Consider the following 57,198-nt stretch of genomic DNA (forward strand, 5'->3'; position numbering starts at 1 on the left):
AAACCATCAGGGACGAGCAGGACGGCAGGGGAATCGGGGGCAGTTTTCCCCCGGTCATCCGTCCAACGAGGGCTCAGGTTGGCCGAACCCGCTTGACGTCGCCTGAATCATCCGTGAAGGCTGCCGCGAACCGCGTCCCGCTCTCATTCAATTCACGCCCAGTGCCACGCCATGGCTTTGCGTCGAGCGCGAGAGAGGTGAGCCGTCGATGCCGGGCCGACGGACGTGCCCCGCAGTCGCGGTTCGAAGAAGCGGTGGTCGGTCGGACGGCGCGGCCGAAGCAGCCGGCCGCTCCAGTCAATGGCCGACAGCAGCGGCTTCCACGCCGTCACCAAACGCCTTGTCGCCGAAGGCTATTCAGTGATTGCCGCACCGAATCCCCTTCGGGGACTCGCCTTCGACGCGACTACGGCGGCGCGGTCATCTCCACCGCCGCCGAGGGAAACACGAACGTGAAGGCCCGCGCGCAGGCACTGGTGGAGAAGTTCCCCGGCAGCACCGTGTGCGTCTCGCCGGCGGAAGCCGCCCTCTACTCGATCACACAACGCCCGGCCACCGGCGCCGCCCTGGGCGAGCCCGGGCCGTCAGGCCTCCGCCGCCGAAGGCGATGTCGTCGTCTTTCACATCGGGCTGCGCATCAACCGATTCCTGGCTTTCTCCAGTTGGCTGCCGGCCTTCAGGCCGATGCCACGCATGCTGCGCGAGCTGTCCCAGGAGAAGAGCAGCGGCCTGCTCGGCTACAAGGTGCTCTACGGAGGACTCCGAGAGCCCCCTCATCGGAACCTCCCGGTACGACAGCGGCACCCTGCCGGGAGCGCAACGCGTTGCCGCTCTGCGCCTGCCCGTCAGGGTGCTTGGCGGGTTCACCTCAGGGGTTGTACGGCGTGTGGGTGATGGAGGAGACCTTGAGGTAGCGGGCGCCGTCAGAGGTGGCCCAGGTGGAGGAGTCCGGGTTGCCCGGCCAGTCACCGCCGACCGCGATGTTGGCGATGAAGCGCAGTCCCGTCCCGGCCGGGGTCCGGTACCAGGTGGTGCCCGTGATGTTGCCGTCCACGGCGAAGTCGATGTGGTCCGGGAACCAGCTGAACGAGTAGGTGTGGTACGAGTTCGTCCAGCCGGAGGAGTTCGTCCTCGAGAACTGCTGCTGGGCGTTGTTGATGTCGTGGGACGTCTGGTAGACGACACCCGGGTTCTGCCCCACGATCTCAGCGGCGTCGAACTCGGGCAGCCACGGATCCAGGGCTGCCGCCCACACCGCCGGCAACAGCCCCCGTCCGTTGGGCATGTTGGCGGTGAAGCTGTATGTGCCGTAGCCGTACCGCGCCGTCGACTCGACACGGCCCGAGTAGTAGACCCCGCCGCCGGCGTTGTACGCCTTGATCACCAGCGTGTTGCCCTCGTACCAGACGCAGTCCGGACGGTACGTCTCCAACTCGTTGTTGGCGGTCCACCTCGCGTTGATCTTGTTCCAGGAGTTGACGGTCACCGGGGTACCCCAGGATGCGGCCCGTGCGGTCTGCGCACCCAGCATCAGCGAGGGAGGCACGGCCAGTGCGGCACCGAGTATGCGTCTGCGGCTCGGCCGGCGAGATGGAAGGGTCATCGCAGCTCCATTGCTTGGATGAACGAGGGGGGTTGGGAGCGCTTCCACGCTCCACTTGTCGCTGGACTGTAGGAGTCTGTTTGATCTTTGACAAGATATGCAGCAAAGATCGATGCATTCCTTCGGTAGTTGAACGAATCAGGTGGGCAACCGACCCTGCCTTGATCGGGGCACCACCCGGTGCCCTGAGAGGTGCGGGTCAGCGCTGCCCTCCTGGTTCCGCCGCGCTCAACCCCTCGGGTGCCGCGCCCTCGGTGACGCTCAGGTCCTGGGTTCCTATGACGGACAGCAGTTCCAGCTGCTCGGCTCCCCGGCTTCCGGGCGGCGCGGTGAACCACAGGAGCCGTTGGCGTCCGTCCTCACTGAGCAGGTTGTAGCAGTCGAGTTCGATGACGCCGAGCGTGGGGTGGACGATCTTCTTGTGGTCTTTGCGGCGCACCGCGACGTCGTGGGTGTCCCAAGGGGCCGCGAACTCCGGGCTGCGGCGGCGCAGTACGGCGACCATCCTGGTGATCTCCGCATCCCGGCCGCGGCGGGCGGTCGCTGCCTGGAGGTCGGCCACGAACACCCGGGAGTGGTGCGGGTGATCCTCGGACGGGTACCTCTCGCGCGCCTGGGGATCGGTGAACCAGCGGTACACGAAGCTCGCCGTCGGGCCGCGGTGCGCTGGGGACCTGCCGAGCAGGTTACGGGCCAGGTCGTTCTCTACGAGGGTCTCGTGCAGGTCGGTGATGACGCGCGCGGGGGTGTTGGACAGACGGTCCAACAGTCCGAGAAGCGCGGGCTGCACATGTGCCGACGGGCCGTGTGCCGCCGGGGGGATCGGCCGTTCGGCCAGGTGGAACAGGTGGTCGCGCTCGTCGTCGTTCAGGCGCAGGGCGCGGGCGAGGGCGGCCAGGGTCTGGGCCGAGGGCTGCACGCCGTTCTTCGCGCTGCCGCGTTCCAGCTCGGTGTAGTAGTCGGCTGACAGCCCTGCCAGCTGGGCGACTTCCTCGCGGCGCAGCCCGGGGACGCGCCGGCGCGGGCCTTGGGGGAGACCGACCTCGGCGGGGCGGATGCGGTCGCGGCGGGTCCTGAGGAAGGCGCCGAGTTCTGGAAGGTTCACCCGTTCATGGTCGCTCGCGGGCCGAGCCGTAGCCAGGGGGTGGCATCCCCTGGGTAAACGCAGCCCTGGCCAGGGGTGGGGAACCGGCCGACCGTTGAGGCGCAGCAGGGCGACGACGAGATCGCGGCCCGACCCGCACTCACCCCAGGAGTCAGTCATGCCTCTCCCCACTTTCACTTCCACTTCTGCTTCCACTTCCCTGGACGGGCTCGCCGACCCCGCCCAGCCCTCCGACTCACCGCGTGTCGCGATCGTCACCGGCGGCTCGCGCGGCATCGGTCGCCAGGCCGTCGGCCGGCTGGCCGCCGACGGGTACGACGTCGTGGTCGGCTATGCCGGCAACCAGGACGAGGCCGAAGCAGCCGTGAAGGAGGCCGTCGCCGCCGGCGTCCGGGCGATCGCGGTACGCGCCGACGTCGCCGACGAGCACGCCGTCGAGGCACTGTTCGACGCGGCCGAGGCGGAGTTCGGTGGTGTCGACGCCGTCGTGCACGCGGCCGGGCGGGCACACATGGCGCCGATCGCCGAGCTGGACCTGGCCGTCCTGGACGACCTGCACCGCACCAACATTCGCGGCACGTTCGTCGTCGTCCAGCAGGCGGCCCGCCGGGTGCGCCGCGGCGGTGCGATCGTGACGTTCTCCACGTCCGTGGTGGGGCTGGCCTTCCCGAACTACGGCGCGTACTCCGCGAGCAAGGGCGCGGTCGAGGCGCTGACGCTGATCCTGGCCCGGGAGTTGCGGGGCCGGGACGTCACCGCCAACGCCGTCGCGCCCGGCCCCACGGCCACCGACCTGTTCCTGGACGGCAAGGACGAGGAGACCATCGCCCGGCTCGCCGCCCAGCCCCCGCTGGAGCGACTCGGCACCCCGGCCGACATCGCCGACGTCGTCGCGTTCCTGGCCTCCCCGGCCGGCCACTGGATCAACGGCCAGGTCGTCCGCGCCAACGGCGGAATCATCTGAAACCGCTCGCGGCCACCCCATCGATCAAGAAAGCAGGGCCCTGTCATGAGGAACGACGACACCGGAGAGACCATCCTGGTCACCGGGGCCTCCAGCGGCATCGGGGCGCTGTCCGTGCGTGCTCTCGCCCTCGCCGGTCACACCGTGTACGCGGGCATCCGCCAGACGGCGACCCGCAACGCGGCCGCGGTGGCCGACCTGACGTGCTACGGCACCGACCACCAGGTCGACGTACAGGCCGTCGAGCTGGACGTCACCTCCCAGGACTCCGCCGACGCCGCGGTCGACCGGATCCTCACCGAGCGCGGCCGACTCGACGTGGTCGTGCACAACGCCGGACACATGGTCCTGGGCGCCGCCGAGGCGTTCACCACCGAGCAACTCGCGGATCTGTACGACGTGAACGTCCTGGGCACGCAGCGCGTCAACCGCGCCGCCCTGCCGACGTTGCGTGAGCAGGGCTCGGGGCTGCTGGTGTGGATCGGCAGCTCCAGCACCCGCGGTGGCTGCCCCCCGTTCCTGGCCCCGTACTTCGCGGCCAAGGCCGCGATGGACGCGCTGGCCGTCAGCTACGCCGCCGAGGTCCTCCCGTTCGGCATCGACACCGCGATCGTCGTGCCCGGCGCGTTCACCACCGGCACCCACCACTTCGCCAACGCCGGCACCCCAGCGGACCGTGCTCGCGCCGAAGCCTACGACCAGCGTCACCGACCCGTATCGGACGACCTGGGCAAGCGCCTGGCCGCACTCATCCCTCCGGACGCCGATGTGACCGAGGTCGCCGACGCCGTCGTGCGCTTGGTCGCGATGCCGCACGGCACCCGGCCACTGCGCACCCACGTGGACCCCAGCCGCGACGGCAGCGAAGTCGTCTCCGCGGTCGCCGACCGCGTCCGCGCCGACTTCTTCCGCCGCATCGGACTGGACAGCCTGCTCACCGCAGGCAGCTGCCTGTAACGCCCCCTGAGAGAAGGAACAACCAGCCATGCCTTTCGCGAACTTCAAGGTCCCCGAGAAGACCCTCACCCCGAAGCAGAAGGAGGAGATCGTCACCCGCACCACCGAGCTGTACGTCGAGATCTACGGCGAGCGCGCCCGCGCCAACACCATGGTGCTGGTCGAAGAGGTCGCCGACGGCGGCTGGGGCATCTCCGGCAACGTGTTGACCCTCGCCATGCTCGGCGAGGCGACACCGACCGACACCAGCGAGGCCTGACCGTACCGGCCGTCATCCGGCCGGCACACAGCATCTTGAAGCCGAGGGCCGCCGGTCACACCCGGCGGCCCTCGGCTGGGCCCAGCCGGGCTGCGCGACGTCTTGATGAGGCTGGTGCCTGGTCTGACCTCGTTCCCCAGTACCAACTCATGCGGAGTGTCACGCCCGGAAAATCTGTTGATCCCCGATAACGGAGAGAAGCCGAAGTTTCTCGTAGCTTTCACTGCCGGGGACGGCCGTGTAGACCAGAAGCATGTGTGACTGATCGGGGTCGAGAAGTGCCTGGCAACTGAGTTCGAGAGCGCCGATATCCGGGTGTACGTATCGCTTGGTGTCGTTGTATTGGATACCGACTTCGTGTTCGTTCCAGACGGCGCGGAATTCCTCGCTGCCGGCCATCAGCAGTTGCTGGAGGTGAGCGGCCGGCGATTCGGGTCCGCGGAGCGTGACCAGCCGGCGCAGCCCGGAGGCGAAGACGCGGGAGTGCAGGGCGTGGTCGTCGGGGTGGTAGAGGGCGCGGGTGGCCGGGTCGGTGAACCATCGGTAGCCGATGCTGCGGGCCGGTCCCGTGTAGCGGGTGAGATCGCCGGAGAGGGCGACGGCCAGCGGGGTCTGCCGGAGTGTCTCGCCGAGCTCGGTGATGATTTCGGCGGGGGTGTCGGTGAGCCGGTCGAAGATGCGCAGCAGGCCGGGACCGATGTGTTCGCTGGTGGTGCCTCTGGTGGGTGGGTTGTGCCCGGCGAGGCGGAACAAGTGGTCGCGTTCGTCGAGGGACAGGTGCAGGCCCTGCGCGATCGAGGCGATCATCTGCTCGGACGGGCGCGGTCCGCGCTCCCGCTCCAGCCGGCTGTAGTAGTCGGCGGAGATGTGGCAGATCGCGGCAACCTCCTCCCGGCGCAGACCGGCCGTCCTGCGCCGCTGGCCGCGCGGAAGGCCGACGTCCTCGGGCTGAAGTGACTCCCGGCGGCGACGCAGGAATTCGGCGAGCCCGCCTCGATCGATCACGGCCGTTTCCTCCCTGAGTGCCAGTGCTCTTTCGTTCTACCACCAGTGCCGAAACGGAGCCTGGGATTGTCGATCCCCCCTTCGGCGGCCCCCTTCGGCGGCCCTCCTCGGTCGGGCCAGCCTCGGATTGACAGGCCGTGGATACCCGCGCGGATCAGGTGCAGCTTTGAACCGAATTCCCGTAGGAATCGATGTGAGAAGCGAGGAAGACCCATGGCACGTACACGACCGGACATCACCGTTCCCGACCTCTCCGGGAAGCTTGCCGTCGTCACCGGAGCCAGCGACGGCGTCGGACTGGTACTGGCCACCCGGCTGGCCGCCGCCGGTGCCGAGGTCGTCCTGCCCGTCCGCAACCGCCGCAAGGGTGAGGCGGCGATCGCGAAGGTCAAGCGGCAGCACCCGCAGGCGGTCCTGTCGTTGCGAGACCTCGACCTGTCGTCGCTGAGCTCGGTCGCCGCGCTGGGCGCCGCACTCGTCGCCGAGAACCGTCCGATCCACTTCCTGGTCAACAACGCCGGCGTGATGACGCCACCGGACCGGCAGACCACCGCGGACGGCTTCGAACTTCAGCTCGGCAGCAACCATCTCGGTCACTTCGCCCTGGTCCGCCACCTGCTGCCGCTGCTGCGCGCAGGCCGCGCGCGGGTGACCTGCCAGCTCAGCGTCGCCGCCAACGAGGGCTCCATCAACTGGGACGACCTGAACTGGGACCAGTCCTACAACGGCCGCCGCGCGTACAGCCAGTCCAAGATCGCGTTCGGCCTCTTCGCCCTCGAACTGGACCTCCGCAGCCGGACCGCGGACTGGGGCATCACCAGCAACATCTCCCACCCCGGCATCGCACCGACCAGCCTGCTGGCCGCCCGCCCCGAGGTCGGCCGGGCAAGGGACACCGGAGCCGTACGCGTGATCCGCGCGCTGTCCCGCCACGGCATCCTCGGCACGGTGGAAAGCGCGGCACTGCCCGCCCTCTACGCCGCCACCTCCCCGGACGCACACGGCGGCCGGTTCTACGGGCCCAGCGGCTTCCAGCACCTCTCCGGCCCGCCCGCCGAACAGCCCCTCTACTCCCGGCTCCGCAGCCAGGAAGAGGCCCGGCGCGTCTGGCAGATCTCCGAGGACCTCACCCGCACCACCTTCCCGGCGCTGTCCGGCGCCGATCCCAGGGGCGGCAGGTGAGTGAGGTGGTACCAGCCCAGGCGGGAGGACCGAGCTGTCTCGCTCTTCCCCGAGTTCGTACGCGATCCCATGACCGTCGGCGCCGTACTGCCCAGCGGAGCGGCGCCGACGGAGGCGGCCGCGGCAGCGGTGCCGGTCGAAGTCCCGCCGGCGCTCGACCCTCTTCAGGGCCGGTCGTACCAAGCGAACGCGGCGATCCGCCAGCCGTCCGAGGTGCGGACGAACTGGATGGTCTTGGTCCCGCCACCCTCGTACAGCTCACCGTCCAAGATCCCGGACTTGCGATACTCGCCGAACCGCGACGCGATGTCACCCGCGATCTCGGTCCGTTCGGAGATCTCCCACTCGGAGAACTCGACGAGCCGACCGTCAGTCAACAGCCGCTGGCGAGGCTCGATGAACTCGTCCACGGTATAGACCGTGAACTCCGGGCCGGACTTGACGATCACACCGCTGGGAAGAACCAGCCGGCGGATCCGGGCCACATCGGCAGCCTTGCCGCCCCGGTTGTCAAAGGCGCCGAAGAACTCGGCCGTAACCGCGTCGATCTCGGTCTTGGACATGGCGCGACGGTAACACCGAAGGGGCTCAGACAGTACGCCGCCGCCGAGCCCCCAGCCTGGGCGGCCTCACCCTCGACGACGGCCGGCTCAGCCCAACGGGAACGTTCGGCGCGAACGCGCCAGGCATCCTCGCCGGGACCGCGATGTGTGACATCCGTCCGTTCCGGGGCGGAGATTCGGCGGTTATGTCGATCAACAGGTGAGAATGATATGTGAGGGGAATGTCAAGAAACGGGGGCAACTGTGGCGGCGGGCGGGGTGGTTGGGGACGCCGGGGACAGAGCCCCGTTGCTGAGCCGGTCTGCTGAACTGGCCCGGTTCGACGAACTGCTCGACCGTGCCGCCCGCGACGCCCGTGCCACGGCGAAGGGCGAGGGACACCGTGGCCCTGGCCGATCCCAGCTCGTCGACATCACCGGGGCGGCAGGCATCGGCAAGAGCAGGCTGCTCGGCGAGGTCTGCGCGCGGGCGCGCCGACGCGGACTGACCGTACTGCGCGGCAGGGCCACCGAGTACGAGCGGGAGGTGCCGTTCCAGGTCTTCACCGACGCGCTCGCCGACCTCGACCCGCACGCCCTGGACGGCTTCCGGGAGACCGACGCGGTGTTACCCCTGCTCCAGCGGAGCGCCGCCCAACAAGGCGACGCGGCCGACCGTTTCGGACTGCACCGTTCCACCGCAGCCCTGCTCGCGCGGCTCGCCGCCCGGTCCGGGTTGCTGCTGGCCCTCGACGACCTGCACTGGGCGGACTCCGCGTCTCTGGAACTGCTGGATCATCTCGTACGCCATGCCGTGCACGCCCCTGTCGTCCTGGCCGTGACGCGCCGGGACCGCCAGAGCCCCGAGTCGCTCGCGGCCAGGCTCACCCGGGGAGTCGACGACGGCACCGTCGTCAGACTCGGACTGGGGCCGCTGAGCGCCCGCGACTGCGCCGAACTGGCCGGCCCCGGCCTGTCAGCCGCCGACACCGCCGCACTGCATGCCGCGAGCGAGGGCAACCCGCTGTACTTCCTGACCCTTCTGCAGGCTCACCGTGGCGGTACGACGCCCGAGTCCTCGTCGCCACCGGAGCTCGGCGCCCTGCTGCTGGAGGAACTCACCGCGCTCACCCCCTCCCAGCGCGGCATCATCGAGGCCGTCGCGGTGCTGGGCGAGCACGCCACCCCGGCGATGCTGGGCCGGGTGACCGGCCGCTCCGGCACCGCTTTCACCGACGACGTCCACGCCCTCACCCACCGCGATCTGCTGCGCTCCGACCCGCAGGGCCTGCTGACGCTGCGGCATCCGGTCGTCCGCACGCTCGTCCACGAGCGCACACCCTTCCTGAGACGCGTCGACATCCACCGGCTCGCCGCCGAGGAGCTGGCCCTCGCCGGTGTCTCCGCCGCCGAGCGGGCCCACCATGTGGAGCGGTCGCTGACCGGGTGGGAGCCGGCGGCGGTGGCCGTGCTGGAGGAGGCCGCCGCACGGACGGCCCGCACGGCCCCGGCGAGTTGCGCCCACTGGCTCGACGTGGCGCTGCGCCATCTTCCGCACACGGGCGAACACGCCTCCCGGCGACGCGAGTTGACGCTGCGGCGGGCCCGCGCACTGGCAGCGTGCGGGGGGCTGCGCGAGAGCCGCGACCTGCTCCAGGAGCTCATAGCCACCCCGTCCCGGTCGTCCGGTGGCCGCCCCATCGGAGAGGGCCAGGACCTCAGGGTGCGCGCGGTCGTCCTGTGCGCGCTCGTGGAGCGTCACCTGGGGCGCTCCACAGAGGCCGTCGCGCTGCTGCGCCGCGAGCTGGCCCGCGGCCCCGCACCGGCCGACGTCGTCCGGCTCGGCCTGGAACTCGGCTCGGCCGCGCCCCAGGGCAGTGGCATCTCGTACCCCCAGGTCCGAGCCGAGGTCGAGGCGGCTCTCGCGGCGGCCCGGTCGATGGGGGACGAGGCCGGTGAGGCGGGCGTCCTCGCGGTCGCAGCCCTGGGGGAGGCGTACGAGGGGAACATGGCCGCGGCACACGAGCTCGCCCAGCAGGCCGCCGCCCTGGTCGACTCGCTGCCCGACAACGACCTCACCGCCCTGTGCGAACCGCTCGCCAGGCTCGGCTGGGCAGAGGCATTCCTGGAGCACTACCCGGACGCGGAGCGGCACGCCGAGCGAGGCCTCGACATCGCCCGCCGCAGCGGCCAGCTCTACGTCATGCCGCATCTGCTGCTGTGTCTGTCCCATGTCCGGGTGCAGACCTCCCGGGTCACCTCGGCGGTGGAACTCGCCGACCAGGCCGAGGACATCGCCCGCGGCATCGGCAGCGACCAGCTGCTCACGTTCGCGCTCGCGAGCAAGGCCTCGGCACTCGTCGCCGCGTCTCCGCCCGGCGATCCGCGTCCCCTCGCCGTCGCCGAGGAGGCGGTGGCCGCGGCCGGTACCGGGGTGAACTGGTGGGCCTCCACCGCCTGGTGCATCTTCGGCTGGGCGGCACTCATGGCCGGCGATCCGGTCGGCGCCAGGGACGCCCTGCTCCAGGCGGGCGGCCCCGAACTGCACCAGATCCAGCCCTCGATGCGGCCGCTGTACCTGGAGATCCTGGTCACGTCCGCCCTGGTCACGGGGCGGCCTGAGGAGGCCGGTGAGTGGGCCGAACAGGCCCGTAAGGAGGCGGAACAGCTGGGGCTGCCGATGCAGCGGGCCTCCGCGCTGCGCAGCGCCGCCCATCTGCCGCTGGCGCAGGGGGACCCGGCAGCGGCGGCGGACCTGTTCGCCCAGGCCGCGGTGGAGAGCGCCCGCTGCGGTGCGGTCTTCTGGGAGGCACTCTCCCTGCTGCTCGGCGCCCCGCTGGAGGCGGCGGCGGGCCGCGGCCGTGACGGCACGTTCGCCTGGCTGAGGGGCCGGCGGCTCGCCGAGGCGGGCGGCAGCGGCATGCTGGTGAGCCTCGCCGACGCCAGCCGCCCGCCCGACGGCGGATCCGAGGCGGGGTACGGCTCCCCGGACCGTGCCGAACTCGCCGAACGGCTGGCCACCTTGACGGCCCGGGAGCTGGAGATAGCCGAGCTGGTGGCCCAGGGCCTCACCAGCCAGGCCATCGCCGACCGGCTCTACGTCAGCCGGCGTACCGTCGACACGCATGTCTCCCGGGCCTTCCGCAAGACCGGGGTCTCCTCCCGCACCGCCCTGGCCGCGTTGATGGCCCGCCGCCGCATCGGGAGCCGCTTCGTGGACGCCAGGCCGGATCACGGCTGATCCGGCCTGGCGCAGGCACTACCCGCCTACTTGACGTCGATGAAGTCGCCCGTGGCCGTCGCGGAGCCGGTGGTGGTGCCCGCGAAGGCGAACCGGTAATAACCGTCGGAGGTGGCCTTGACGGTGGTGCTCAGATTCCCCGTCGAGTTCGTCTTGACGGTCTTCACGGTGGTGTAGGTGCTGCTGCCCTTCTTGCGGAACTGCAGCTTGACCGGCTGGGTCGAGTAGCCCGCGTACTTGCCCGTCGTCCAGTTGGCGCGGCTCAGCTTGCCGGTGACGGTGATGGTCTTGCCCTTCTTCACCGGCTCAGGGGAGGCGTTGGCGGTGAGTTTCGCGGCCCGCTTGATGTGGGTCCTGGTGACGTCGTCGTCGTAACTGGCGTTGGCGTACAGGTCGTAGGCGCCGAGGAAGAGCTTCCAGGTACCTGCGGTGCCGTTGTCGTCCTTGAACGCGGTCGCGGGGTCGATGGTGAAGACCGTCTTGCAGCTGTAGTTCCAGCCGTCCTCGGCCGGTGACTCCGTGCAGACGGGGTCGTCGTCCGACTGGAGCCCGCCGGTGATGGTGTCCGTGCTCGAACTGTCGGTGCCCTGCCACAGGAACGCCTGGGTGAGGGCGACGCCTTCCTTGTCGAAGGCGGAGAACGTGACGGGAACGGCCTTCTTGCCCGTCACTCCGAGGACGATGTCCTTGCCGCCGTTGACGACGCCGTCCGAGAAGGTGGTGCCGCCCAGCGCGTCCTGCGGCTCGAAGCCTGCGGAGGCGAAGGCTCCGAGAGGCGTCGTCGCCCCCGGGTGCTGTGCCGCCTGTGCGGCGCCCGGGAGGGCGAGCGCCGAGACGACGACGGTGCTGGTGAGGACGGTGGCCGTGGTGCGTATGCGCATGCAGTTTCCCGTGGTGAGTTCGGTGTCTTGGTGGACTGCCGTTGTGGCAGGGCTTGTTGATGTACGTGAAGAGGCCGGTGCGCGTTCGGATCCCTGCGGCGGCAGGTCAGGGTGTGGGGGAGCGGAGGATGTCCTCAAGGTCCCAGCTGTAGCTGGGCGACGGGTTGAAGCCCGGCGGGTACAGGCCCGTCGGCTCGGCGCTCGGCGGGGGTACATCGGCCGGGTCCGCGGTGGGGCGGCCGTCCGGGCTGCACACCTGCGGTGCCGAGGGTTCGGAGAGTTCGTAGTCGGCGACCCGCTTCGAGCGGAATTCGACTGTTTCGTTTCCCCAGGCGTCCTGGGTGCCGCCGACCTCTACCTCCTTGGGCAGCTCCTTGCTCTTGAGGGGCTTGCCCACGGTGATCGTGAGGAGGGCGCCCACGCAGGGGCTGCGGTCGTCCGCATAGAGGGACTTGGGGACGGCGATGTTCCGCTCGCTACCGGCGTCCGCACGCACCTCGACGCGCTTCACACGGCGGATGTCGAAGTAGTAGTCGGGCCTCGACCCGTCCGAGAGCGACTCGCCGTTGTCGCCGTCCGCGACGCCGTACACCAGCTTCCAGAACTCGACCTGCACGGTGATCTTGTGGCAGAGCGGTCCGAGGTATCCCGGGATGCTGGAGAACTCCAGATCGCCCGAACCCGAGTTCTGCCGGGGAGTGTCGACGTCGAGCCTCACCCAGTCCACGGACTCCGCCGTCGTCCACCCCTTGTTGTCGTGGCAGCCGGAGGCTCCGGTCGGATACGGGGGAGTCGGGGAGGGGGTCGGCGACTCGGTGACCTCCGTCGCGCTCGGGGTCGGATCCCCGTAAGCGGAGGTGTCGTCGCCGCCCGAGCACCCCGCGGTGAACAGAACAGCCAGGGCGAGCCCCGCGACGACAGGCAGAGCGGAACGATTCGTCCCGTTCGACCGCTTGCCGGACAGAGCCCCGCACCGCAAGAGCCCGACACTCTTCGGCAGCTGCGCTCTCACACCCGGTGTCGTCATGAACACAAGGAAATGGCATGGATGCCGGGAACACGTCGGTAGGAGTACGTATTCCATGTACGTAGGGGCCGCCGTGGCTGAGAAGCCGTCACCCCGCCCAGATCCGGACGCCGTTGACCCGCACATAGGCTGGTGCGCATGACGTCAGTGGAGGAAGCCCGCCCGCGCGCACTGCTCGCGGAGGCCTCCCGACGATGGGTGCGGCTGCTGCCCTGGGCCGTGGCGTGCGTGCTCTGCGTCGCCCTGCTGCCGACGACCGTCGTGGTCCTCAGCGCCGACTACGGTCTCGACGGCGCCGTTTCCGGCGGGTTGGCCGTCGCACAGGCCGCGCCGCTGCTGCTCGCTGTCGTACGGCCGCTGCGGGCCTGGTATGTGGTCTTCGTCGCGGATGTCACCGGGGCGCTCGCCCTGCTCACCGTCGACTTCCAGGAACGGCTGCTGTGGCCGTTCCCGCCCATGGAGATCGTCGGGTACGTCGGCCTCTGTGTCGCCCTGGGCCTGCGCGAGCGGCGCCGGACGCTGCTGCTGGTGTGGCTGGCCACGGCCACCGCGAACGTGGCCCTGGGGTTCGTCGCCCCCCATGGCTTCGGCGCCAGGGGCTTGCTGTTCACCATCCTCGGCGGTGTCGCGCTGCTGCTGGGCGGTGCGCTGCACGAGCGGTCCGAGGTGCGGCGCAGACTGGTCGAGCAGGAGACGATCAGCGAGGCCGAACGTGGCCGGCGGACACTGCTGGAGGAACGCGCCCGCATAGCCCGCGAGTTGCACGACGTGGTGGCACACCACATGTCCGTCATCACGGTCCAGGCGGACACCGCGGAGTACCGCCTCGACCGGCTGCCGCCGGATGTGCGCGGGGAATTCACGTCCATCGCGGCGACCGCCCGCGAGTCGCTCGGTGAAATGCGCCGCCTCCTCGGCGTGTTGCGCAACGAGGAGGCGGCGTACGGCGAGCTCGCCCCCCAGCCGGGCCTGGCGCAGATCGGCCAGCTGGTGGAAGCGACGGCGAGGGCCCACGGGCCGGTGGAGTTCACCCCATGCGACATCGAGGTGCCCGACGCGGTCGGCCTGTCCGCGTACCGGATCGTCCAGGAGGCCCTCTCGAACGTCGTCCGGCACGCGCCGGGTGCCCGCGCACAGGTGTCGCTGTCGGTGACCGAGCCCGATGAGCAGGACGGTGCCCGGCTCCACGTCGTGGTCGTCAACGGCCCGCCGCCCCAGCCCCTCGACCAGCCCCTTGAGGCGGATGGCACCGGGCACGGCCTCGTCGGCATGCGCGAGCGGGTACGGCTCCTCGGCGGCAGCCTCGACACGGGGCCGCTGCCGGACGGCGGCTTCCGGGTCGCCGCTCGACTTCCCCTGAACTCCCTTGACTGAAAAGGACTTCACGTGACGACGCGCGTCATCATCGTCGACGACCAGGCCATGGTGCGGGCCGGGTTTGCCGCCCTGCTGGCCGCCCAGAGCGACATCGACGTGGTGGGCGAGGCACCCGACGGCGCGCAGGGCGTCCAGCTGAGCCGGCGTACCCACCCGGACGTCGTGCTGATGGACGTACGGATGCCCGAGATGGACGGGCTGGAGGCCGCGCGTCGCCTCCTGGAGTCGGCACCCGGTGTGCCCCACCGGCCGCGCGTGTTGATGCTCACCACCTTCGACGTCGACGACTACGTCTACGAGGCGCTCCGGGCGGGCGCGAGCGGCTTCCTGCTCAAGGACGCGCCGCCGGCCGACCTCATCGCAGCGGTCCGCGTCGTGGCCGCGGGCGACGCGCTGCTCGCCCCGTCCGTGACACGCCGCCTCATCGCGGACTTCGCCCAGCAGCGTCCCGCCGTCCGACGCAAGCCCGCCCTGCGGCTGAACGGCCTGACGGAACGTGAGACCGAGGTCCTCACGCTGGTGGCCCGCGGCCAGTCGAACAGGGAGATCGCGCAGACGCTGGTGCTGGCTGAGCAGACGGTGAAGACGCACGTCAGCCGCGTCCTGACCAAACTCGACCTGCGTGACCGCGCCCAGGCCGTGGTCTTCGCCTACGAATCGGGGCTGGTCGCTCCCGGCGAGTAGAACCGCCCCCGCCCCTCCTCCACCCCCTACCGCGGTAGCACCCGCACCTTGGCTCCCCGGTATGACGCCCGGCGCCCAACTGTCCCCGCACTCTTCTCCCGCCCAGACAAATGCGCGGGAGAGGGAGACAGCACATGAGGCCACGCAAGGCCATCGCAGACAGTACGCCCATGACCACAACCCTGGCGCCCCCAATCCCCATCGGGATGGCCGCTGTCGGATCCCTCGGCCTGCTCGCGCTGTCCGCCGGCGCTCTGGAGTCGGTGGTGTCACCGACGATCCCGCTCCTGGAACGCGAACTGGACATGAGCCAGTCCCAAGGGGCCCTGCTCAGCATCGTGCTCCTCATCACCGGCGCGCTGATCACGCCCTTGGCGGGCAGGTTCGGCGACCGCTACGGCGGGAAGCGGGTGCTGATCCGGCTGATGGCGGTCGTCGCGGTCGGCGGCACGGTGTCCGCCCTGGCCCCGAACCTGCCGGTGCTGCTGCTCGGGCAGGTGCTGCAAGGGGCGATGGTGGGCGCGCTTCCCCTGTCGTTCATCGTCGTGCGCAAGAACCTGCCCCCGGGACGGTCGAAGGTCGCCATCGGGGTGGTCAGCGGACTGTTCGTCGGGGGAGGGATGGTCGGCATGCTGGCGGCCGGACCGGTGGCGGAAAAGCTGTCCCGGCACTGGATGTTCGCGCTGCCCACGATCGCGGTCATCGCGGCCACCCTGCTCGTGCACAGGCTCATGCCGTCCGATCCTCCGGGCACCTCGCACGACACAGGCATCGACTGGTCCGGCCTGCTGCTCCTGAGCGGGATGCTGGTCACCCTCATGCTCGTACTCGCGCTGGCGCCCGAAGCCGGCTCGCAGCCACTCGTGCTCGCCGCCCTGGTGACGCTCCTGGCGGTCTTCGTCGTCAGTTGGGTGTACGTCGAACGGCGTGCGGCCTCACCGATGATCGATCTGCACCTGCTGGCACGGCCGGCGATCTGGAAGGCGTGTGTGCTGACGTTCGTGATCTGCCTCGGCACCTCGATGGCGGTCTATCTCGTTCCGCAGCTGTTCGACGAGCGCGGCGAGGGATACGGATTCAACGCCGGCGCCACCGAGATCGGATTCTTTCTGCTGCCCGGCGCCGTCGCCGCGACGCTGGCCGGGCCGCTCGGCGGGATCGGGGACCGGCGTTTCGGCTCACGAACCGTGGTCGGCACCGGGGTCGTCATCATGACGGTCTCCCTGGTCGTCCTCGCGTCCGTGCACACCGAGGTCTGGCACCTCGTCGTCGGCAAGGCACTGATCGCCCTGGCCAACGGCCTGTGCGTCACCGCGCTGATGACCAGCACCGCCACGGCCGTCGACGCCGAGGACACCGGTATCGCCACCAGCCTGATCCTGGTGAGCCGCGTACTCGGCTACGCCGTGGGCGGGCAACTCGGCGGTGCCCTCCTCACCGCCGCCACCCCGTCCGGGTCGAACGTCGCGGCCGAATCGTCCTACGTCACCGGCTTCCTCATCGCCGGCGTCGTCACCTCGCTGGCCCTGTTCGTCACGCGCACCATGCCCAAAGGAGTCAACGCATGACCCGCACCGACCAACTGACGGACGGCCGTGGCAGGCCCAGGCGCACGGCCCTGATATCCGGGGCCAGCATCGCCGGACCCGCCCTCGCGTTCTGGCTGAACCGCTACGGCTATCACGTCACGGTCGTGGAGAAGGCGCCCACCCTGCGCGGGGGCGGCTATCCCATCGACGTACGCGGCACCGCACTCGAAGTCGTGCGAAGGATGGGAATCCTGCCGCAGTTGCGCGACGCGCACATCGACCTGCGTCGGCTGACCTTCCTCGACTCGGACGGCAGCGAGGTGACCTCCCTGCATCCGCATGCCGTCACCGGCGGCGTCACGGGACGGGACCTGGAGGTACGGCGAGGGGACCTGACCAACGCGCTGTACATGGCCGTCCGTGACGACGTGGAGTTCCTGTTCGACGACTCCATCGACACCCTCGACCAGAGCGACCACGGCGTCGACACCACCTTTCACAGCGGCGCCCGCCGTACGTTCGACATGGTGTTCGGAGCGGACGGCACGCACTCACGCACCCGGGAGCTGCTGTTCGGCCCCGTAGAGCAGTTCCACCACTACCTCAGCTACTGCTTCGCCGTGTTCACCATGCCCAACACCTTCGGCCTCACCCACGAGACGGTGATGTGGAACGCCCCGGGCAGAGCCGCGGCACTCTATGCGGTGGGGGACGACGAGGTGCACGCCTTCCTCACCTTCGCCCAACCCGAGCCCCCCATGGACGCGTTCCGCGCCCCCCAGGCCCAACGCGACCTGATCGCCAAGGTCTTCGCCGACGCGGGATGGAAGGTCCCGGCCATGCTGGACGCCCTGCGCAAGACGGAAGACCTGTTCTTCGACGGAGTCAGCCAGATCCGCATGCCCCGCTGGTCCAACGGCAGGGTCGCCCTGGTCGGCGACGCCGCCTACGCGCCCTCCTTCCTCACCGGACAGGGCACCAGCCTCGCCCTGGTCGGCGCATACATGCTCGCCGCCTGCCTCGCCGACCAGGACCACGGCGCGGGCTTCGCCTCCTACGAACGCGACACCCGCGAGTTCGTGACCCTGAACCAGGAGCTGGTCGGCGAGGGCGGCGCCACCCTCTTCCCCACCACCGCCCAGGCCCTGAAGCAGCGAAACGACAGGCTGCGCGGCCTCAGCACCATGCCCCCGGCAGAGGGCAAACCGGCACATGCGGCACTCTCTCTGCCCGAGCCCGTCGCCTTTCGATAGTTGGGCCGAGTCACCGGGGTTGTCGCGGTCCGGCGCGTCATTCCCCGGCCGGGACGGGAGCTCGGGGAAGGCACAGCTGGAAGCATGCTCCGAGGGTTCGGGGGGTGAGGGTGAGGGTGCCTCGGTGGCGGTGGGCCAGGTCGCGGGCGTCGTCGAGGCGGACGAAGCGTTCGAAGACGCGCTCGGCGTCCTCGGTGGGCACGCCGGGTCCGTCGTCGTGCACCGTGAGGACGACCTGGTCGTCCTGGGTCCGGACGGTGATCTGGATGCGGTGCGCGGCGTGGCGGACGGCGTTGTCGAGGAGGTTGCGCAGCAGCCGCTCGCATTCGTCGGGGTTGCCGCGTGTGTAGGCGGGCGCGGTACTGGCCGTGCTCGTCCCGTCGAGCCTTTGGCTGCGGCCACCTCAGAGCCGGAGCAATGACGCCACCGCCATCGCCGCCCTCGTACGCACGCAGGGCCGTCCCGGCGATGGGCTGCTCTATCTCCCCGGCAGGTACCGGATCTTGACCGCGGCGGGCCCCGAGGACACCCGCCTCCTGACGGACCTGGCCCTGGCCCAGGACCCCGTTTCATCGAACACGCCTGCATGCGTGGAGCTCCCGGTCCAGGACATTGCGGCCCGCATGCTGGAATTCGACCGGATCGTCGCGGTCCGCGACCCGGCGGGTGTGCACTCGCCGACCGACCCGCGGAGGTGGCGAAAACGAGCACCCTGCGGCGCCACTTCCGCGAGTTGGGAACAACCCATGCCAACGGGGCGCGAGTCACCGTCTATGTCCGAGACCACGGACCGTCTGCGGAGGCGGGCATGCCGACGCACAAGGTGACGCCCACTCTCAGGCCGATTAGTTGAACTGTTCAGCCGTGGCAGCCGGTTCGGGGGGCCGGCATGTCGCGGAACCTGTCACGAGAGGCAGGCTCGGTGAGGGGCTCCGGCCTCTCAGGACTGCTCAATTGTGGGAATGGGTGGGTTCGGCTCCAGGGGAGGGTCGCGCCGGGCACGGGCAGCGTCACCTTGGCTTGCTTGTGGAGGTGTCCGTTGGGGACTGCCAGGCTGTGGTTGCCGGAGGTGGCGACGGGGGTCGGCACGGGGCAGGAAGAGGGCCAGGAGCAGGCCGACTGCCATCGCGCCGGCCGCGATCAGGAAGGAGACGCGGAAACCCTGCATGGCCGGGACGGCGACGCCGTTCGCGTGATGCGCGGTGTCGGCGAGGACCGTGCCTATGACTGCGCTGGAGATCGAGGCGCCGATCGAACGCATCAGGGTGTTGAGGCCGCTGGCCGCGCCCGTCTGCGAGGGCGGTACCGAGCCGACGATGAGGGCGGGGAGGGAGGAGTAGGTGAGGCCGATGCCCGCGCCCAGGACCACCACGACGACGAGGCTCTGCCAGGGAGCGCTCAGCAGGCCGAGGCCGGCGCCGTAACCGATCGCGGTGATCGCCATGCCGAGGATCAGGGTGGCCTTGGGGCCGTGCCGCGCGGCCAGTCGGGTGTAGACGGGGGCCACGCACATCATGGTGAGGCCGAGCGGCGCCATGAGCAGGCCTGCGACCACCATGGACTGGCCGAGGCCGTAGCCGGTGGACCCGGGCAGCTGGAGCAGCTGGGGCAGGACCAGCGAGACGACCAGATAGGAGACGCCGGCCATGAGCGAGGCGAGGTTGGTGAAGAGCACCGCGGGGCGGACCGTGGTGCGCAGGTCCACCAGCGGTGCCTCACGTCGTAGCTCCATCACGGCCCACAGGACCAGCACGACAGCCGCCGCCGCGAACAGTACGAGGGTGGTGGCGGAGGTCCAGCCCCAGTCGCCGGCCTTGGTGATCGGCAGCAGGAAGAGGACGAGCCCGGCGGACAGCCCGGTCGCACCGAGCACGTCGAAGGTGCCCTGCGTGCGGGTCGGGGACCGGGGGACGACGAGAAGGGTGAGGGCGATGCAGAGGACGCCGAGGCCGGCGGCCCCGTAGAAGAGGACGTGCCAGTCGGTGTGCTGGGCGACCAGGGCCGCGGCGGGCAGGGCAAGGCTGCCGCCGACGCCCATGGAGGAGCTCATCAGGGCCATCGCCGAGCCGAGTCTCTCGCGGGGGAGTATGTCGCGCATCAGGCCGATGCCGAGAGGGATCGCGCTCATGGCGACGCCTTGCAGGGCCCGGCCGGCGGTCATGGTGAGCAGGTCGCTGGTGAGGGCGCTGACCAGCGCGCCGACGACCATCACCACGAGGCTGAGGATCAGCATGCGGCGCTTGCCGTAGAGGTCGCCGAGGCGGCCCATGACCGGCGTGGCGACGGCGCCGGAGAGCAGGGTCGAGGTGATGACCCACGTTGCGTTGCCCGGCTCGGTGCCCAGCAACTGCGGCAGGTCCTTGATCACCGGGACGAGCAGGGTCTGCATCACCGCGACCACGATGCCGACGAAGGCGAGCACCGGGACGAGGGCCCAACTCGCCGTGGACGTGGGCCGGTCGGTCGGCGTATGCGTCATGAGGAACAGCCTCCAGGCCGAGGACGGCGGGTCGGTGAGGGGTGAGGTCACGGCTCAGGGGGTGAGGTCACAGCTCACTCGAAGGCGGACGCACTCTGCTTCCTGCTGGTCGTCGCCCAGGGGCCCAGCGCGAACCTGTCACTGTCCCGTCGTACTTCCAGGGCCCCCGCGCCACCGAAGTGCGCGGGAACGAGCAACTCCCGTTCATCGGCCGCCCTCCCCAGAATCCGACGGCGACTTGCCACAGCCTGTTCCGGGTCCAGGCAAGCGGCGCTGTTGCAGCAGGGCTCAAGGATCTGCACCGGGCTGTGCAGCAGATCCCCGACGAAGACGGCCCGGTCGCCGCCGGATGCGAGTCGCAGTACGGATGAGCCGGGAGTGTGACCGGGTGCGGACTCCAGGGTGAGGTGTTCGTCGATTATGTGGTGGCCGTCCCACAGCACGGCCTGTCCGGCCTGGTGAATGGGCGCGATGCTGTCTTCGTAGATCAGGCGGTCGACCTCCTGCGCGCCGTTGCCGTACGCGTTGTCCGGACCGTAGTGGAAGTCGTCGGCGGCCGGGATGAGGTACTGGGCGTTGGGGAAGGCCGGTATCCACTGCCCGTCCGCCTCGACGGTGTTCCAGCCGACGTGGTCGACGTGGAGGTGGGTGTTGACGACGACGTCGACATCCTGCGGGCGGACACCCGCCCTCGCCAGGAGGCCGAGGAATTCACTGGGAGAGCGGTCGAACGGCCCCATGCCCGGCCGCTCGCGCCCGTTGCCCGCCCCGGTGTCGACCAGGACGGTCCGGCCCGCGCTGCGCAGCACCCAGCTCTGCAGAGCAAGTACCGCCAAGTCGCTGTCAGGCTCCCAGTGGTCCGGTGCCAGCCAGTCCTCGTTGTCCTTCCACACCTCGGCGGCGGCTCCCGGGAACATGCCGGAGGCCGGCAGGAACGGTTCGTGCCACTCGACAACCCGGATGATTTCGACGTCCCCCAGCACCATGCGCTGCACACTCTCGTTCTCGTTCATCACGTGATCGACGTTAAGGAAGGTCGAACGAGTGCCTCAATATGTATCCAGCTCAGGAAGATACGAGTCCGTCTCATCCCTCATACGGCAGATATCCTGCACGGATGGATGTGGTGAGCGATGCGATCTCTGCCGTGCACCTCGGGCACCCCTGGTCCCACCGCCTGCGGACAAGCGGGACTTGGTGCACGCGCCTGGACCCGTACGACGGCGCGGGCTTCTACATCGTCGTCAAGGGCCACTGCTGGCTGCTGACCGACGGCAGCGCCCCCACACCTCTCGGCGCGGGTGATGCGGTGCTGCTGCCCCATGGCACCGGCCATGTGATCGCCGATTCCCCCGTCGACGCGGCGGTCGCGCAGAAGAAGGCGGTGCCGTTCGAGCGATGGCTGGCCGAGACAGAGCCGTCAACCCGGTCCGACGGCTACGAGACAGAGATGCTCTGCGGCAAGTACTGGCTCGATTGCAGCCGCATGCACCCGCTCATGGCAGAGCTGCCCGAGGTCGTCCACCTTCCCAGCCGAGTAGGCAGCCACCTCGAACTCCGTGCCGCCATCGATCTGCTCTCCGGCGAGTTGGACGAGATGCGACCCGGCTCCTGCGTGGCCCTGCCGAGCCTGCTCGACCTCCTCCTCGTCTACATGATCCGCGCCTGGATGACCGAGGCCCCCAGCGGAGTCTGGCCCCGCGTACTGGGCGACCCGGTGACGGCCGCCGCCCTGCGGGCACTGCACTCGAACCCGGCCGCGCCGTGGAGCAACGATCGCCTGGCGGCGGAGGCGGGCGTCTCCCGGCCCACCCTGGCGCGCCGGTTCACCACCCTGGTCGGCCGCCCTCCGATGGCATACCTCACCTGGTGGCGCGTGATCCGCGCCGCCATCCTGCTCCGCGACACCCCGGACACCCTGGCCACCATCGCCGACCGCGTCGGCTACGGCAGCCCGTACGCCCTCTCCCACGCCTTCCAACGGGAGTTCGGCATCACACCGGGGCGGTATCGAGCGCAGGCCGCGGGACGATCCGCCCTCACCGCAAGTCCTTGACTGACGTCCACGGCGCCCGCCTCGCCAACGATGCCCACCTCGTCCACCACTGCCCGGCGCCCGCGGATTCACAATCCCCCCCCGAGGCGGCGGACCATTGAGCGCACCCACACCAGGAAGGCACTTTCGCGTTTCCGCCCCCAAGTCGGGCATGCCCAGGTGAAACGGCGAGGGCGGGCCCCGCAGCACCTCCTCCCGCCGTTGTGGTTCAGCTGCGCGTTGCGTGTAGTCGCCGCCGACGTTGTCGAAAGTGATCACGATGCCGTACTCGCCGGTCCGCGCCGGCGTGAAGGTCACCGAGACCGGCTGCCCACCGGAGTTGGATCCGATCGTGGACTCGATCGCGATGCAGCAGTGCCGGCACGGGTACACCCATGGCGAGGTCCACGTCTTCAACCAGGGCGACGACGACTTCCACGCGGCGGTGGCTGCCGCCTCGCACAACACGTTCCTCGGCAGCGCGGTGCGCGACGCCCGCCGGTTGCAGCGCCAGTCCAGTGCGATAGGGATTCACGACAGCTTCAATGAGGGAACAGCGGCGGCGGTGGAGGCGCACGAGGCGATCTACCGCGCCATCCGCGACGGCCACGCCGACGAGGCGGCCGAGGCGACGGCCGTCCACCTGGACCGGACCTTGGAGGACTACCGACGGGAGATCCAGCGCCGGCTGTTCGGCTGACCCACCCGCCCGGACGTACCGAAGGGTCCCCGCCGCAGCTGTCCGACCGCACGGCAGCCTCTGTTGCTCTGGCCGCACTGTGGTCTCGTCGCCCCCGCTCTGAAGCCAGTCCGCGCCTGTCACCAGGCGTCTCGGTCAGGACAGGGCGCCTCGTTCACAGACGCGGAGGGCGACGTCGCGGAGTTTGATGTTGTTGGCCTGGGAGTAGCGGCGCAGCACGCTGAACGCTTCTTCTTCGCTGAGGCGGTGGCTGCCCATGATGATGCCCATGGCCTCGCCGATGACGTGGCGGGTGGCGACGGCCTGTTCCATCTGGGCGTGGGTGCGGGCGGCGGAGAAGGCGACCGCGGCGTGGGAGGCGAGCAGCCAGCCGGCGGTCTCGCTGTCGGGGGTGAAGGCGCCGGGCTTGCGGGAGTAGAGGTTGAGTGCGCCGAGGTCCTCGTCGTCGGTGAACAGCAGGAAGCCCATCATGCTGCCCACTCCCAGGGCGTGGGCGCGGGGGGCGTAGGCGGGCCAGCGCCGGTGTTCGGTGGTGAGGTCGGCGATGCGCAGGACGTGGTCGCCCTGCGCGCTGCGGGCGGCGTCGAAGCAGGGTCCTTCGCCGGTCTGCTGCTGCAGGGTGTCGCTGTCGGTGACGAGGGGCTCGGTGGGGGCGAGGCTTTCCACGCGTGTGCCGTGCAGGATGAGGATGCCGGCCGCGTCGCAGCCCTCGACCAGTTCAGTGGCCGATGCGGTGATCCGTTCCAGCGTCGCGTTCACCGAGTCCTGTGCCAGCAGGTCGCGTGCCATCGCCGCCATCTGCTGTGCGAACCGTGCCCAGTCCACGTCCGTCCTCCGCTGCTCGTCCGGCCCGGACAAACCGTCTACCCAGCTTTTCACTCGACCTGCACCGTGCAAACGGGGAGCCGTGCCCAGGCCGGTCAACGCAGCAGAGGCAGGAAGATCGTGTCGACGATCTCTTCGAGGACCCGGTCGGGCGCGGGGGCGTAGGTCGTCAGGATCTCCTGGCGCAACAGGTCGAACGGCAAGGCCTTGATGCGGTCGGTGAGGCGCTCGGGCTTTGCCTCGCCGCGGGCGACGGCGCGGTCGAATATCGCGTCGACGGCCTGTTTGCGGCCGGTGTCGGCGGGGTCGAGCAGTTCGGCAGGGCTGGTCCCGGTCTCCAGGTGGTAGCTGGCCAGGTAGCCGCTCATCACGGTGACGAGCTGGACCCGCGTGGCGTTGATCTCCCGCATGAGGGTCAGTACGTCTTCGCGCAGGCTGCCGGTGTCCGGGACCTTGAGAACGTTCTTCCGCAAGACGTGGACCAGGGTGGCCCGGACGAGGTCGTCGCGGTCCGACCAGCGGCGGTAGAGGACCGGTGGGCTGGTGCCGGCGCGTTTGACGACGGCGTCCATGGTGAACCTGGCGTAGCCGCCGGCGATGAGTTCGTCCCAGGCCGCGTCGAGCAGCGCCTGCTCCAAGGCCGCTCCGCGGCGCCGCTCCGGCATCGTCATCGCCTCCACATTAGAAAGACTTGCGTATCTAACAATAGCGGCTTTAGCCTGACCTCCTAAAGATAGAGCCTTGTATCTTAAGGAGTGCCCATGGCCACCGTCGGCAACCCCGCCACATCCAGCCCACCGGACGCAGTCGACCCGACCGTGCGGCGCCTGGTGTTCACGCTCATCGTCGGTGCGCTCGCCGTCATCTTCGACACCACGATCATGAGCGTCGCCATCGACAGCCTCGCCGGACAGCTCCACACCACACTGGCCACCGTCCAGTGGGTCACCACCGCCTACCTGCTGGCCCTGTCCGCCACCATGCCCGCCGTCGGCTGGGCCCAGGCCGCCCTCGGCGGCAAACGGCTGTGGATCCTCGCCCTGGCGCTGTTCTTCGCCGGGTCGATGCTGTGCGCCGCGGCCTGGAACGCACCGGCCCTGATCGCCTTCCGCGTCGTCCAGGGCATCGGCGGCGGCATCATGATGGTCCTGATGGCCACCCTGGTCATGCAGGCCGCCGGCAGCCGCAACATCGGCAAGGTCATGGCACTGATCACCGTGCCCACCGCCCTGGGACCCGTCATAGGCCCGGTCATCGGAGGCGTCATCCTGCACTTCGGCGACTGGCGGTGGATCTTCTGGTTCAACATCCCGTTCTGCCTCGTCGGCGGCTGGCTGGCCTGGCGCAACCTGCCCGCCGACCGGCCCGGCGCCGGAACCCGCCCCCGCCTGGACACCGTGGGCATGCTGCTCCTGTCACCCGGCATCGCCGCCGTCATCTACGGCCTGACCCAACTCGGCGGAACCGACGCAATCACCTCCACCAAGGTCGGGCTCCCCCTCGCCGCCGGCGTCGCGCTCCTGGCCGGCTACACCGCCTGGGCGCTACACCGCGGTGCCGCCGCCCTGCTCGACATCCGCCTGCTCCGCCACCGCTCCCTGGCCTCCTCCACAGCGCTGCTGCTGTTGGCCGGAGCCGCCTTGTACGGCGCCATGCTGCTCATGCCGCTGTACTGGCAGCAGGTCCGCGGCGAAACGGCCCTGGGAGCCGCGATGCTGCTCATCCCGCAGGGCGTGGGCACCTTGCTGTCCCGCTCGCTGGCCGGGAAGGTCATGGACCGCATCGGCGCCCGCCCCGTCGCCGTCATCGCCTTCGCGGTCACCTTCGCCGCCACCGTGCCGTTCGGCTTCGTCACCGCCACCACCAGCGACGTCACGCTGATGGCCGTGCTATTCGTCCGCGGCCTCGGCCTGGGCGCGGCCATGATCGGCCTGATGGGCGGAGCCTTCGTCGGCCTGACCCACGACGAAATACCGGCCGCCTCCAGCATCAGCCGCGTCGCCCAACAGGTCGGCGGCTCCATCGGCACCGCCGTCCTGGTCGTGATCCTCCAGCGCGCCCTCGCCGATACCCACACCCCCGCCGACCTGGCAACCGGCTTCGACCACGCCTTCTGGTGGGCCGCCGCGTTCACCGCCGCAGCGATCCCGCTGTGCCTTCTGCTTCCGAACCGGCCCGACACCGAACCACAGCTCCAGGACACACGCTCTGACGGACAGCTCGCCGAAGCCTGACCAGTCCCGCACCGCGATGGTGCGTCACCCCGCTCGGGCTGGGCGCGACCTCCAGGTGGAACCCCGCCGCCGGTCGGACGCCCGCTGAGCTCGCGCGTCGGCGTCAGGAACGAAGGGGGCGCAGGCCGGTGCGGATTTCGCTGACCAGGATCTCGGGCTGTTCCAGGGCCGCGAAGTGCCCGCCCTTGTCGGCCTCGCCGTAGTGGATCAGATTGCTGTAGGTGTCCTCGATCCAACTGCGCGGCACGCGCGGGATGTCCCTCGGGAAGACGGTCACCGCGACCGGAAGCGTCACCTTCGGGCCGGCGAAAGTGAGCGACTTGTTCTCCCAGTAGATGCGGCCGGACGACGCCGCGCTGTTGGTGAACCAGTAGAGGGATATCGCGTCGAGCATGTCGTCGATGCCGAGAGCGTCCTCGGCGAGCCCATGGTTGTCGGTCTTGGACTGGAACTTCTCGTAGATCCAGGCCGCCTGGCCGGCGGGAGAGTCCGCCAGGGCGAATCCGACCGTCTCCGGCTTCGTGCCCTGAAGGTGGTTCGATCCGCCGAGCTCGCCGGCGTAGAGGGCGAGGGTCTCCACGGCGTCGCGCTGCTCGGGCGACAAGGTATCGGTGTCGGGTATCTGTGCGGGAAAGGCGTACTGGGTGTTGAGATGAATTCCGAGGACCCCCTCAGGTTGCATGGCCCCGAGGGCGGTGGTGACGACGGCACCCCAATCGCCGCCCTGCGCGGCCCATTTCGTGTAGCCGAGACGCTTCATCAGTTCCACCCACGCGCTCGCGATGCGCGAGACGGTCCACCCGGTCTCCGTGGGCTTCTGGGAGAACCCGAACCCGGGGAGCGACGGGACGACGACGTCGAATGAATCGGCGGCGTTCCCTCCGAAGGCGACCGGATCGGTCAGTGGGCCGATCAGCTTCAGGAAATCGAGGTTCGAGCCCGGCCATCCATGCGTGAGTATCAGCGGCATCGCGTGGGGGTTTTGGGACCTGACGTGAATGAAGTGGATGTCCAGCCCGTCGATCTCGGTCAGGAACTGAGGGAAGCGATTGAGTTCGGACTCGAAGCGCCGCCAGTCGTAGCCGCGCTCCCAGTGCTCGACCAGAGACCTGGCGTTCTCCACGCGAACCCCTTGCGACCAGTCGCCCACCGTTTCCGGATCCGGCCACCGGGTCCTGGCCAGTCGCTGCTTGACGTCGTCGATCTCCGATTCCGGGATCGAGACGGTGAGCGGGCGGACGAGGGCCGAGGGAGGCGGCGTCGGTGCGGTCATGGCCTTCTTCTCTTCTCGTGAGCTTCGAGGCGTAGCGCAACACTTCACTGCACACGGGTGTACAGCCAAACTCACTGTACACCCGTGTGCAATACTGGTGCCGTGTCCACCCAGTCCGCTCGCGTGCGCTCGATGATCGAGACCCGCGAACGCATCCTCGACGTCGCCCTCGATCTGCTCGGAGAGAACCCCGACGCCGGAATGGGCGACATCGCTTCCACCGCCGGCGTCGTCCGTCGCACGGTCTACGACCATTTCCCCTCGCGCCTCGACCTGGTCCGGACACTCACCGAACGGGCCGTCGCCGAGATGACAGCCGTGCTCACCGAAGTCAACGCCTCCGGCGCGGACGCGGACGCGGCGTGGGTCGAATTCATCGCCCGCCTCTGGCCGGTGGCGCACCGGTACCGAGTGCTGCTGGCGCTGCGCCGAGGTGAGTACGGCGAGGCGATCCACGCCCTGCTCGGGCCGGTCGACGAACTCCTCGCCGACCTCGTGAAACGGGGCCAGGACACCGAGGTGTTCGCACAGCACCTGCCGGCGGGTGTGCTCAGCCAGGTCGCCTACGGCGTCGTCTTCGCCATCGCGGACAGTGACCTGTCGAAGGGGTCCTCTGGCGCCCGAGCAGCGACGATCACAAGTCTGCTGATGCTGGGAGTTCCAGAGACACGCGCCATCGCCCTCGTGGGCGACCAGCCCTGACCCGCACTTATTTTACCGGGCTTCTTGCAGAAAGCCCCGGCGTTCACGCCGGGGATGAATGCATCTCAAGGCTGCTGTGACGTGCACGTTAGAGCGGTCGTTTTTGCTGCTCGATGTACTGGCGGACGATCGCCAACGGTGCTCCTCCGCACGACGCGGAGAAGTACGAGGGCGACCACAGATGCCCGTGCATGATGGCGCGGTTGATCCGGCCGGTGAACTCCTGTCGTATCCGGCGGGCGGAGACGCCCTTGAGGCTGTTGACCAGCTTCGAGACGGCGACCTTGGGCGGGTAGTGCACCAGGAGGTGGACATGATCGTGTTCGCCGTTGAACTCCTTCAGCTCCGCTTCGAAGTCCTCGCACACCTTGCGCATGATCTCCTCGCAGCGTGTCAGCATCTCGTCGGTGAACACCCCACGCCGGTACTTCGTCACAAAGACCAAGTGCACATGCATCGCCGAAACCACGTGTCTGCCACGCCTGTAATCATTCGGTCCATCCATGAGACCAATCGTAGTAGGATCTTGAGTGTGCAGCTCCGCTACAACTATCGGGCCTACCCGGATGCCACCCAGCGCCGTGCGCTGGCGAGCGCGTTCGGGTGCGCCCGTGTGGTGTGGAACGACTGCCTGCGCGACCGCAAGGAAGCACACGCGGCAGGGCTGGCGTACGTGAAGTCGGCCGAGCTGTCCCGGCTTCGCATCACCCAGGCCAAGCGCACCCAGGAACGTGCCTGGCTCGCCGACGTGTCGGCGGTCGTCCTGCAGCAGTCCCTGCGGGACCTGGACACCGCCTACAAGAACTTCTTCGACTCGGTCAAGGGCAAGCGGCAGGGCCGCAAAGTCAGCCCTCCCCGCTACAAGTCGAAGAAGGACACCCGGCAGTCGATCCGTCTCAACACCAACGCCTTCTGCCTCCAGGACGATGGCACCGTGTACGTGGCCAAGGTCGGCGGCCTCAAGACCAAGTGGCCCCGCCGGCTTCCGGCCGTACCCACGTCCCTGACCGTCACCAAGGACAGCTGCGGCCGGTACTTCCTCAGCTTCGTCGTGGACACCGAGCCGGACATCCTCCCGGAAGTGGACACCGACGCCGGTATCGACCTCGGTCTGTCGGCCTTCGCGGTCCTGTCCGATGGGCGGAAGATCGACAGTCCCCGCTTCCTGCGCCGGGCGGAGAAGAAACTCAAACGCCTTCAGCGGGAACTGTCCCGCAAGGTGAAGGGATCGAAGAACCGGGCCAAGGCCCGCATCAAGGTCGCACGCCAGCACGCCAAGGTCGCCGACCGGCGCCGGGACTTTCACCACAAGGCCTCCACACAGATCATCCGCGACAGCCAAGCGGTGTATGTGGAGGACCTCGCGGTGTCCGGCCTCGGCCGCACCCGGCTCGCCAAGTCCGTGCACGACGCGGGATGGTCCGCGTTCGTCGGCATGCTGGAGTACAAGGCCATCAAGCACGGCCGCACCTTCGCCAAGGTGGACCGGGCCTTCCCGTCCTCTCAGGTCTGCTCGGCCTGCGGATTCCGGGACGGCCCCAAGCCCCTGCACGTCCGCCAGTGGACGTGCGGCGCATGCGGCACCATGCACGACCGCGACCACAACGCGGCCCGCAACGTCCTGTTGGAGGGACGCCGAATCGTCGCCGCCGGACGGGCGGAGACGCGAAACGCCTGTGGAGCGCCGGTAAGACGGGCACACGTGCCCGCACAGCGCGTGGAAGCAGGAAGCCTCCGGAAGGGTCAGACGACCCAGGCTGGAATCCCTGGACTTTAGGCCAGGGAGCACGTCAAGCGTCAGAGCTGCAACCGGGCCGGGCCGGGTCAGGGCTTCGGCCATCGCCTGGGCGAGGCGCTTCGACCCGTTGACATCGGGATGGGTGTGGTCGGGGGCGGCGTATGCGTCGTCGAGGAGGGAAGGGTCGGCTCCGGAGCGGATCGCCGCGTCGAAGTCGACGAATGCGTGCCCGGATGTGCGGATCCACTCGTCGACCGCGAGGCAGAAGTCTTCTCGGTCTGGGCCGGCCGCGAGATCCGGGGCAAGCGGGGTGACGGTGGTGAGGAGCACGGTGAGCCCTGCCGTCCGGGCCCGACCGATGAGCTCTCGGTAACCATCGATCAGCTGGGTGAGGGTCGGTATTTCGTCCGGCGGCGTACCTCTGCCGGGAAGGCTCCAGTCGTTGCTGCTGTAGGCGATCACCAGGTGCGTCACGCGGCGGGTTGCGAGCACGCCCTCATCGAACCGGGACAACGACGACGCCTTGATCAAGCCCATGGCCTTCACACTCGCCGTCGGCGTCGTCATCGACGCCTTCGCTGTCCGCCTGAGCCTCGTCCCGGCCGTCCTCGCCCTCGCCGGACGACACGCCTGGTGGCGCCCCGCCTGGCTCGACCGCGCCCTGCCCGACCTCGACGTGGAGGGCACACGCCTTCAGAAGGCCCCGCAGGTGCGGGAGAAGGAGTCCGAGCGAGTCTCCTGAACCGGCGAGCCCAATGTGCTCCGGGAGACGGCCGAGCCGGGTGGTGAAACGCGACTACGAGCAGGTCAGCCACGTGAACGATTCAGCGAACGTGCGGCGCGGACATGTCGTTGCGTCACAGACGAAGCGCCGGACCTTCAGAAGGATCACGACGCTTCGCTCACCAGGGCACAGTGCGCGGGTCCGCATGACCGGCTCGATCACTGGCTGCCCCTGCGGAAAGCGGAGTTCCGCAGGGACTTGACGGAGCGTCAGTATCGGCTGTGCGTGGGCGAAAGCGCAGCGTGAACAGCTCGATGCGATCGTCGCTGCATTCCGTTGCGGCAGCTCCGCCGCCCAGCCCCCTGCGAGTTGGCTGGAGGTGTGGGTTCGACGGAGCTGTCGCACGTCCTACGGCGTGATGCGCTTCCTTGCGGTCATGCTCATGAGCGGCCGGTGCGGCGGGTCATGCGGATCGCGCCGACGCCGAGGGCGATCACCAAGGCGCCGCCGCCGGCTATCAGACCGACCGGTGCGCTGGAGCCGGTCTCGGCCAGCGGCGGGGTGCTGTCGCTGGGTGAGGGAGTCGGTGTAGCGGGCGGAGTCGACTCCAGCGGGGGGACGTCCGGGGTGGTCGGCGGGGTGGTGGCGGTGGACGGCGTCGTGGGGGTGGCGGGGGGAGTTGTCTCCTGAGCGGGCGGCTGGCTGGCCGGCGGCGTGCTCGGGGTGGCGGGCGTCGACTCCGAGGGCGTGGGGGTGGGGGAGTCGGGCTGGTCGGGCGTGCAGGACTTGTCGCCGCCGTTCCACGCGGCGATGAGGTGGTACGGGGTGACGATGTTGCCGGGCTGGTACGGGGCGGGGCCGTGACCGTCCTCCGACTTGCCGTCGTAGATGATGTCGTCGCCGTACAGGTCGATCTGCCCGTAGCAGTCGGGCGCCTTCACCGACAGCTTCTGCCAGGTCCGGTTGCCGTCGCCGGCGAGGTCGGCGGCGGTGAGGTAGACCGTGGCGTGGTCGACGAGCGTCTGGCGGCCGGAGGTGTACCAGTTGGAGCCTTCGGTGGTGTACTCGGCCAGCGAGACCGGGTACTTGCAGCCGTCACCGACCGTCTGTCCCGGGGCCAGACGGACCTCGACGGTGCCGGGGGCGGAGTCCCACTGGTGGAAGCCGCCCTGCGAGGTCCAGTCGGCGCCGACCGGGTTTCCGTCGGCGTCGACGATGCGGTACTGCACGGTGGCGGACTGGCACCCGCCTGCGGTCGTGGCGCTTGCGGCAGTGGCCCCGAGCAGGGGTGTGGCACAGGCGAGGAAAGCGGTTGCGGCGAGGGCGGCCGACGTTCTGGAGCGGGGGGAGCGCGTCAAGATGTGCCTTCTGAGGAATTGAGAGTGTGGGAGGTGGCTGAACGCGAGCGGCCGACACACGAACAGGCGAAGAAACCTGTCGTCGTGCCACTCGCATCACATGGCTCACTTCAGACGCAGCGAGCAACACGAATTCTTGTCATCTTTCACAACTCCCGTCAATCTTTTACGAGTTCACCACAGTCTCAAGTCGATGACGGTCGGTCAGGGAAGTAGAGGGAGGTGGCCGAACCCCCTCACACCCCGCGATAGGCGGTATTTCAGTCTCCCTGCGTAAAAGGGCCATGCAAGGGCAAGCCGAGCGGCACCGCCAAGGCGTCGAAGGGTCTCCAACCAACCCCGGGCAGAGCTCGATCCACGGCACTTCCCACTGTTCCCCGTAGGACGCCGTCGATGATGGGCAGGCCGCCAGCGGGGCCTCGCCGCCCCCTACCCCCAACAGCTGGTGTGCAATGTCCGGCTGCACCCACCGGCGGGCCCATGGCGCGGGGGGACGCACGTGAGCACAACACCGTCGGCAAGTCCCGCACCCGAAGACCTGGCGGAGCACCTTCCCCACGTCGGCCGGGCCCTGTGTGCGGCCCTCACTTGGTCGATACGACGCTTGCGGGGCCCGGTTGCGAGACATGGACCAGCCCCTACCCGTGCTCCGGCCGGTCATCGGTCATGAACCGTCTGATGGTCCCGAGGCGAGCTGTATGTCAAGCAGCGGTTCGAGTTGGGCGGCCCACTGCGGGTGCATGGCGGCCTTCTTCTCGTGCAGCGCCATGATCTCGCCGGCCAGCCCTGGGGCCATGTCGTCGGAAAGGTCGGGGCCGATGGAGATCTTGGCCAGGTGCGGGATGATCTCGGGATCTCCAGCGAGGTGAACCGGGTCGTGCATGTACCGCTCGAGGGCCGCGAGGTCCTCAATGCCCACGCAGTAGGCGTGAGTGAGGCCGTCGGCGGGATCGCCCAGGCTCTGCCCGACGGTTGCGAACGAGACCGACTCGACGGACGCCGTTCGCCGCATCAGCGCGAGCACCTGGGCCTTCTGCTCCTCGGTCGTCCCGTCCTTGAAGGCGAAGCGCAGCGTGTGAACGATCATGGCTTCCCGTCCCTTGATTGAACTGGTCAGTTCAGTAAATCTTCCTTACTGGTATTGAAGTTAGAATGAACCCATGGGTTCAACAGCGTCAAGCGGGCACAGTGGTGTCTCGCGCGGGCGGGTCGACAAGCGACAGGCGATCCTGGACGCCGCGTTCGCCGTCTTCGCGCGGCGCGGATACGCACAGGCATGCGTGCAGGAGATCGCGGAGGAGGCGCGCGTCGCCAAACCGACCGTCTACAGCCACCTGAACGACAAGGAGACCCTCTTCCGCCACACCCTCGAGGCAGCTGCCGACGCCCTGATGGCGGAGAACCTCGCGGTCGTCGAGCGGCTGCGCGAGCGAGCCCCGGACGATGACCTGAGTGTGGCGCTTGCGGACGTGGCCCAGCGACTGCTGCGGATCTGCTGCGGTGAGCGCGCCCGCGCGCTGCGCTGGTTGACCTACGCCCAGGTGGCGCGATTCCCCGACCTGATCGAGACCGTGCAGGAGCGCACCGCGCACCGACCCCGCGCGGCGCTCGCCGATCGGCTGGCCCGCCTCTCGCTCGCCGGCCGCCTGCGCCCCTGCGACCCGGAGCAGGCCGCCGAACACTTCTTCGCCCTACTCACCGGCCCTTTGGAGTCCCGCTCCCGGCTGGGCACCCGTCGCGTTGCCGCCGCCGAGCTCCGCGTCATCGCGGATGCGGGCGTGGACGCCTTCCTGCGCGCGTACGGGAGCGACTGAGCGGTCTGTTCGGTGATGCTTGGCTGCAGTTCGGGGACGAGGCGGCGGGGAGGGATTGCCGTACGGAAGATGCTGCGGGTGAAGTTGACGTTTGATCAGGAACGTGAGGTGCGTGAGCGGCTCCGGGTGCATGATCTCGCGCCGCATGCCCGGCTGCGTCAGGTGCCGGGTGTCGGGTGAGGACCATCTCGGCCCGCTGACCACGGCGTCCAACTTGGCCGTTGGCTTGGCGGATGTGGGTCGGGTGGAGGAGGCAGGCGCGTGCTCTGGGACAGGAAGTCCTGTATCGGCGGGGGTGTTGGGCGAGGGTCACCTGGACACCCTGAAAGTCTGTTGAGGCGCTGGGTGGTCCCGGCTCAGCGGCCCATCGCCGTCTCGCGGTTCATGCGTGAGAGCTTGTCTGGATTGCGGACGGCGTAGAGGCCGGTGATGAGGCCGGCGTCCAGGCGGAGGGCCATGATCGTGTCGATCCGGCCGTCGCGGCGGATGATCAGGGCCGGGTGGCCGTTCACCAGGGTCGGTTGCGGCAGGGCGCCGCTGAGCCTGGTCAGGACCTCGGTCACGTCGGCCGCGCCCACCACCGGTTCCACGGCGGCCCGTACGACTCCGCCGCCGTCCGTGAGGAGGACGACGTCCGGGGCGATCATGTCGAGGAGCCGGGTCAAGTCACCTGTTTCCACCGCTTGTTGGAAGGCCGCCAGCGCGTCGCGGGTCTGGGACGGGGAGACCGTCTCGCGAGGACGGCGCGCGGCGACGTGGGTGCGGGCGCGGTGCGCGATCTGGCGGACGGCGGGCGGGGTCTTGTCGACGGCCTGCGCGATCTCGTCGTAGTCCAGGGAGAAGACGTCCCGCAGCACGAACACGGCACGCTCGGTCGGCGTGAGGGTCTCCAGTACGAGGAGCATCGCCATGGAGAGGCTGTCCGTGAGCTCGACGTCCTCGGCCACGTCGGGGGCGATGAGCAGCGGCTCGGGCAGCCACGGGCCGACGTAGGACTCCTTGCGGCGGCGGAGTGTGCGCAGGCGGGTCAGGGACTGGCGGGTGGTGATGCGGACCAGGTAGGCGCGTGGGTCGCGGATTGTGGTGTGCTCGATGTCCGACCAGCGCAGCCATGTCTCCTGGAGGACGTCTTCGGCGTCGGCCGCCGATCCCAGCATCTCGTAGGCCACCGTGAACAGCAGATTGCGGTGGGCGATGAAGCTGTCCGTGGCCGTGGTCATGGCCGCCCCGGCATCGGTCCCGGCATCCCTGTTCGCCATCGTCGGTTCCTGACTTCTGTCGCGCTACGTGTGGTGCGTGTCGTACACGGGACACCGCTGACGCCGGTTCTGTGACAGCCGCGCCCCGTGGCCCACGTCACATCCGCCCCGTGTCACAGGGGCGCGGCCTCCGGCGCCTCATGGGCATCAGCCACACGATTCCGCGAGTGAGGAAGCCCGGATGGAAACCCGTATGAACTTGTTCGACACGGAGCTCGGCACGAAGGTCGGGAAGCGGATCTACGCCGTCAGCCAGGTCATCCAGGAGTCGCCGTTGCCGAAATCCACCCAGGAGTTGGTGCAGCTGCGAGCCAGCCAGATCAACGGGTGCGGTTTCTGCGTCGACATCCACAGCAAGGACGCCGCCGCGGCCGGCGAGGACGCGGCCCGGCTCAGCCTCGTCGCCACCTGGCGGCACTCCACCGTGTTCACCGAGGCCGAGCGGGCCGCGCTGGCCCTCTCCGAGGAGGGCACCCGCATCATCGACGGATACGCAGGGGTCACTGACGAGACCTGGGCCCAGGTGCGCAAGCACTACGACGAGGAGCAGGCGATCGCTCTCGTCTCCCTCGTCGCCATGATCAACGCGACCAACCGGCTCGGCGTGATCCTCACCAACCAGGGGGGATCCTACGTGCCCGGCAACCTGGCCACCGTCGCCGGTTGACGCACCGAGACCGGCCCCGGTCGAAGGATCGGGGCCGGTCTCGGTCGTGCGGGAGCGGTCGGTAACCAGTCCGGCCCGCCCTCGTCGTCGTCCTCGCCCTCGTCGTAGTCCTCGCCCAGCTCCGGCCCATCCGGGTCACGCGGCGGGCGCAGGGCGCCGGCGGCCGGGACGGAGGCGGTGAAGCCGTAGCGGCCGAGCAGGTTCAGGTCGCGGTGCTTGAGCGGGAGAGCCGTCCTCGTCACGCGGTGAACTCCTTTGCCCCATGCGCCGATGCCCGCGGGAACGTACGCTCGGCAGCTCCCGACTCTCCGTCTCGCCAGCCATAGCGCCGCTCGGGCTGGCCGCTGGCGCCGTAGCGCAGGGAGACGTCCGCCGTGCCGGTGGTGTGGAAGTGCTCCAGGTAACGGCGGGCGCTGACACGGGAGATACCGGTGGCGGCCGCGCATTCGGTGGCCGACAGGGTGCCGTCCGCATCGCGGAGGGGGCGTTCGACGAGGCCGGCGGTCTCCACGCTCAGGCCCTTCGGGAGTCTGGCGACAGCAGTGGGGACAGACCCCGCGGCCAGAGCCCGGTCGATGTCGGCCTGGCCGCGCACGACCGTGGTGAGAAGACGGCCGCGGCGTGCGGCGTACCGGTCCAGGCGGGGCTTCAGGTCCTCATAGTCGAAGGGTTTGAGCAGGTAGTCCACGACACCGTGGCGGACCGCGCCGCGCACGGTGTCGGCCTCGCGCGCGGCACTGATGACCATGATGTCGCAGTCGTGTCCGGCGGCGCGCAGCCGCGGGATGACGTCCAGGCCGAAGACGTCGGGCGGATAGAGGTCGAGGAGAACGAGATCCGGGCGCAGTTCGTCGACTGCGGTGATGGCCTGCTCGCCGGTGCCCGCGGTGCCGACGGCCCTGAACGAAGGCGGAAGCGGCGGCGAACTCCTTGGCTTCGGTTGCCCTGTTGAGCGACACGACGCGTCCGGAGCGGCCCCGACCCGGCTGGTCGGACCGGCCGGGCAGACCTACGCGCCGCCGGCCGAGCGGGCAGACGTCATTCGCCAGACCCTCTATCTGCACTGGAACCCGCACGGCCCCGTGTTCTCAGCCGCGCGGAGGGGGCACTTCACTCGATGAAGACCTTCACGGAGTCTGGGTTCCCGCTGTTTCGGTTGACACCGATGAAGAAGTCGCTCCCGATGTGGGTGACATCTTCGATCTCGTCGATCAGGCTGTTCCCCGGAATCCCGATGTCGCTCTCCACATCACCTCCGGACCAGTTGTACTGGTACACCCAGTTCCACCCCGTTACGGGTGTTGAGCTGTTGATGGACTTGGTGTTCCAGACGTAGTTCTCGGAGCAGTCGATGCCTTGGTCGGAACGATTGTCGTGACTCGTCAGGTTGCTCTTCACCAGCGTCCATCCGCTGGTCAGCGAACCGGCACCGGGATGGGTCCACAGATTGCCCGAGCGGCGGGCAGCATATTTTCCGGCTCCGTCGGCCGCGGTCGCGCTGTAGCAGAGGCCGCTGATATTGCCGATGGGCAGATGGACTTCCTCGCTTGCGCCAATGGAGCCCGACGAGTTCAGGTGAACGATCGTCACATCGGCGCTCGGATAGGCCGATTCACTTCCTTGGGTGGCAATCAAGACAGGACCCTGGTCCCGGTAGTCCGGATGGTAGGCGAGGTCGTTGCCGTGCCCGAGTGCGGGTATGGAGGTGGGTGCCCCGGCGCAGGTCCAGCTGGCGCCGTCCCAGGTTGAGCCGTCACGCAACCATCTGGACAGGACCGGCTCCTCACCGCCCGCCTTGGTGAAAATGATGTAGAGCTGGCCGCCCGGCCCAGCGACCATGCCTTGCATGACGGTGCGTCCTGCCCTGCATGCGCTGCTGTTCGGGATGTTCAGCCGTTCCGCCCCGCTCCTGTCCGTGGCGGCGTAGGCGGACGTTGTCGAGACAATGGCGATTCCGGTCAAGAGTGCCAGTACGGACGCGAAACTCAGTAGTTTCTTCACGCGGTGCCTCTCTGAAAGCACGGCTGTGACGACCCGTCAGCGCCACTGGGCTGGGCATATCGTTCCGGTTTGAAAAGTCGTCAAGTCCGTTTCGAATGTGTCAATTAAACGGCTGATCTTGGTTGTCGAGTGGTCGGTTGCTGCTCGGGGGCAGGCAGTACCCATCGAAACGACGAGTACCGCCTGCTCGCTCAGCGGTCACCGACGCGCTCAAAGGGCGGTGGTCGTCTGCTCGCCGGTTGCGCTGCCGGCGAGCCACTGGTCCCATCCCAGGTTGAAATCGGCGTAGCCGTTGTCGGCCGGGGCTTTGCCTCGGGGCGAGCCGGTGACAGTGACGGGGTCGCCCTGCTTGACCTGATCGTAGAACCACTTGGCGTCCGACAGGGACAGGTGCACGCAGCCGTGCGAGCCGCGGGCGCTGCCGCTGCCTGGGTTGGGGTCGCCGGTCGAGTAGTGGACGTAGGTGCCGGACTGGGTGAGGTGGACGTCCCAGGGCAGTGTCAGGTCGTAGTAGTTAGGGCTGCCCTTGTCACAGCTGATTCCGACGCTGCAGGAGGTCATGTGGACCTTTTCCTGCTTGTCGATGACGGCCATCGTGCCGTCCCACGTCGGGTACTCGGCGCTGCCCGCGTTGATGGACAGGGTGCGCACCGGAGCGCCGTTGCGGGTGACTTTCATCGTGTGGCCGGTCACCGAGACGTCCGCGCGCACGTCGTCTCCGATCTTGAATGTGTGCGTGTAACTGTGTACGCCGTAGCGTCCGTTGCCGTTGCTGACGCCTGTCATGTCGGCGTCGATCTTCACCGTCGTCCCGGACGGCCAGTACGTCTTCGGGCGCCAGTCGGCGCGCTTGTCGCCCATCCAGTGCCAGGCGCCGGCCACCGTCTGTGAGGCGCTCACCTTCATGTGCTTCTCCACCGTGGCTCGCGCCTTGGCCGCCACAGGGTTCGTGAAGATCACCGAGATGGGCATGGCCACGCCGACCGTCGTTCCCGTCTGCGGGGTGATGGTCTCCAGCAGCATCGGCGGGCCCGCAGGCTTCGTGGGTGACGGAGAGGCGCTCGCACTCGGCTTTCCCGACGCCTTTGCGTCGTCGCCGCTCGCCTTGTCACTGCCGGCCCCACCGCAGGCGCTCGCGCCCACCAGCGTCACACCCGTGACGAATGCGACCCATATGCTGCCCTTGCGCCGTCCCACGAACTCCCCCGTCTTCTCGCTCTTCGGCTCTGACGAGCCCGTCTTCCTGTCAGACAGAGACGGCTCGAGGTGCAGTTGCATATGTCGCGTAAAGCGTGTCCCAAGACTCACCGGCCCGGCCCGGCCCGGTCCGGTCCGGTGGGGATGGAGGCGGTGGCGGTGGCGTGGCCCTCCACGCCACGCTCGGTGACGTCGGCGACTCGACCCACGCCGTCGCGGAGGCCGGACACCGGCGCCACCCCAGGGCCGTACCGGGCCGGTCGGCGCCCGGCGCGGACGGCGGCAGGCCGTGTGCCGGTGCGCTGGTCGGCTGAGCCACCCGGCAGGCGGGGCCGCGAGCGTCGACGATGGACCATGTCGGCAGCTACCTGGGTGCCGACGGAGGTGGCAAGCGCCGCTTCTCCTCCAGCCGCAAGACGGTCAACCGCACCACCACGTCCCACCTTGGCGGAGCTTCCCTCCTGCTTGGGCAGGATGAAGGGGTCGCGCAGACCGTCGTCGCCCGCGGTCGGGGTCACGACGGGGTTGTTCTGGTTCAGTGGCATCCATTGCGGCGCGTCGGTGCTGACGGCGAGGTGCAGGCCGTAATCCGTGCCGAGGAGCTGCCGGCGCGGCGGTCGCGGGGTTGCGCTCATCTGGTGTCTGCGCGGCGAAGGAAGGTGCGGGCGGATGAAGAACCTGTGGGCGGCCCCGGCCCGGAGCCGCCCACAGGTTCGGTCCCTCGTCAGCTCCAGGGAGCCGCGGTGAGCCAGCTGGTGTCCTGGGCCCATGACGTCGTGGAGTCCCAGGCGTTGGAGCCGCCGTTGCCGGCGATGTAGACCGTGTAGTTGTAGTGGCGGAGGTACTTCGTAGGGAAGTTGACGGACTGGAAGGAGGTGCCGACGCCGCTGTTGCCCGTGGTGGGGCAGAAGGTGGCGTCCTTGGCGAACGCGCTGCCGCCGTCGTCGAAGTTCAGGTTGAGTTGGTAGTTGTAGTGGCGCAGGAACTGGCCGGGCTTGTCGACGGACTCGAAGGACAGGCACGAGGTGTTGGCCAGTCCGGCCCGGACGATCCAGGTGGCGTCGGCCTTGTCGGTGGCCGAGCTGGCAGCGGTGATGTTGGAGATGACGACCTTGGTGTCGGCGTCGTTGTGGCGCAGGTAGTGCGAGGTGCAGCAGGGCGAGGTGGTGGCCTTGAGAGAGATCCGGGAGCCGGGGGTGAGGGTTCCGGTGCTGGTCGAGCCGCTGCTGTAGGCGGCGGCGGTGATGTTGGCCTGGACGGCGTTCTCGGTGGCGTCCGAGGGGTAGCCCTGGGTCATGACGCCTTCGTAGAAGGTGCCCTGGGCCCACTTGCTGTTGTCACCGCCGATGCCGAGGATGATCGCGCCTTCCTTGTGCATCGGGTTGTAGCCGGAGGCGGTGGGGCGTATTCCGTTGTAGAAGGTGGACAGGGCGCCCGACTGGGCGTCGCCGCCGCGCAGGGCCCACTGGTTCGCGCCGCCCTTGAGCATGGCGGTCAGGAACCGGTGGTCGACGCTGGGGTTACCCGCGTTGAATCCGCGGTTCACCCCGGAGAACAGGCCGTTCTCCAGATCGGCCATGACCCAGGGGCCGTTGCCGCTGCCCCAGCCCCAGCCTTTGTTGTTGCCGAAGTAGAGGGCCTCCATGTGGCCGTTGCCGGTGTCCAGGTTGTTGGTCTCGGCGTTGCCGTAGTCGAAGCAGCAGCCGCCGTTGAAGTGTTTGCCGTTGAAGATCGCGTACATGCCCTCGGGCTGGTCACCGGTGGCGATGCCGTTGGTGCTGTTGTTGCGGTAGCCGGTGCCGGGGGCGATGTAGACGCCGTACGCCTTGTGCCCGCCGACCGTGACCGGCGCCTCGACGGCGTTGGCGAGGTTGTCCGGCCCGCCCGCGGCTCCGCCCCCGGGTGCCTGGGTGAGGTGGTTGCCCTTGGGGGACTGGTCGTAGATGACGGTGATGAGGCAGCTGGTGTTCGCGCAGAAGGAGTCCTGCTGTGCGGCGTCGGCGTATCCGCCCTCGCTCAGCAGGCCGATGTCCTTGGTCGCGTTGTCGGAGGCGCGCCTGACCTGGTACAGCGGGCCGTTGTACGCCCCGTACAGGGCGCGGGTGGTGCTGTGCGCGGCGACGCAGGGGGTGCTGCCCGCGGCGTAGATGTCGCACGGCCCCTGGGTGGCGGCCTGCGAGGGGGTGGCCGTGGCGGTGAGCAGACCGGCGGCGAGGGCGGCGGTGGCCCCTGCCGCCAGCAGCGCGCGTCTGGCGCGGTGTATCCACTGTTTCTTGATCATGAAGGACTCCTACGCAGAGTGGAGCGCGGAAGGTGAGGGGAACTCCTGGATGTCGCCGGCTCACGGTGCGGCCTCACCGCGAGACGGTCGGGTCAGCTCGTCACGCGGAAGGTGGCGTCGCTGCGGGCTGTCGCGGTGGTGATCGGGTCGAGGCGCAACTGATAGGCGTAGTGGCGGATGTAGCGGTCAGGGTGGTTGTACGACTGGAAGGACGACCAGGTGGGGTCGGCGAGTCCGGCGACCTTGTTGAAGGTGGCGTCGGCGGCGAACTGGCTGCTGCCGTCGTTGCGGGCGAGCTGGAAGTCGTAGTTGGCGTGGCGCAGGAAGTAGCCGGGGTAGTTCACCGACTCGAAGGAGACGGTGCCGGTGCCCGCGAGGCCGGACCTGATCCGGAACTGGGAGTCCTCGACGGGGCTGACGTTCGGATCGATGCGCACGTCGAAGTTGGTGTGGCGTACGTAGCGGTCCTGGAAGTTGTACGACTGGAGCCGGTTGGCCGGGGTGTTGGGCCAGCGGGCGAGGACGCGGCTCTCCTCGGCGGCCGTGAGGTTCATGATCCAGCCGTGGCGCTTCTTGGTGCCGCCCATGGTGTAGCTGGTCGACGCCAACTGCTGGTAGGCGGCGGGGTTGGACGGGTCGGTCGTGGTGACCGGCATGTAGCCGCGGTTGGTGGCGTACTGGTCGAGGTAGAGCGCCCACTTGTTGGTGCCGTTGAACTTCATCCACATCGGGCCCTCGACCTGGGCGCCGGTGAGGCCGATGCCGGAGAGGTTGCCGAGGCTCGTCCAGGTGCCGAGGATGGAGTTGCTGCCTTCGAGGGTGATCTGTCCGTCACCGGAGGCCCGCACGTAGCGGTAGTTGCCGACGCCCGGGGGCACTTCGATGATCTGGGTGTCGATGATCTCCTGGCTGCCGGGGCGGTCGATGTAGATCTGGGGGGTGGTGATGGTGTGGAAGTCGCTGGTGCGGGCGTAGAAGATCCGGTGCTTCGTGGCGCCGTTGAAGGGGACGTTGGTGGCCCAGTACAGGACGTAGTCGTTGGTCTCGGGGTCCCAGATGGCTTCGGGTGCCCAGGCGTTGCGGCCGTCGGGGATCGCGCCGGCGACGTTGAGCAGCCACGGCTGTGACCAGGTGACCAGGTCGGTGGACTCCCACACGACGAGGTTGCGGCTGCCGTTGTTGATGGCGGCGTTCCAGTCCTGGCCGCAGCTGATGCACAGGTCGGTGGCGATGATCCAGTATTTGCTGCCGTCGGGGGATCGGACGAATACGGGGTCGCGTACGCCCTTGGTGCCGACGGTGGAGCGCAGGACCATGCCGCCGCCGTTGAGGTCGTTCCAGTGCAGGCCGTCGGTGCTGTGCGAGAGGTACATCTGCTGGTTGGTGGCCCCCTCCCCGGTGAAGTGCACCATCAGGTAGCCGGGGTCGGCGGCGGCCGCCCGCTGGGGTGTGGTGAGGGCCTGGCCCGTGAAGAGGAGGCAGACGGCGAGCAATATCACCGTCAGCCGGGCGCGGAGCGCAGACATCGGATCTCCTGTCGGGTGCGGGTGCCACCGCCGGGCGAAGGGGGAGCGGCGTGGCGGGGGGAACTTGGTCTCGGAGTGGGCGGGACAGGGCCCGGACACCGCGCGGGCCGGAAGGGGGATCCGATCGACGGTGTTTCACCGCTTCGCCCAGGACGTCGTGGTGACGGCGGGTCAGGGCGCGTGAGCACATGCGTCTGTCCAGGTGGGGCGGTTGCGGCACGGGCCGGGTGTCTGCGCTTCTCAGTGCCCGTGACAGCGATTCAGATGGGGGAGGTTCGGCCGGAAGCCTTCAGAGTCAACTCGCTCTCCGATCAGGCGTGGTGGACGATATATCGAACGCTGTTCGTGAAATCGGGCAGAGGCTAGATCCGGAAAAGAGAGCGCGTCAATACATCCGACACATCCGATTAACCGAACGTACAAATGAGCCATCCGGCACTCGCCCGGCCCCCTGGCCCGGCTCATTCGAGAGGACCGCAGTGGCTCAAGGGGGCCACGAGTGTCCGCCTTCGCTCCCACGCCTCCAGCGACAACCCCCGCCTGTACAACCCCCGGCACGCCGCACCCGCAGGCGACCTCCGTCTCCTACCGGGGCGCGGAACTGCGCGCCTGCGCGGCGTGGCCGAAGAACTACGGGATGAGCGGGCAGCCGGTAAGAGTTTGTGTTCACAGGCTAGACACAAGCAACGTCCGTACCCGTTAATCCATCCCATGCGTCAGCGAGGATTTACGTTCCATATTTCGGACGACGTTTGAAAAGTCGAACCACGTGGGGCGGTTGCCGTCGCCCTGCCGGCCGTAGGGCGCCGCGTCGGCAGCACGCGAGCCCGTGCCGCGCCACGCCCGACCGACCGTCGGACGTGTGAGCCGGCACATCAAAAGCCCAAGCAGCCTCCCTGCCCTAGCGAAAGGCTCAAGATGTCTCCCTCCGTCAGCAGACGTCGTCTCCTGCAACTGGCCGGGGCCACCGTGGCCGCGTCTGCCACCGGACCCTTCCTCGGCGCGTCGTCCGCCCAGGCGGCCATCACCCCCGCGAGAACCGACATCGGGGTCCTGGCGCACCCCTTCGAACTCGGCCAGGTCCGGCTCACCGCGAGCCGGTGGCTGGACAACCAGAACCGCACCCAGAACTACCTGCGGTTCATCGATGTCGACCGGCTGCTGTACAACTTCCGCGCCACCCACAAGCTGTCCACCAACGGCGCGACCGCCAACGGCGGCTGGGACGCGCCGAACTTCGGCTTCCGCACCCACATCCAGGGCCACTTCCTCACGGCATGGGCACAGTCGTACGCCGTGACCGGGGACACCGCCTCCCGGGACAAGGCCACGTACATGGTCGCGGAACTGGCCAAGTGCCAGGCCAACAACAGCGCCGCCGGCTTCAACCCCGGGTACCTCTCCGGCTACCCCGAGTCCAACTTCACCGCTCTCGAACAGGGAACCAGCGGCGAGGTGCTGTACTACACCATCCACAAGACCCTCACCGGCCTGCTGGACGTATGGCGCCACATCGGCAGCACACAAGCCCGGGACGTGCTCCTCGCCCTGGCCGGATGGGTCGACTGGCGCACCGGCCGGCTGACCACCCAGCAGATGCAGACCATGCTGCGCATCGAGTTCGGCGGCATGAACGCCGTACTGACCGATCTCTACCAGCAGACAGGCGACGCGCGATGGCTCACCGTCGCCCAACGGTTCGACCACGCCGCGGTGTTCGACCCCCTGGCGGCCAACCAGGACCAGTTCAACGGACTGCACGCCAACACCCAGGTGCCCAAGTGGATCGGGGCCGCCCGGGAGTACAAGGCCACCGGCACCACCCGCTACCGCGACATCGCCACCAACGCCTGGAACATCACCGTCGACGCGCACACCTACGCCATCGGCGGCAACAGCCAGGCGGAGCACTTCCGGGCCCCGAACGCCATCGCCGGCTATCTGACCAACGACACATGCGAAAGCTGCAACACCATCAACATGCTCACCCTCACCCGGGAGCTGTTCACGCTGGACCCGAACCGCGTCGCGCTGTTCGACTACTACGAGCGCGCGTGGCTCAACCAGATCATCGGCCAGCAGAACCCGGCCGACGACCACGGCCACGTCACCTACTTCACCCCCCTCAAGCCGGGAGGCCGACGCGGGGTGGGCCCGGCGTTGGGCGGCGGCACCTGGAGCACCGACTACGGCACCTTCTGGTGCTGCCAGGGCACGGGCCTGGAGATGCACACCCGGCTGATGGACTCCATCTACTTCCACAACGACACCACGCTGACCGTGAACATGTTCGTGCCGTCGGTGCTCACCTGGACGGAGCGCGGTATCACCGTCACCCAGACGACGACCTTCCCTGTCAGCGACACGACGACCCTCCAGGTCACCGGCAGCGTCAGCGGAACGTGGGCGATGCGCATCCGCATACCGAGCTGGACCACCGGGGCCACCATCAGCGTCAACGGCGTCGCGCAGACCATCACCACCACGCCCGGTAGTTACGCCACCCTGAACCGCTCGTGGACCTCCGGCGACACGGTCACCGTCCGCCTGCCCATGCTGATCGGCATCCGACCGGCCAACGACAACGCGAACGTCGCCGCGATCACCTACGGCCCGGTCGTCCTCGCGGGCAACTACGGTGACTCCGCACTCAGTGCCCACCCCGCGCTGACCACGTCCTCGATCAAACGGACCAGCAGCAGCTCACTCGCCTTCACCGCCACCTCCGGCGGCTCCACCGTCAACCTGGGCCCGTTCTACGACGCGCACGGCTTCAACTACGCCGTCTACTGGAACACCACCGGCAACACCGTCCGTCTCGTCAACGCGAACAGCGGTCTCCTGCTGGGCATCCAGACCATGTCCACTGCCAACGGCGGCCGCGCTCTGCAATGGACGGACAACGGCACCGCCGACCACAACTGGGAAATGATCACCGATGGAAGCGCGGTCCGCTTCCGCAACGCCAACAGCGGCAAGGTGCTCGGCATCCTGAACATGGACACGGCAGACGGCGCGACCGTTCTGCAGTGGTCCGACAACGGCACCGCCGACCACAAATGGACCCTGCTCGACCAGGGCGACGGAACCTACAAGATCCGCAACGTGAACAGCAGCAAGCTGCTAGCCATCGCGGGCAACTCCACCGCGGTCGGCGCGTTCGCGGTCCAGGACGCGGACGACGGCACCGCCGACAACCGCTGGCGCATCGTGCTGAAGTAGCGGAGAAGGTCGAGGGCGCGCCTCCCGACAACGGAAACGCCGCGACCTGGCCGGAGGCGCCGTAGCGTTACTTGTTCTGGCAGGCCCTCGCTTTGAACTCCGCTATGGGGACCGTGACTTCGGATTCCTCACCACTGTCCGAGATCTTGTCGTAGCGGACTTTTCCTGGAGTGAGCCGGTCCCGGTCGCTCGGAGTGAAGGAGACGCTCCTCGATGACCACGAGTTGTCCGTGGTCCAGCCGTAGAGGGCATACGTGGTCTCGGTGGTGAGGGCAGTGAGGGATCTGGTCGCGGTCCAGCCGACGGCAGGAGAATCGAGGGTCCAGGTGGTGAGACCGGCCTTCAGAGGGCGGTCGGCGGCCCATGAACCGACCGTGACCGCCTCGTCGACGTCGTCGCTGTCCACGTAGAGGGCCGCGCCATCGATCTGATGTCCACAGACCATCATGACGCCGAGCAGATGGCCGTCGCCGGTCACGGAGATGCCGGCGACGGCATCGACGGGAACCGTGCATCCTGAGATCGCAGCCAGGGCCGCGCCGACCGCGACAGCGCCGACGAAGCGCCGGAACACCGGCCGCGAAATGATCGACCACATACTCAGCCCCCCGCCCGGAGGCGCGCGTGAGCCTCCCGCCCCCGAATGGTAGGGGGCGAGCGGCGCCGGTCCGCAGCCTCGCCACCCACCCGTTGCGCGTTCGTTGTCGCCGAGGCGGAGGCTTGCTCCGCTCCGCCCAGCTCCGTCCCGGACCGCCCCCCGTCGCGCGCACCCCGACGGCGACGGCCGCTGCTCGACCTGCACCTCCGCCCAGACCGTGACCGGCCTCCTGGAGGCGAGCACGTCATGACCGAGACGCTCCACACACCTCCGCGGCCAGTACCCCAGCAGCCGCTGCGCCCCTTCGCCCGTGAGCCGCGACGCCGGGAGGAAGAACGGGCCCGCGCGCTGCGGACCGGGCACGTGTGCCCTGACTCTGCGTGTGGCAACAGGTGCGAGCCGGTGCTCGTCTACGAGCGCACCGGGTGGGGGTAGGTGGCCTGGACCGTGCCCGACGACGGCAGCCTGCCCGAACTCCCGCAGCAGATCGGCGTGATCACCCTCAGCCGCCCTGTACGCCCTGAACCTCGGTGTTCCCTCCGACCTTGAACGGATCGATGACCTCACATCTTCGTTGCTCAGAAGAGGACTGTCGACTCGCCTGATCAGTTACGGGACAGTCTTTAGAAGAGCATGCGATCCGCCGTTGTATGAAGACCGCGTAATGCGGCAGCCGCGCATCGCATACTTCACGGGAATCATTCTGCCCGTCGGAATGTGTCAGACTTTAATTCCGAACAGTTTTTCCGCATTTCGGAATGCAATTTTTTCCTTGGCTTCGCGCGGCAAAGCTACTCCCCGGAGCCAGTCGGTTTGAGTTTTCATATCCGCAAACGGATAGTCGGTTGCAAACATCACTCGATCCACACTTATGTGCTTCAGCAGGAGATCGAGCAGTTCAGTCTGGGGGAATGCGCTGGTTGTGAACCAGAAATTTTCATGGAAATACTGCTCGAACGGCTTGTCCAGGCTTTTCTCGGTCACTTCGCCCATCTTCTCTACGATGCGTTCGTAGAAGAACGGAAGGCCCTCTCCCATATGGCCGATGATAATCTGGAGCTTGGGATGCCTGTCGAATACCCCTGAGGTGATCATTCGGAGGCACTGAGTAACGACTTCCTGGTGCCATCCATAGGCGGAGATGCTGAGAACCTGGTCCTGGAACTCCTTCTGATATTCCGGCAGCATATTGCTGTAGTAGATTTGGAAAACCTCGTCAGGCGGCAGGCCCGGATGGATGTACATCGGCACATCAAGGGTTTCGGCGCGCGCCAGCAGGGGCTCAAAGTCGGGATGGTCGAGGAATTTCTTCCCGATGATTCCATTGGTCAAGCATCCCAGGAAGCCATCTTCCCGAACTGTGCGTTCCAGTTCGTCTGCCGAGGCCTCCGGACTCTGCAGCGGCAAGGTTGCAAATGCCTGAAACCGCCCCGGATAGGTGGCCATCGGTCCGTCGACGAGCATCTTGTTGAGGCGATACGCGAAATCGATGCCCTTCCGGCCTTTGACATTCTGCACACCTGGCGTATGTGCGGAGAGGATTTGAACGTTGAGCCCCGCCTCGTCCATTGCACCGATGCGGCGCGGGCCGAGCTCGGCAAGACCGGTATCCTCAAGGAACAGCCTGTCGTTCAGCACCATCAACTCATGGGTGGAAAATGTCTCTTCCGTGCCGATGAAGGGCAGGTCCTGGTCTCGCTGTAAAAAATCCGCAGTCTCGTCCGCTTCCGCGCGGGAGGAAATGGCATGCGTGGACAAGCCGGCACCAATGCCAAGTGCTGCCGCGCCGGCTAGAAAGCCGCGGCGTCCCGTGAGGTGCTGCAGAGGGTTTGCGTTGGACTTCATGTCAGTTTCTCCTCAGGTGTTTGTGTGGTGCGGTATCCATGCGGCATCCGTCTGCAAGACGCGACGGGTTACCTCGCTTATCTGGATGCCTAATTCCTACCGAGCGAACCTGAGACGAACGTTAATGCGCTGCTCAGGCCGGTTGGCCGAAGCATGTGTCCAGCGCACGCACCAGCGTGGTGGCGTCGAGATCCTGCCCGGTGGGCAAGGCCCGGGCGACACAGCCGTCTGGCCGGATGAGCAACGCGTCGACGTCCACCCGGTCCGTGCGGGCGGTGACGGTGTTGCCCCGTCCTGTCCACGCGGTCGCGGCGTCGCGGATCTCCACGCGGTCGACGAGGTGGAGCAGGAGCCCACGACCTGCACGCAGCAGGTCCGCCGATCGGGTCACCGCGGTGACGACGTCCGGTGCGGGCCGCTCCAGCGTCAACTTCACGTCCGGGCACAGGGTGCCGACGAGCCGATGGTCGTCGCCCAGGTCGTGCCGGACGTCCATGCCGGCGAGCATGTCGGCGACGTACCGGAGGGCGTCGTCCGGGTCCATCGGGTCGGAGAACAGCTCCCACAGCGCCCTCGTCTGCGGGTCGGGGCGCATCAGTTCGATGTGGCGGTTGTGGTGGTCCGGGGCAGTCTGGGCGGCGGGTTGTTGCTGCCCGTACTCGTTTCCGCCTCGCTGAGGAGGCTGCCGAGGTTGGCGTCCGGTTCGGGGTAGTCGTAGTCCGGGCAGGGGGCGGCCTGCATGGTGCCGGGAGCCGAGGGTGGGCGAGGGGCGTCGCTGGCGTCCTCGCGGCCGTCGAGGCCGGGACGCCCGCGCACCCACAGTCCTTGGAGGTCCTTCGGGCCGTCCGGTACCCATGCGGACTGGTTCCGTCTCGGCCCCGCCGCCGGGTTCGGCGCCCACATGCCGGCGAACGTGTGGGCGCCTTCTGCCTCGGCGGTGATGTCATCCTCTCGGACGCCGACGGCCGTTCCTTCATCCCCGGCCCCGACTACGCCATCGCCTTCGTCGACGAGCCCGACAAGGCCGCGCACCATCAGGGGCGCTTCTGCGTGGCCTACTGAGCAGGCCCGCTCCCGCTCGTCCTGGCCGCCAGGGTTTCTACGCCCTCACTTCGCCCTTCGTCAGCAGCCACTCCTTGTGCACGGCGCCCAGAGGGATCCGTGTCTGGAAGACGGGCGTGCCGAAGATGGACAGCTGCAGATTCAGCGTGCCGCTCAGGTCGACTCCGCCGTACAGGGCCCAGGAGCCGGAGGCGGAGCCGGTGCCGTTCGCCGAACCTCCAGCTGTCGCGTTGGATTCGGCGCGGAGATAGGGGGCGAGGTCGGCGGTGACGCCCACCGTGCCGTAGAGGCCCACCGTCGCCTCGGCGCCCATGGCCGCCTTGACATTGCCGACGGTGGTGACCGTCGTCTTGAGGGGCTCACCGGTCATGTGGGATTCACTGACGCCGCGCCAGCCCTTGGCCCAGGTGAAGTTGCCGCCTACGCGGAAGTCTCCCTTGAGGTCCTGTTCGGCGTCGACCGTGACGCGGCCGTCGGCGTCCACCCGGAAGTAGCAGACGAGATCGAGATTGACGACGATCGGGACCGGGCCGACCTGGATCACGGGGTCGGCGTGCAGTGCGGCGAAGGGGATGCGGATCGGCTTCCCGTTTGTCGTGCCGGCGGCGCGGCCCTTCAGCTGCCACTGGGAGGTCCACTCGCCGGTCAGACCCAAGAACGCGCCGCTGGGCGAAGAGCTCGCGGCAGCGCGGGATCCGTCGTACGAGAAGGCGACCTCGGGGGCCAGTTGGACAAAGCCCTCGAGCGAGGCGGCGGCCGAGACGGGGGCACCTGCGGCGGTCTGCACAGCGGTTCCGACGTCGATGCGCAGGCTGCCCAGCGGGAGCTTCGCGCCCTCGGGTCCGAAGGTGAGATCCCCGGTCTTCGCCCAGGAGACCTTCACGCCCTCGACGAGCGGCTCAACCTTCAAGGCGGACGGGTCGACGGGGACCGCACCGTCCGCCTTGCTCTTACCCAGGACGGAGTTGAGCTTGGCCGGTTCCGTCTGCACGGTCGCACTGCCGTCCGCCGCGGTGTCGACGATCTCGGTCACCTTGGCCAGTACGCCGTCGGGGGCGCCGGGGGCGGGGGCGCTGGCTATGACGTCGCCGACAGCCACGGCGGTCTTGGAATTCGCGCCGCCCGATCCTGCGTCCTGGGGAGTGCCGGTGGCGGCGGGCGAGGAAGCGGTCGTTGTCGACGGGGTTGCCGACGGTGCCGTGCTCGAGCCGGAGGGCGGTGCCGCTATGACTGCCCTGCCGCTCTTCCTGTCGTACGACGCGACTTTGAGCGCGGATTTCCTGGCCCGGGCCTGGTCGGGCGTGTTCGCGGCGGCCACGGCGGTCGGGGTGGCGACGTCGGCGGTCGGGGCGGAGACGACCGCGAGTCGTTCGTCGTCGGTGCCGGGCTTTGAGGCTTCGGCCGTCGAGGCGGCTGTCTCGCCGGTGGTGGCGGGGGAGTGGGCGGAGCAGCCGGTGGCCAGTAGAGCCGCGACGGTGATCGTCGACAGGGCCGAAACCAGGGCATGCGCTCTGAGCTTGTGCACGCGTGAGTCCTCGGGAGCGGTGGTGGGGGGTGTGCTTCGGGAAGGAATGGCGTAGTGCCATGGCGCAGGTGCCATGGCGACATTCCGGTGAGCGGGTATGAGAGTGGGCGGGCGTGGTCGGGCGGCGCGGCTGTCCTCGTGACACGGGTGTGAGTAGTTGGGGTACAGGAAATCCCGGTGAGATTGATCTCGGTCGGCTAGCACACCGTTCTGCGGCCTCGCTGAGGTTCGCGGAAAGATCGTCGAGCGGATGCCGGCGCTGGCTACGGTCCGCCTCGTGCCGGTGGAGTTTCTGACTGATGAGCAGGCCGAGGCGTACGGGACGTTCACCGAGGCGCCCACGCGCCCGGAGCTGGAGCGGTTCTTCTTCCTCGACGATGACGACCGCGATCTGATCGCGCTGCGTCGTACGGACGCGCACCGGCTGGGCATGGCGGTGCAGATCTGCACGGTCCGCTACGTCGGCCGGTTCCTGGGCGAGGACCCGCTCGCCGTGCCGTGGGAAACCGTGGAGTACCTCGCGGGGCAGCTTGGCATCGCGGACGCCTCGTGCGTGAAGCGGTACGCCGAGCGGCGCTCGACGGTGTACGAGCACGCGGACGAGATCCAGAGGCGGTTCAAGTACCGGGACTTCACCGACCGGAAGTGGGGGCGGGAGTTTCGCGGTTTCCTGTATGGGCGGGCGTGGACGCACGCCGAGGGGCCGGTGGCGCTGTTCAACCACGCGGTGACGTGGCTGCGGAAGAACCGGGTGCTGCTGCCGGGTGTCTCGGTGCTGGCCCGGCAGGTGTCGGAGGCCCGTACGGCGGCCGAGCGGCGCCTGTATGAGGCGGTGGCCCGGGCGACGGTCCGGGCGGATGCGGCTCTCGCGCCGGCGCTGGCCGGGCTGCTGGTGGTGCCGGAGGGCAGGCGGGTCTCGGAGCTGGAGCGGCTGCGTACGCCGCCGGTGAAGTCGACGGGCACGGCGATGGTGCGGGCGATGGAGCGGGTGGAGGAGATCTCCTCGTTCGCGCTGGGCCGGGTGAACCTGTCGCGGGTGCCGGTGAACCGGCTGTCCGCGCTGGCCCGGTACGGGCAGCTGAGCAAGGCGCAGACGATCGAGCGGGCGCCGGAGCCGCGGCGGACCGCGCTGCTGACGGCGGTGGTGCGCCAGCTGGAGGCGCAGGCGGTCGACGACGCCCTCGACCTGTTCGCGGTGCTGATGGCGAACCGGCTGATCAGCCCGGCCAGGCGGGCGTCGGACCGCGAGCGCCTGTCGATGCTGCCGCAGCTGGAGAAGGCGGCCCGGATCCTGGCGAAGGCGTCGAAGATCCTCACCGAGGAGCTGGACCTGGTCGCCGAGCACGAGGCGGACCTGGACGTCGCCGCGCTGTGGGCGGCGGTCGAGGAGGCCGTGCCGCGTACGGCGGTGGCCGGGGCGGTCGCGACCGTCGAGGCCCTGGTGCCCGAGGACGACGGCTCGGCCGAAGCGGCGATGCGTGAGAAGCTGGCCCTGCGCTACAACACCGTGCGCCCGTTCCTGTCCCTTCTGGGCGAGTCGGACGCGCTGGACGCGGCCCCGGCCGGGCGGCGCATCCTCAAGGCCGTGCGGCGCCTGCCCGCGCTCTCCCGGCGCCGGGTCAAGGACCGGCCGCTGCTGCCCCGCGAGGTCGACGCCGAGCTGGTGCCGGCGATGTGGAAGCGCGCGGTGTTCTCCAACGCCAAGCTGCCGCAGGGCGCGGTCGACCGGGACGCGTACGTGGTGTGCGTCCTGGAGCAGCTGCACCGTGCCCTGAACCGGCGTGACGTGTTCGCCTCCCCGTCGAACCGGTGGGCGGACCCGCGCGCCCGGTTGCTGGACGGGCCGCGGTGGGAGGCGATGCGCGCGGACGTGCTCGCGGGCCTGTCCCTGACCGAGGACGCCGAGGAGCACCTGGCCCAGCTCGTCCGGGGGCTGGACGCGGCCTGGCGGCAGATGGCCGACCGTCTTCAGGAGGCCGGCGCCGACGCGAAGGTGGAGATCGTCGTCCCCGAGGGCGGCGGACGCGCCCGCCTGTCGGTGGACAAGCTCGGCGCCGTGGGCGAGCCGGAGTCGCTGACCTGGCTCAAGGCCACCACGGAGGCGATGCTCCCGAGGATCGACCTGCCGGACCTGCTGTTTGAGGTCCATTCCTGGACCGGGTTCCTCGACGCCTTCGGGCACGTCTTCGAGCGGCGCACCCGCATGGAGGGCCTGCTCGTCTCCCTCGTCGCGCTGCTGGTGGCGGAGAGCTGCAACATCGGCCTGACCCCGGTCACCGACCCGGAGAACAAGGCGCTGACCCGCTCGCGCCTGTCCCACGTCGACCAGAACTACCTGCGCGCCGACACCATCGCCGCGGCGAACGCCGCGCTCATCACCGCCCAGTCCCGCATCGAGCTGGCCCAGATGTGGGGCGGCGGGCTGCTCGCCTCCGTCGACGGCCTGCGGTTCGTCGTCCCCGTGAAGAGCATCAACACCGGGCCCTCGCCCAAATATTACGGTTACAAAAGGGGCGTGACCTGGCTGAATGCCGTCAATGACCAGGTTGCGGGGATCGGCGCGATGGTCGTGCGCGGGACCCCGCGTGACAGCCTCTACACGCTGGACACGCTTCTGAATCTCGACGGCGGGGTGAAGCCGGAGATGGTCGCGACCGACAACGCCTCGTACTCGGACATGGCCTTCGGCCTGTACAAGATGCTCGGTTTCCGCTTCGCCCCGCGCTTCCGCGACCTTGCGGACCAGAGGTTCTGGCGGGCCGACCTGCCCGGCGGCCAGGCGTACGGTCCGCTGGAGGCCGTCGCCTGCAACAAGGTGAACCTCAAGCGGATCGCCACGCACTGGCCGGACATGCTCCGCGTCGCCGGGTCGCTCATCACCAACCAGGTCCGGGCCTACGACCTGCTGAGGATGTTCGGCCGCGAGGGCCACCCCACCCCGCTCGGCGCCGCGTTCGCCGAGTACGGCCGCATCGATAAGACCATGCACCTGCTCGCCCTGGTCGACCCGGTCGACGACACCTACCGCCGGCTGATGAACCGGCAACTCACCGTGCAGGAGTCCCGCCACCGCCTGGCCCGCGCGATTTGCCACGGAGGCCGCGGGCAGATCCGCCAGGCGTACCGCGAGGGCCAGGAGGACCAGCTCGCCGCCCTCGGCCTGGTCCTCAACGCCGTCGTCCTGTGGAACACCCGCTACCTCGACGCCGCCGTCGCCCAGCTCCGCGCCGAGGGCTACGACATCAAGGACGAGGACGTCGCCCGCCTCTCCCCGCTCAAGGACCGGCACATCAACTTCCTGGGCCGCTACCTGTTCAACATCAAGGCCAGCGGACCCGGCCAGGACCTGCGCCCGTTGAGGGACCCGGACGCCGTCGAGGACGACGAAGACGAGGAGTGACGCGCGGCGCACCCGACCTGTCGGGCCGTTCGTTGTGGAAGCAGAGGTCTCGCGCAGCCGCCCGGGGCCTAGAGGAGAAGGGGACGCCATGGCCCGCACGAAGGTCCGGCGCCGGGCAGGGGCAGATACCCGTCATCGGCGAGCCGGTCATGCGCCGGACCGCAGGTGGCGGGAATCGTGAACAAGCCCGGAGCCTCTCACGTCATGCGGATGACGAAGTGCCCGGGCTTGTCTGCTGGTTCGCACTTCAGGGAAGAGACGCGCCATGCGCTGATCTCGACCGCGCGGCTTGAACTGTTCCAGGAGAACTCCGCGCTAGGCGTGATACTGCCGGACACGACGTAGGACCCGCTCTGCATCAGCCTCTCCATCTCGGTGGGGTTCTGCTTCGAGATGTTGAGGAGGAGCTTCCAGCTGCCGCGGGTGTCCTTGACCGCCCCGACGCGTTCGAAGCTCTGCCCGGGTCGAAGGAGCGTGCTGATGTCACTCAGGCCGAAGTTCACACCGAGCTGGTAGGTGTTGGCCGGGTCCGAAGGCCGCTGCTCGAAGCGCATCATCAGCGGCAGCCCCTCGGCCCGCTTGACCTTGACGCGGCTCAGCCCGGGCGTGATCTGCCGGTAGTCGGTGTCCCACCCCGTCCACCGCCCTCCGTCGGTGTCCTCCCAGCCGTCCACGTTCGCGTTGGCACCCACCTTCACAGAGTTGAACCTGTCGTTGAACGGGGTGCTGGTCAGCTTCACCTCCTCGCCCACGGTGAAGGTAAGGGACTCTCCGGTGAAGCCGCTGCCGGTGAAGAATTCAGCCTGGTCCTCGCGCATTCGTCCTCCAGTTCACACTATGACTACGTAAAGTCACCGCTTTACTGCTCACTGTAGCGGGCCGTTGGTGCGCTGTGATCACCCAAGGCGGGTGAGGACGGGCGCCCGACGGTGCAGGTCCGGGCGGGCTGGTGGGAGCCGTCAGCGCCGCCTTCCTGTCGTCAAAGGATCGTTTGCCGACAGGGTGCGCGGGCGTCCAATGAACCCAGTGATTCCGGGACATGACGGCAGCTCAGATCCAATGAGATCCGATCACCGTTGACGACAGGGTTAGATGACAGTCAGGGTCCGATGCGCCGACAGGAGTGAGGAAGAACGTGGCCAATCTCGTCTACAAGCGGGTCTCGACCGACGAGCAGTCGACCGCCCGCCAAGACCTCGTCCTCGCCGAGGCCCAGATCGAGGACCCGATCGCCTTCGAGGAGGACGGCGGCACTTCCAGCCGCCTCCACCCGCTTGAGCGGCCGAAGTTCGGCAAGCTGCTGGAGTACGCGCGGCCGGGCGACACCGTGCACATCTCCGAGATGTTCCGCCTCGTGAGGGGCACGGGCCACATCCTCGACGTGCTCGACGTCCTGCACCGCGAGCGCCTCGCCCTGCGCATCCACGACGGCGCGTTCTCTGGCATGGACCTCACCGCCCGCCACCACCGCACCGGAGAACTCCTGTCCACCGTCAAGTTCATGGTGCAGACCCTCGCCGCCGCCGGCGAACTCCAGCGCGACCTCCAACGCGAGCTGACGTACGACGGACTACGGGCCGCCGAGGCCAAAGGCAACAAGGGCGGCCGGCGCCCTGCCCTCGCGGGCGAGGCGGTCGCCGACGTGCGCGCCGCGTACCTGGAGGGCGAGTCCATCGCCGCCCTGGCCCGTGACCACGGGGTCAGCCGCGGGGCCATCCGTACGGCCATCGCCGACCTCCTGCCCGACTACACGGCCAACGACCAGGACGCCCCGGCCCCGGAACTGCCAGTCCTCCTCGACATGCCGGGGAAGATCGCGGACTTCCTTCGCGCGGCCGAGTTGGAGCCCGCCGAGCGTGCCGCGCTCGACCAGGGCGTGACCGTACGACGCGGCCAGGGCTACACCCTGCGCGTCACTGCTGCACCTGGAGTCCACCGCCGACTGCTCGACCGCTGCCAGCCCCTCGACGGCATCGCGGCGGTCCCGGCCCAGCGCAAGGCCCGTCGCGAGTACGAGAACCGCGTCAACGCCCTCCTCGGCGAGTGATCGGAACGTTCGGGAACCTACCGGCGGGTCACTTCTTCCCTGGTGTCTGAGCTAGGACTTCGGGGCCGTCGTGGCCGAACCGGTGCATGAGCTCCACCGGGGATGTCCCTGCGCCGGGTATGACCTCACAGATTCCCGCGGCGTTCCTGCTCGCGTTCGATCGCTTCGAAGAGCGCACGGAAGTTGCCCTTGCCGAAGCCCTGGGAGCCGTGGCGTTCGATGAGTTCGAAGAACACAGTCGGGCGGTCCTGGACGGGCTTGGTGAAGATCTGCAGCAGGGAGCCGTCCTCGTCGCGATCGGCAAGGATCTTCAGTTCGCGCAGGGTGTGCAGTGGAGCGGGCGTCGTGCCGATGCGCTCCTCCAGGCCGTCGTAGTAGGCGTCCGGCGTGTCCAGGAACGCGACACCTCGGGCGCGCAGGTCCCGTACCGCCGTCACGATGTCATCGGTGAGCAGGGCGATGTGCTGGATGCCGGGACCGCCGTAGTAGTCCAGGTACTCCTGGATCTGCGAGCGGCGCTTGCCCGGGGCGGGCTCACTGATCGGAAACTTGACGGTGCGTGAACCGTCCGCCGCCACCTTGGACATCAGCGACGAGTACTCCGTGGCCACGTCGTCCCCGACGAACTCCTTCATCAGGGAGAAGCCCATGGTGCGCCGGTAGAACTCCACCCAGCGGTCCATCTCGCCGAGCGGTACGGCGGCCACGCAGTGGTCGATGGCGCGGAAGTAGTGCGGGGTGTTGTCGTCCGTGGCGTGGTCCACAGCTTCGTAGCCGGGCAGGTACGGGCCCTGGTAGGCGCTGCGGTCGATCAGGGTGTGGCGGGTGTCGCCGTGGGTGGCGACGGCCGCGCGTACGACAGTGCCGTACTGGTCGGTGAGCTTGTGCGGCTCCTCCAGGACCGTCGCGCCGTTCTCGGCCGCGAAGGCGACGCAGGCGGGAACGTCCGCGACGTCCAGCGCGATGTCGGTGACGCCGTCGCCGTGGGCGGCCAGGTGGTCGGCGAGGCGGCGGGCCTCCGCGCTGCCGTCGGGGAGGAGCGGTGAGGTCACGATGATGCGTACGTCGCCGGACCGGA

The 57,198-nt window shown here is 68.7% G+C and carries 46 protein-coding genes and 6 pseudogenes (1 of these 52 cut by a window edge); 22 read left to right on the forward strand and 30 right to left on the reverse strand.

Translation table 11 applies throughout. From position 1 onward, the window contains the following. Positions 1-621 precede the first annotated feature (621 nt). A pseudogene (locus ABZ928_RS39260) lies at positions 622-894 on the forward strand (DUF4188 domain-containing protein); the annotation flags it as partial. On the opposite strand, the gene ABZ928_RS39265 reads toward ABZ928_RS39260, so the two are convergent. Both ABZ928_RS39265 and ABZ928_RS39270 read right to left on the reverse strand, forming a co-directional pair. Beyond that, positions 869-1,603, reverse strand: coding sequence for a glycoside hydrolase family 16 protein (locus ABZ928_RS39265; protein WP_361529732.1), 735 nt, complete (start codon positions 1,601-1,603; stop codon positions 869-871). The pseudogene ABZ928_RS39260 and the gene ABZ928_RS39265 sit on opposite strands and share 26 nt — an antisense overlap. A gap of 199 nt (positions 1,604-1,802) precedes the next feature. Further along, positions 1,803-2,708, reverse strand: a complete 906-nt coding sequence (locus ABZ928_RS39270; protein WP_361529735.1) for a helix-turn-helix transcriptional regulator — start codon at positions 2,706-2,708, stop codon at positions 1,803-1,805. A gap of 157 nt (positions 2,709-2,865) precedes the next feature. Between ABZ928_RS39270 and ABZ928_RS39275 the strand changes: the two genes are divergently transcribed. The 3 genes from ABZ928_RS39275 to ABZ928_RS39285 are packed head-to-tail and all read left to right on the forward strand — an operon-like array spanning position 2,866 to position 4,888. Beyond that, positions 2,866-3,672, forward strand: coding sequence for an SDR family oxidoreductase (locus ABZ928_RS39275; RefSeq protein WP_361529738.1), 807 nt, complete (start codon positions 2,866-2,868; stop codon positions 3,670-3,672). A gap of 45 nt (positions 3,673-3,717) precedes the next feature. Further along, a complete protein-coding gene (locus ABZ928_RS39280) occupies positions 3,718-4,629 on the forward strand; it encodes an SDR family oxidoreductase (protein ID WP_361529741.1) in 912 nt (303 codons plus the stop codon). A 28-nt stretch (positions 4,630-4,657) separates the two neighbouring features. Beyond that, the gene (locus ABZ928_RS39285; protein WP_361529744.1) at positions 4,658-4,888 is read left to right on the forward strand and encodes a tautomerase family protein; all 231 of its coding nucleotides are present in this window, start codon (positions 4,658-4,660) and stop codon (positions 4,886-4,888) included. 159 nt (positions 4,889-5,047) lie between these two features. Here ABZ928_RS39285 and ABZ928_RS39290 read toward each other — a convergent pair whose 3' ends face one another. Beyond that, a complete protein-coding gene (locus tag ABZ928_RS39290; RefSeq protein WP_361529747.1) occupies positions 5,048-5,893 on the reverse strand; it encodes a helix-turn-helix transcriptional regulator in 846 nt (281 codons plus the stop codon). 213 nt (positions 5,894-6,106) lie between these two features. Here ABZ928_RS39290 and ABZ928_RS39295 point away from each other — a divergent pair, with 213 nt between their 5' ends. Next, the gene (locus tag ABZ928_RS39295; protein ID WP_361529750.1) at positions 6,107-7,075 is read left to right on the forward strand and encodes an SDR family oxidoreductase; all 969 of its coding nucleotides are present in this window, start codon (positions 6,107-6,109) and stop codon (positions 7,073-7,075) included. A 164-nt stretch (positions 7,076-7,239) separates the two neighbouring features. Here ABZ928_RS39295 and ABZ928_RS39300 read toward each other — a convergent pair whose 3' ends face one another. Continuing rightward, entirely contained in the window at positions 7,240-7,638 is a 399-nt protein-coding gene (locus ABZ928_RS39300; protein ID WP_361529753.1) for a DUF4440 domain-containing protein, read from the reverse strand. Between the two features lie 288 nt (positions 7,639-7,926). On the opposite strand from ABZ928_RS39300, the gene ABZ928_RS39305 reads away from it, so the two are divergent. Next, positions 7,927-10,857, forward strand: a complete 2,931-nt coding sequence (locus ABZ928_RS39305; protein ID WP_361529756.1) for an AAA family ATPase — start codon at positions 7,927-7,929, stop codon at positions 10,855-10,857. Between the two features lie 26 nt (positions 10,858-10,883). On the opposite strand, the gene ABZ928_RS39310 is transcribed toward ABZ928_RS39305, so the two are convergent. Further along, a complete protein-coding gene (locus ABZ928_RS39310) occupies positions 10,884-11,738 on the reverse strand; it encodes a hypothetical protein (RefSeq protein ID WP_361529759.1) in 855 nt (284 codons plus the stop codon). Positions 11,739-11,844: 106 nt separating this feature from the next. Continuing rightward, entirely contained in the window at positions 11,845-12,765 is a 921-nt protein-coding gene (locus ABZ928_RS39315) for a hypothetical protein (RefSeq protein ID WP_361529762.1), read from the reverse strand. 138 nt (positions 12,766-12,903) lie between these two features. On the opposite strand from ABZ928_RS39315, the gene ABZ928_RS39320 reads away from it, so the two are divergent. From ABZ928_RS39320 to ABZ928_RS39335, 4 genes are all read left to right on the forward strand, one after another. Further along, positions 12,904-14,139, forward strand: coding sequence for a histidine kinase (locus tag ABZ928_RS39320; protein WP_361529765.1), 1,236 nt, complete (start codon positions 12,904-12,906; stop codon positions 14,137-14,139). Between the two features lie 12 nt (positions 14,140-14,151). Then, positions 14,152-14,826, forward strand: coding sequence for a response regulator transcription factor (locus ABZ928_RS39325; protein WP_361529768.1), 675 nt, complete (start codon positions 14,152-14,154; stop codon positions 14,824-14,826). Positions 14,827-14,996: 170 nt separating this feature from the next. Continuing rightward, positions 14,997-16,394 (forward strand): MFS transporter, encoded by a 1,398-nt coding sequence (locus tag ABZ928_RS39330; RefSeq protein ID WP_361529771.1) that lies wholly within the window; start codon positions 14,997-14,999, stop codon positions 16,392-16,394. Beyond that, on the forward strand, positions 16,391-17,608 hold the full coding sequence (locus ABZ928_RS39335) for an FAD-dependent monooxygenase (protein ID WP_361529774.1): 1,218 nt from the start codon (positions 16,391-16,393) through the stop codon (positions 17,606-17,608). The genes ABZ928_RS39330 and ABZ928_RS39335 overlap by 4 nt, the downstream gene beginning before the upstream one ends. Positions 17,609-17,645: 37 nt before the next feature. On the opposite strand, the pseudogene ABZ928_RS39340 reads toward ABZ928_RS39335, so the two are convergent. The 3 genes and pseudogenes from ABZ928_RS39340 to ABZ928_RS39350 all read right to left on the reverse strand — a co-directional run. Then, positions 17,646-17,972: pseudogene (locus tag ABZ928_RS39340) on the reverse strand (ATP-binding protein); the annotation flags it as partial. Between the two features lie 576 nt (positions 17,973-18,548). Then, the gene (locus tag ABZ928_RS39345; protein WP_361529777.1) at positions 18,549-20,087 is read right to left on the reverse strand and encodes an MFS transporter; all 1,539 of its coding nucleotides are present in this window, start codon (positions 20,085-20,087) and stop codon (positions 18,549-18,551) included. A gap of 74 nt (positions 20,088-20,161) precedes the next feature. Then, positions 20,162-21,100, reverse strand: a complete 939-nt coding sequence (locus ABZ928_RS39350; protein WP_361529780.1) for an MBL fold metallo-hydrolase — start codon at positions 21,098-21,100, stop codon at positions 20,162-20,164. 104 nt (positions 21,101-21,204) lie between these two features. Here ABZ928_RS39350 and ABZ928_RS39355 point away from each other — a divergent pair, with 104 nt between their 5' ends. Together ABZ928_RS39355 and ABZ928_RS39360 are read left to right on the forward strand one after the other, a co-directional pair. Next, the gene (locus ABZ928_RS39355; protein WP_361529783.1) at positions 21,205-22,143 is read left to right on the forward strand and encodes an AraC family transcriptional regulator; all 939 of its coding nucleotides are present in this window, start codon (positions 21,205-21,207) and stop codon (positions 22,141-22,143) included. A 340-nt stretch (positions 22,144-22,483) separates the two neighbouring features. After that, a pseudogene (locus ABZ928_RS39360) lies at positions 22,484-22,822 on the forward strand (FCD domain-containing protein); the annotation flags it as partial. A 135-nt stretch (positions 22,823-22,957) separates the two neighbouring features. On the opposite strand, the gene ABZ928_RS39365 reads toward ABZ928_RS39360, so the two are convergent. Then, positions 22,958-23,647, reverse strand: a complete 690-nt coding sequence (locus ABZ928_RS39365; protein WP_361529786.1) for a GAF and ANTAR domain-containing protein — start codon at positions 23,645-23,647, stop codon at positions 22,958-22,960. A gap of 95 nt (positions 23,648-23,742) precedes the next feature. Further along, the gene (locus ABZ928_RS39370) at positions 23,743-24,312 is read right to left on the reverse strand and encodes a TetR/AcrR family transcriptional regulator (protein WP_361529879.1); all 570 of its coding nucleotides are present in this window, start codon (positions 24,310-24,312) and stop codon (positions 23,743-23,745) included. A gap of 96 nt (positions 24,313-24,408) precedes the next feature. Here ABZ928_RS39370 and ABZ928_RS39375 point away from each other — a divergent pair, with 96 nt between their 5' ends. Then, the gene (locus ABZ928_RS39375; protein ID WP_361529789.1) at positions 24,409-25,881 is read left to right on the forward strand and encodes a DHA2 family efflux MFS transporter permease subunit; all 1,473 of its coding nucleotides are present in this window, start codon (positions 24,409-24,411) and stop codon (positions 25,879-25,881) included. A gap of 103 nt (positions 25,882-25,984) precedes the next feature. Here the strand turns inward: ABZ928_RS39375 and ABZ928_RS39380 are convergent, their stop codons facing one another. Beyond that, positions 25,985-27,154 carry an epoxide hydrolase family protein gene (locus tag ABZ928_RS39380; protein ID WP_361529792.1) on the reverse strand — a complete coding sequence of 390 codons (1,170 nt, stop codon included), beginning with the start codon at positions 27,152-27,154 and terminating at the stop codon, positions 25,985-25,987. 102 nt (positions 27,155-27,256) lie between these two features. Here ABZ928_RS39380 and ABZ928_RS39385 point away from each other — a divergent pair, with 102 nt between their 5' ends. Next, a complete protein-coding gene (locus ABZ928_RS39385; protein WP_361529795.1) occupies positions 27,257-27,856 on the forward strand; it encodes a TetR/AcrR family transcriptional regulator in 600 nt (199 codons plus the stop codon). 88 nt (positions 27,857-27,944) lie between these two features. Here ABZ928_RS39385 and tnpA read toward each other — a convergent pair whose 3' ends face one another. Next, the gene (tnpA, locus tag ABZ928_RS39390; RefSeq protein ID WP_361529798.1) at positions 27,945-28,361 is read right to left on the reverse strand and encodes an IS200/IS605 family transposase; all 417 of its coding nucleotides are present in this window, start codon (positions 28,359-28,361) and stop codon (positions 27,945-27,947) included. A 27-nt stretch (positions 28,362-28,388) separates the two neighbouring features. On the opposite strand from tnpA, the gene ABZ928_RS39395 reads away from it, so the two are divergent. Further along, positions 28,389-29,633: an RNA-guided endonuclease TnpB family protein gene (locus tag ABZ928_RS39395; protein ID WP_361529882.1), complete on the forward strand. Its 1,245-nt coding sequence runs from the start codon at positions 28,389-28,391 to the stop codon at positions 29,631-29,633. Positions 29,634-30,108: 475 nt separating this feature from the next. Then, positions 30,109-30,336, forward strand: a pseudogene (locus ABZ928_RS39400) (MMPL family transporter); the annotation flags it as partial. 422 nt (positions 30,337-30,758) lie between these two features. Here ABZ928_RS39400 and ABZ928_RS39405 read toward each other — a convergent pair. Together ABZ928_RS39405 and ABZ928_RS39410 are read right to left on the reverse strand one after the other, a co-directional pair. Further along, positions 30,759-31,676: a hypothetical protein gene (locus tag ABZ928_RS39405; protein WP_361529801.1), complete on the reverse strand. Its 918-nt coding sequence runs from the start codon at positions 31,674-31,676 to the stop codon at positions 30,759-30,761. 664 nt (positions 31,677-32,340) lie between these two features. Continuing rightward, positions 32,341-32,763, reverse strand: a complete 423-nt coding sequence (locus ABZ928_RS39410) for a Dabb family protein (RefSeq protein WP_361529804.1) — start codon at positions 32,761-32,763, stop codon at positions 32,341-32,343. 73 nt (positions 32,764-32,836) lie between these two features. On the opposite strand from ABZ928_RS39410, the gene ABZ928_RS39415 reads away from it, so the two are divergent. Then, positions 32,837-33,490 (forward strand): TetR/AcrR family transcriptional regulator, encoded by a 654-nt coding sequence (locus ABZ928_RS39415; RefSeq protein ID WP_361529807.1) that lies wholly within the window; start codon positions 32,837-32,839, stop codon positions 33,488-33,490. A 356-nt stretch (positions 33,491-33,846) separates the two neighbouring features. Here ABZ928_RS39415 and ABZ928_RS39420 read toward each other — a convergent pair whose 3' ends face one another. Continuing rightward, positions 33,847-34,749: an RNA polymerase sigma-70 factor gene (locus ABZ928_RS39420; RefSeq protein ID WP_361529810.1), complete on the reverse strand. Its 903-nt coding sequence runs from the start codon at positions 34,747-34,749 to the stop codon at positions 33,847-33,849. Positions 34,750-34,930: 181 nt separating this feature from the next. Between ABZ928_RS39420 and ABZ928_RS39425 the strand changes: the two genes are divergently transcribed. Beyond that, on the forward strand, positions 34,931-35,416 hold the full coding sequence (locus ABZ928_RS39425; protein ID WP_361529813.1) for a carboxymuconolactone decarboxylase family protein: 486 nt from the start codon (positions 34,931-34,933) through the stop codon (positions 35,414-35,416). Here ABZ928_RS39425 and ABZ928_RS39430 read toward each other — a convergent pair. From ABZ928_RS39430 to ABZ928_RS39460, 7 genes and pseudogenes are all read right to left on the reverse strand, one after another. After that, on the reverse strand, positions 35,380-35,658 hold the full coding sequence (locus tag ABZ928_RS39430) for a hypothetical protein (protein WP_361529816.1): 279 nt from the start codon (positions 35,656-35,658) through the stop codon (positions 35,380-35,382). The genes ABZ928_RS39425 and ABZ928_RS39430 overlap by 37 nt on opposite strands. Continuing rightward, positions 35,655-36,320, reverse strand: a pseudogene (locus ABZ928_RS39435) (response regulator); the annotation flags it as partial. The gene ABZ928_RS39430 and the pseudogene ABZ928_RS39435, both read right to left, overlap by 4 nt. A gap of 206 nt (positions 36,321-36,526) precedes the next feature. Then, a complete protein-coding gene (locus tag ABZ928_RS39440; RefSeq protein ID WP_361529819.1) occupies positions 36,527-37,417 on the reverse strand; it encodes a hypothetical protein in 891 nt (296 codons plus the stop codon). A 210-nt stretch (positions 37,418-37,627) separates the two neighbouring features. Continuing rightward, complete coding sequence (locus ABZ928_RS39445) at positions 37,628-38,614, reverse strand: L,D-transpeptidase (protein ID WP_361529822.1); 987 nt, start codon at positions 38,612-38,614, stop codon at positions 37,628-37,630. A 452-nt stretch (positions 38,615-39,066) separates the two neighbouring features. Then, positions 39,067-39,213: pseudogene (locus ABZ928_RS39450) on the reverse strand (alpha-L-arabinofuranosidase); the annotation flags it as partial. Positions 39,214-39,338: 125 nt separating this feature from the next. Next, positions 39,339-40,895: an alpha-L-arabinofuranosidase B gene (locus ABZ928_RS39455; protein ID WP_361529825.1), complete on the reverse strand. Its 1,557-nt coding sequence runs from the start codon at positions 40,893-40,895 to the stop codon at positions 39,339-39,341. Positions 40,896-40,987: 92 nt separating this feature from the next. Further along, on the reverse strand, positions 40,988-42,421 hold the full coding sequence (locus ABZ928_RS39460; protein ID WP_361529828.1) for a glycoside hydrolase family 43 protein: 1,434 nt from the start codon (positions 42,419-42,421) through the stop codon (positions 40,988-40,990). 918 nt (positions 42,422-43,339) lie between these two features. On the opposite strand from ABZ928_RS39460, the gene ABZ928_RS39465 reads away from it, so the two are divergent. Continuing rightward, entirely contained in the window at positions 43,340-45,643 is a 2,304-nt protein-coding gene (locus ABZ928_RS39465; RefSeq protein ID WP_361529831.1) for a beta-L-arabinofuranosidase domain-containing protein, read from the forward strand. A 67-nt stretch (positions 45,644-45,710) separates the two neighbouring features. On the opposite strand, the gene ABZ928_RS39470 is transcribed toward ABZ928_RS39465, so the two are convergent. From ABZ928_RS39470 to ABZ928_RS39485, 4 genes are all read right to left on the reverse strand, one after another. Beyond that, positions 45,711-46,241, reverse strand: coding sequence for a hypothetical protein (locus tag ABZ928_RS39470; protein WP_361529834.1), 531 nt, complete (start codon positions 46,239-46,241; stop codon positions 45,711-45,713). A gap of 720 nt (positions 46,242-46,961) precedes the next feature. Next, the gene (locus ABZ928_RS39475; RefSeq protein WP_361529837.1) at positions 46,962-48,086 is read right to left on the reverse strand and encodes an amidohydrolase family protein; all 1,125 of its coding nucleotides are present in this window, start codon (positions 48,084-48,086) and stop codon (positions 46,962-46,964) included. Positions 48,087-48,219: 133 nt separating this feature from the next. After that, positions 48,220-48,681: a hypothetical protein gene (locus ABZ928_RS39480; RefSeq protein WP_361529840.1), complete on the reverse strand. Its 462-nt coding sequence runs from the start codon at positions 48,679-48,681 to the stop codon at positions 48,220-48,222. Next, positions 48,681-48,902 (reverse strand): hypothetical protein, encoded by a 222-nt coding sequence (locus ABZ928_RS39485; protein WP_361529843.1) that lies wholly within the window; start codon positions 48,900-48,902, stop codon positions 48,681-48,683. Before ABZ928_RS39485 ends, ABZ928_RS39480 begins: the two co-directional genes overlap by 1 nt. A gap of 99 nt (positions 48,903-49,001) precedes the next feature. Between ABZ928_RS39485 and ABZ928_RS39490 the strand changes: the two genes are divergently transcribed. Continuing rightward, entirely contained in the window at positions 49,002-49,148 is a 147-nt protein-coding gene (locus tag ABZ928_RS39490; RefSeq protein WP_361529846.1) for a hypothetical protein, read from the forward strand. 37 nt (positions 49,149-49,185) lie between these two features. Here ABZ928_RS39490 and ABZ928_RS39495 read toward each other — a convergent pair whose 3' ends face one another. Next, positions 49,186-50,673 carry a hypothetical protein gene (locus tag ABZ928_RS39495; RefSeq protein ID WP_361529849.1) on the reverse strand — a complete coding sequence of 496 codons (1,488 nt, stop codon included), beginning with the start codon at positions 50,671-50,673 and terminating at the stop codon, positions 49,186-49,188. Between the two features lie 277 nt (positions 50,674-50,950). On the opposite strand from ABZ928_RS39495, the gene ABZ928_RS39500 reads away from it, so the two are divergent. Beyond that, the gene (locus ABZ928_RS39500; RefSeq protein ID WP_361529885.1) at positions 50,951-54,073 is read left to right on the forward strand and encodes a Tn3 family transposase; all 3,123 of its coding nucleotides are present in this window, start codon (positions 50,951-50,953) and stop codon (positions 54,071-54,073) included. Positions 54,074-54,270: 197 nt separating this feature from the next. Here ABZ928_RS39500 and ABZ928_RS39505 read toward each other — a convergent pair whose 3' ends face one another. Continuing rightward, a complete protein-coding gene (locus ABZ928_RS39505) occupies positions 54,271-54,891 on the reverse strand; it encodes a beta/gamma crystallin domain-containing protein (RefSeq protein WP_361529852.1) in 621 nt (206 codons plus the stop codon). 317 nt (positions 54,892-55,208) lie between these two features. On the opposite strand from ABZ928_RS39505, the gene ABZ928_RS39510 reads away from it, so the two are divergent. Beyond that, positions 55,209-56,120: a recombinase family protein gene (locus ABZ928_RS39510; protein ID WP_361529855.1), complete on the forward strand. Its 912-nt coding sequence runs from the start codon at positions 55,209-55,211 to the stop codon at positions 56,118-56,120. A gap of 125 nt (positions 56,121-56,245) precedes the next feature. On the opposite strand, the gene hppD is transcribed toward ABZ928_RS39510, so the two are convergent. Further along, positions 56,246-57,198, reverse strand: the 3' portion of a protein-coding gene (gene hppD, locus ABZ928_RS39515; protein ID WP_361529888.1) for a 4-hydroxyphenylpyruvate dioxygenase. It continues 139 nt past the right edge of the window; only the last 953 of its 1,092 coding nucleotides appear in the window; its start codon lies beyond the right edge, outside the window; it ends in the stop codon at positions 56,246-56,248.

The organism is Streptomyces sp. NPDC046909, from assembly GCF_040644695.1.
Taxonomy (GTDB): Bacteria; Actinomycetota; Actinomycetes; order Streptomycetales; family Streptomycetaceae; genus Streptomyces.

Excerpts from the sequence above, each read along its gene's own strand:
- ABZ928_RS39355 (WP_361529783.1), top strand. The coding sequence starts at position 21,205 with ATGGATGTGGTGAGCGATGCGATCTCTGCCGTGCACCTCGGGCACCCC.
- ABZ928_RS39275 (WP_361529738.1), top strand. The coding sequence starts at position 2,866 with ATGCCTCTCCCCACTTTCACTTCCACTTCTGCTTCCACTTCCCTGGAC.
- tnpA (WP_361529798.1), bottom strand. The coding sequence starts at position 28,361 with ATGGATGGACCGAATGATTACAGGCGTGGCAGACACGTGGTTTCGGCG.
- ABZ928_RS39345 (WP_361529777.1), bottom strand. The coding sequence starts at position 20,087 with ATGACGCATACGCCGACCGACCGGCCCACGTCCACGGCGAGTTGGGCC.
- ABZ928_RS39310 (WP_361529759.1), bottom strand. The coding sequence starts at position 11,738 with ATGCGCATACGCACCACGGCCACCGTCCTCACCAGCACCGTCGTCGTC.
- ABZ928_RS39375 (WP_361529789.1), top strand. The coding sequence starts at position 24,409 with ATGGCCACCGTCGGCAACCCCGCCACATCCAGCCCACCGGACGCAGTC.
- ABZ928_RS39460 (WP_361529828.1), bottom strand. The coding sequence starts at position 42,421 with ATGTCTGCGCTCCGCGCCCGGCTGACGGTGATATTGCTCGCCGTCTGC.
- ABZ928_RS39455 (WP_361529825.1), bottom strand. The coding sequence starts at position 40,895 with ATGATCAAGAAACAGTGGATACACCGCGCCAGACGCGCGCTGCTGGCG.
- ABZ928_RS39410 (WP_361529804.1), bottom strand. The coding sequence starts at position 32,763 with ATGATCGTTCACACGCTGCGCTTCGCCTTCAAGGACGGGACGACCGAG.
- ABZ928_RS39480 (WP_361529840.1), bottom strand. The coding sequence starts at position 48,681 with ATGCGCCCCGACCCGCAGACGAGGGCGCTGTGGGAGCTGTTCTCCGAC.
- ABZ928_RS39425 (WP_361529813.1), top strand. The coding sequence starts at position 34,931 with ATGGAAACCCGTATGAACTTGTTCGACACGGAGCTCGGCACGAAGGTC.
- ABZ928_RS39280 (WP_361529741.1), top strand. The coding sequence starts at position 3,718 with ATGAGGAACGACGACACCGGAGAGACCATCCTGGTCACCGGGGCCTCC.
- ABZ928_RS39350 (WP_361529780.1), bottom strand. The coding sequence starts at position 21,100 with ATGAACGAGAACGAGAGTGTGCAGCGCATGGTGCTGGGGGACGTCGAA.
- ABZ928_RS39320 (WP_361529765.1), top strand. The coding sequence starts at position 12,904 with ATGACGTCAGTGGAGGAAGCCCGCCCGCGCGCACTGCTCGCGGAGGCC.
- ABZ928_RS39475 (WP_361529837.1), bottom strand. The coding sequence starts at position 48,086 with ATGAAGTCCAACGCAAACCCTCTGCAGCACCTCACGGGACGCCGCGGC.
- ABZ928_RS39295 (WP_361529750.1), top strand. The coding sequence starts at position 6,107 with ATGGCACGTACACGACCGGACATCACCGTTCCCGACCTCTCCGGGAAG.
- ABZ928_RS39470 (WP_361529834.1), bottom strand. The coding sequence starts at position 46,241 with ATGTGGTCGATCATTTCGCGGCCGGTGTTCCGGCGCTTCGTCGGCGCT.
- ABZ928_RS39335 (WP_361529774.1), top strand. The coding sequence starts at position 16,391 with ATGACCCGCACCGACCAACTGACGGACGGCCGTGGCAGGCCCAGGCGC.
- ABZ928_RS39415 (WP_361529807.1), top strand. The coding sequence starts at position 32,837 with ATGGGTTCAACAGCGTCAAGCGGGCACAGTGGTGTCTCGCGCGGGCGG.
- ABZ928_RS39505 (WP_361529852.1), bottom strand. The coding sequence starts at position 54,891 with ATGCGCGAGGACCAGGCTGAATTCTTCACCGGCAGCGGCTTCACCGGA.
- ABZ928_RS39380 (WP_361529792.1), bottom strand. The coding sequence starts at position 27,154 with ATGACCGCACCGACGCCGCCTCCCTCGGCCCTCGTCCGCCCGCTCACC.
- ABZ928_RS39285 (WP_361529744.1), top strand. The coding sequence starts at position 4,658 with ATGCCTTTCGCGAACTTCAAGGTCCCCGAGAAGACCCTCACCCCGAAG.
- ABZ928_RS39370 (WP_361529879.1), bottom strand. The coding sequence starts at position 24,312 with ATGCCGGAGCGGCGCCGCGGAGCGGCCTTGGAGCAGGCGCTGCTCGAC.
- ABZ928_RS39265 (WP_361529732.1), bottom strand. The coding sequence starts at position 1,603 with ATGACCCTTCCATCTCGCCGGCCGAGCCGCAGACGCATACTCGGTGCC.
- ABZ928_RS39315 (WP_361529762.1), bottom strand. The coding sequence starts at position 12,765 with ATGACGACACCGGGTGTGAGAGCGCAGCTGCCGAAGAGTGTCGGGCTC.
- ABZ928_RS39465 (WP_361529831.1), top strand. The coding sequence starts at position 43,340 with ATGTCTCCCTCCGTCAGCAGACGTCGTCTCCTGCAACTGGCCGGGGCC.
- ABZ928_RS39330 (WP_361529771.1), top strand. The coding sequence starts at position 14,997 with ATGACCACAACCCTGGCGCCCCCAATCCCCATCGGGATGGCCGCTGTC.
- ABZ928_RS39420 (WP_361529810.1), bottom strand. The coding sequence starts at position 34,749 with ATGGCGAACAGGGATGCCGGGACCGATGCCGGGGCGGCCATGACCACG.
- ABZ928_RS39300 (WP_361529753.1), bottom strand. The coding sequence starts at position 7,638 with ATGTCCAAGACCGAGATCGACGCGGTTACGGCCGAGTTCTTCGGCGCC.